The 57,020-nt window shown below is 64.8% G+C and carries 52 protein-coding genes and 2 tRNA genes (2 of these 54 only partly in view); 35 read left to right on the plus strand and 19 right to left on the minus strand.

Annotation, left to right across the window (positions count from 1 at the left end; all coding sequences use genetic code 11):
* The 5 genes from ACVMB0_RS12085 to ACVMB0_RS12105 all read left to right on the plus strand — a co-directional run.
* A protein-coding gene (locus tag ACVMB0_RS12085) for an OpgC domain-containing protein (RefSeq protein WP_461346363.1) crosses the window boundary here: on the plus strand, positions 1-1,045 show its 3' portion. The gene continues 203 nt to the left of window position 1, outside the view; only the last 1,045 of its 1,248 coding nucleotides appear in the window; its start codon lies off the left edge, out of view; the stop codon is at positions 1,043-1,045.
* Positions 1,042-1,815 (plus strand): SGNH/GDSL hydrolase family protein, encoded by a 774-nt coding sequence (locus ACVMB0_RS12090; RefSeq protein ID WP_461346364.1) that lies wholly within the window; start codon positions 1,042-1,044, stop codon positions 1,813-1,815. The genes ACVMB0_RS12085 and ACVMB0_RS12090 overlap by 4 nt, the downstream gene beginning before the upstream one ends.
* 16 nt (positions 1,816-1,831) lie before the next feature.
* Positions 1,832-2,848 carry an SGNH/GDSL hydrolase family protein gene (locus tag ACVMB0_RS12095; RefSeq protein WP_456750733.1) on the plus strand — a complete coding sequence of 339 codons (1,017 nt, stop codon included), beginning with the start codon at positions 1,832-1,834 and terminating at the stop codon, positions 2,846-2,848.
* A 226-nt stretch (positions 2,849-3,074) separates the two neighbouring features.
* Entirely contained in the window at positions 3,075-4,577 is a 1,503-nt protein-coding gene (glpK, locus tag ACVMB0_RS12100) for a glycerol kinase GlpK (RefSeq protein ID WP_461346365.1), read from the plus strand.
* 64 nt (positions 4,578-4,641) lie between these two features.
* Positions 4,642-7,086: a penicillin acylase family protein gene (locus ACVMB0_RS12105; protein WP_461346366.1), complete on the plus strand. Its 2,445-nt coding sequence runs from the start codon at positions 4,642-4,644 to the stop codon at positions 7,084-7,086.
* Between the two features lie 188 nt (positions 7,087-7,274).
* Here ACVMB0_RS12105 and ACVMB0_RS12110 read toward each other — a convergent pair whose 3' ends face one another.
* Positions 7,275-7,556: a hypothetical protein gene (locus ACVMB0_RS12110; protein ID WP_461346367.1), complete on the minus strand. Its 282-nt coding sequence runs from the start codon at positions 7,554-7,556 to the stop codon at positions 7,275-7,277.
* Between the two features lie 148 nt (positions 7,557-7,704).
* On the opposite strand from ACVMB0_RS12110, the gene ACVMB0_RS12115 reads away from it, so the two are divergent.
* The 6 genes from ACVMB0_RS12115 to ACVMB0_RS12140 all read left to right on the plus strand — a co-directional run bounded on the left by ACVMB0_RS12115 (position 7,705) and on the right by ACVMB0_RS12140 (position 14,455).
* The gene (locus ACVMB0_RS12115) at positions 7,705-8,298 is read left to right on the plus strand and encodes a GNAT family N-acetyltransferase (protein WP_461346368.1); all 594 of its coding nucleotides are present in this window, start codon (positions 7,705-7,707) and stop codon (positions 8,296-8,298) included.
* Between the two features lie 156 nt (positions 8,299-8,454).
* Complete coding sequence (locus ACVMB0_RS12120; protein WP_461346369.1) at positions 8,455-9,081, plus strand: glutathione S-transferase family protein; 627 nt, start codon at positions 8,455-8,457, stop codon at positions 9,079-9,081.
* Positions 9,082-10,202: 1,121 nt separating this feature from the next.
* Entirely contained in the window at positions 10,203-11,618 is a 1,416-nt protein-coding gene (thrC, locus tag ACVMB0_RS12125) for a threonine synthase (RefSeq protein ID WP_461346370.1), read from the plus strand.
* Entirely contained in the window at positions 11,619-12,908 is a 1,290-nt protein-coding gene (locus ACVMB0_RS12130; protein WP_456750727.1) for a M16 family metallopeptidase, read from the plus strand.
* Positions 12,909-13,096: 188 nt separating this feature from the next.
* Positions 13,097-13,684, plus strand: a complete 588-nt coding sequence (locus ACVMB0_RS12135; RefSeq protein WP_029079870.1) for a GNAT family N-acetyltransferase — start codon at positions 13,097-13,099, stop codon at positions 13,682-13,684.
* 117 nt (positions 13,685-13,801) lie between these two features.
* Positions 13,802-14,455 carry a hypothetical protein gene (locus tag ACVMB0_RS12140; RefSeq protein ID WP_461346371.1) on the plus strand — a complete coding sequence of 218 codons (654 nt, stop codon included), beginning with the start codon at positions 13,802-13,804 and terminating at the stop codon, positions 14,453-14,455.
* Between the two features lie 73 nt (positions 14,456-14,528).
* Here the strand turns inward: ACVMB0_RS12140 and ACVMB0_RS12145 are convergent, their stop codons facing one another.
* The 5 genes from ACVMB0_RS12145 to ACVMB0_RS12165 form a co-directional block, all read right to left on the minus strand.
* Complete coding sequence (locus tag ACVMB0_RS12145; protein ID WP_456750725.1) at positions 14,529-15,014, minus strand: F0F1 ATP synthase subunit B family protein; 486 nt, start codon at positions 15,012-15,014, stop codon at positions 14,529-14,531.
* Positions 15,015-15,018: 4 nt separating this feature from the next.
* Entirely contained in the window at positions 15,019-15,585 is a 567-nt protein-coding gene (locus ACVMB0_RS12150) for a F0F1 ATP synthase subunit B (protein WP_456750724.1), read from the minus strand.
* A gap of 91 nt (positions 15,586-15,676) precedes the next feature.
* The gene (locus ACVMB0_RS12155) at positions 15,677-15,907 is read right to left on the minus strand and encodes a F0F1 ATP synthase subunit C (protein WP_016847054.1); all 231 of its coding nucleotides are present in this window, start codon (positions 15,905-15,907) and stop codon (positions 15,677-15,679) included.
* A gap of 55 nt (positions 15,908-15,962) precedes the next feature.
* Positions 15,963-16,712, minus strand: coding sequence for a F0F1 ATP synthase subunit A (locus ACVMB0_RS12160; protein WP_456750723.1), 750 nt, complete (start codon positions 16,710-16,712; stop codon positions 15,963-15,965).
* Between the two features lie 71 nt (positions 16,713-16,783).
* Complete coding sequence (locus ACVMB0_RS12165) at positions 16,784-17,155, minus strand: AtpZ/AtpI family protein (protein WP_212021558.1); 372 nt, start codon at positions 17,153-17,155, stop codon at positions 16,784-16,786.
* A 274-nt stretch (positions 17,156-17,429) separates the two neighbouring features.
* On the opposite strand from ACVMB0_RS12165, the gene ACVMB0_RS12170 reads away from it, so the two are divergent.
* The 3 genes from ACVMB0_RS12170 (at position 17,430) to ACVMB0_RS12180 (ending at position 19,219) form a co-directional block, all read left to right on the plus strand.
* Positions 17,430-18,053, plus strand: a complete 624-nt coding sequence (locus tag ACVMB0_RS12170; protein ID WP_461346372.1) for a DsbA family protein — start codon at positions 17,430-17,432, stop codon at positions 18,051-18,053.
* Positions 18,054-18,083: 30 nt separating this feature from the next.
* Positions 18,084-18,593 (plus strand): hypothetical protein, encoded by a 510-nt coding sequence (locus tag ACVMB0_RS12175; protein WP_461346373.1) that lies wholly within the window; start codon positions 18,084-18,086, stop codon positions 18,591-18,593.
* Positions 18,594-18,745: 152 nt separating this feature from the next.
* Positions 18,746-19,219 carry a secondary thiamine-phosphate synthase enzyme YjbQ gene (locus tag ACVMB0_RS12180; protein ID WP_461346374.1) on the plus strand — a complete coding sequence of 158 codons (474 nt, stop codon included), beginning with the start codon at positions 18,746-18,748 and terminating at the stop codon, positions 19,217-19,219.
* A 79-nt stretch (positions 19,220-19,298) separates the two neighbouring features.
* On the opposite strand, the gene ACVMB0_RS12185 is transcribed toward ACVMB0_RS12180, so the two are convergent.
* Entirely contained in the window at positions 19,299-20,963 is a 1,665-nt protein-coding gene (locus ACVMB0_RS12185) for an MFS transporter (RefSeq protein ID WP_456750719.1), read from the minus strand.
* Positions 20,964-21,278: 315 nt separating this feature from the next.
* On the opposite strand from ACVMB0_RS12185, the gene ACVMB0_RS12190 reads away from it, so the two are divergent.
* Positions 21,279-21,953, plus strand: a complete 675-nt coding sequence (locus ACVMB0_RS12190; protein WP_212021572.1) for a response regulator — start codon at positions 21,279-21,281, stop codon at positions 21,951-21,953.
* 162 nt (positions 21,954-22,115) lie between these two features.
* Here the strand turns inward: ACVMB0_RS12190 and ACVMB0_RS12195 are convergent, their stop codons facing one another.
* The 5 genes from ACVMB0_RS12195 to ACVMB0_RS12215 form a co-directional block, all read right to left on the minus strand.
* Entirely contained in the window at positions 22,116-25,625 is a 3,510-nt protein-coding gene (locus ACVMB0_RS12195; protein ID WP_461346375.1) for a PAS domain-containing hybrid sensor histidine kinase/response regulator, read from the minus strand.
* A 170-nt stretch (positions 25,626-25,795) separates the two neighbouring features.
* Positions 25,796-27,025 carry a 5-aminolevulinate synthase gene (hemA, locus tag ACVMB0_RS12200; RefSeq protein ID WP_461346376.1) on the minus strand — a complete coding sequence of 410 codons (1,230 nt, stop codon included), beginning with the start codon at positions 27,023-27,025 and terminating at the stop codon, positions 25,796-25,798.
* Positions 27,026-27,206: 181 nt separating this feature from the next.
* Complete coding sequence (locus tag ACVMB0_RS12205; RefSeq protein WP_456750716.1) at positions 27,207-28,271, minus strand: MBL fold metallo-hydrolase; 1,065 nt, start codon at positions 28,269-28,271, stop codon at positions 27,207-27,209.
* A gap of 135 nt (positions 28,272-28,406) precedes the next feature.
* On the minus strand, positions 28,407-31,616 hold the full coding sequence (locus ACVMB0_RS12210; protein ID WP_461346377.1) for an efflux RND transporter permease subunit: 3,210 nt from the start codon (positions 31,614-31,616) through the stop codon (positions 28,407-28,409).
* A 54-nt stretch (positions 31,617-31,670) separates the two neighbouring features.
* The gene (locus ACVMB0_RS12215; protein WP_461346378.1) at positions 31,671-32,921 is read right to left on the minus strand and encodes an efflux RND transporter periplasmic adaptor subunit; all 1,251 of its coding nucleotides are present in this window, start codon (positions 32,919-32,921) and stop codon (positions 31,671-31,673) included.
* 324 nt (positions 32,922-33,245) lie between these two features.
* Between ACVMB0_RS12215 and ACVMB0_RS12220 the strand changes: the two genes are divergently transcribed.
* Positions 33,246-33,824, plus strand: a complete 579-nt coding sequence (locus ACVMB0_RS12220) for a TetR/AcrR family transcriptional regulator (RefSeq protein ID WP_461346379.1) — start codon at positions 33,246-33,248, stop codon at positions 33,822-33,824.
* Positions 33,825-34,123: 299 nt separating this feature from the next.
* On the opposite strand, the gene ACVMB0_RS12225 is transcribed toward ACVMB0_RS12220, so the two are convergent.
* The 3 genes from ACVMB0_RS12225 to ACVMB0_RS12235 all read right to left on the minus strand — a co-directional run bounded on the left by ACVMB0_RS12225 (position 34,124) and on the right by ACVMB0_RS12235 (position 37,793).
* A complete protein-coding gene (locus ACVMB0_RS12225; protein ID WP_461346380.1) occupies positions 34,124-36,268 on the minus strand; it encodes a methyl-accepting chemotaxis protein in 2,145 nt (714 codons plus the stop codon).
* A 240-nt stretch (positions 36,269-36,508) separates the two neighbouring features.
* On the minus strand, positions 36,509-37,252 hold the full coding sequence (locus tag ACVMB0_RS12230; protein WP_461346381.1) for an outer membrane protein: 744 nt from the start codon (positions 37,250-37,252) through the stop codon (positions 36,509-36,511).
* A gap of 244 nt (positions 37,253-37,496) precedes the next feature.
* Positions 37,497-37,793 (minus strand): hypothetical protein, encoded by a 297-nt coding sequence (locus tag ACVMB0_RS12235; RefSeq protein ID WP_461346382.1) that lies wholly within the window; start codon positions 37,791-37,793, stop codon positions 37,497-37,499.
* A 122-nt stretch (positions 37,794-37,915) separates the two neighbouring features.
* Here ACVMB0_RS12235 and ACVMB0_RS12240 point away from each other — a divergent pair, with 122 nt between their 5' ends.
* Positions 37,916-38,041, plus strand: coding sequence for a hypothetical protein (locus ACVMB0_RS12240; RefSeq protein ID WP_456750709.1), 126 nt, complete (start codon positions 37,916-37,918; stop codon positions 38,039-38,041).
* On the opposite strand, the gene ACVMB0_RS12245 is transcribed toward ACVMB0_RS12240, so the two are convergent.
* Positions 37,993-39,585, minus strand: a complete 1,593-nt coding sequence (locus ACVMB0_RS12245; protein ID WP_456750708.1) for a hypothetical protein — start codon at positions 39,583-39,585, stop codon at positions 37,993-37,995. The genes ACVMB0_RS12240 and ACVMB0_RS12245 overlap by 49 nt on opposite strands.
* A gap of 236 nt (positions 39,586-39,821) precedes the next feature.
* Positions 39,822-39,896: transfer RNA gene (locus ACVMB0_RS12250), tRNA-Thr, on the minus strand.
* Between the two features lie 315 nt (positions 39,897-40,211).
* On the opposite strand from ACVMB0_RS12250, the gene ACVMB0_RS12255 reads away from it, so the two are divergent.
* The 12 genes from ACVMB0_RS12255 (at position 40,212) to ACVMB0_RS12310 (ending at position 48,747) form a co-directional block, all read left to right on the plus strand.
* Entirely contained in the window at positions 40,212-40,424 is a 213-nt protein-coding gene (locus ACVMB0_RS12255; RefSeq protein WP_461346383.1) for a hypothetical protein, read from the plus strand.
* A gap of 43 nt (positions 40,425-40,467) precedes the next feature.
* Entirely contained in the window at positions 40,468-42,165 is a 1,698-nt protein-coding gene (locus tag ACVMB0_RS12260; protein WP_461346384.1) for an FAD-dependent oxidoreductase, read from the plus strand.
* A 146-nt stretch (positions 42,166-42,311) separates the two neighbouring features.
* Positions 42,312-42,620: a UBP-type zinc finger domain-containing protein gene (locus tag ACVMB0_RS12265; protein ID WP_207833514.1), complete on the plus strand. Its 309-nt coding sequence runs from the start codon at positions 42,312-42,314 to the stop codon at positions 42,618-42,620.
* Positions 42,621-42,791: 171 nt separating this feature from the next.
* Positions 42,792-43,292, plus strand: a complete 501-nt coding sequence (locus tag ACVMB0_RS12270; protein WP_456750705.1) for a hypothetical protein — start codon at positions 42,792-42,794, stop codon at positions 43,290-43,292.
* A 70-nt stretch (positions 43,293-43,362) separates the two neighbouring features.
* Entirely contained in the window at positions 43,363-44,187 is an 825-nt protein-coding gene (locus ACVMB0_RS12275; protein ID WP_461346385.1) for an alpha/beta fold hydrolase, read from the plus strand.
* Between the two features lie 233 nt (positions 44,188-44,420).
* Positions 44,421-44,849 (plus strand): DUF2948 family protein, encoded by a 429-nt coding sequence (locus ACVMB0_RS12280; RefSeq protein ID WP_456750703.1) that lies wholly within the window; start codon positions 44,421-44,423, stop codon positions 44,847-44,849.
* A 118-nt stretch (positions 44,850-44,967) separates the two neighbouring features.
* Complete coding sequence (gene hisD / locus ACVMB0_RS12285) at positions 44,968-46,263, plus strand: histidinol dehydrogenase (RefSeq protein ID WP_461346386.1); 1,296 nt, start codon at positions 44,968-44,970, stop codon at positions 46,261-46,263.
* Positions 46,260-46,763 (plus strand): UPF0262 family protein, encoded by a 504-nt coding sequence (locus ACVMB0_RS12290; RefSeq protein ID WP_461346387.1) that lies wholly within the window; start codon positions 46,260-46,262, stop codon positions 46,761-46,763. The genes hisD and ACVMB0_RS12290 overlap by 4 nt, the downstream gene beginning before the upstream one ends.
* Positions 46,764-46,817: 54 nt before the next feature.
* Positions 46,818-47,282 (plus strand): arsenate-mycothiol transferase ArsC, encoded by a 465-nt coding sequence (locus ACVMB0_RS12295; protein WP_461346388.1) that lies wholly within the window; start codon positions 46,818-46,820, stop codon positions 47,280-47,282.
* A 200-nt stretch (positions 47,283-47,482) separates the two neighbouring features.
* Complete coding sequence (locus ACVMB0_RS12300; protein ID WP_456750699.1) at positions 47,483-48,112, plus strand: Maf-like protein; 630 nt, start codon at positions 47,483-47,485, stop codon at positions 48,110-48,112.
* A 234-nt stretch (positions 48,113-48,346) separates the two neighbouring features.
* On the plus strand, positions 48,347-48,529 hold the full coding sequence (yacG, locus tag ACVMB0_RS12305) for a DNA gyrase inhibitor YacG (protein WP_461346389.1): 183 nt from the start codon (positions 48,347-48,349) through the stop codon (positions 48,527-48,529).
* Between the two features lie 142 nt (positions 48,530-48,671).
* Positions 48,672-48,747, plus strand: a tRNA-Phe gene (locus ACVMB0_RS12310).
* 215 nt (positions 48,748-48,962) lie between these two features.
* On the opposite strand, the gene ACVMB0_RS12315 is transcribed toward ACVMB0_RS12310, so the two are convergent.
* A complete protein-coding gene (locus ACVMB0_RS12315; RefSeq protein WP_461346390.1) occupies positions 48,963-49,877 on the minus strand; it encodes a LysR family transcriptional regulator in 915 nt (304 codons plus the stop codon).
* A gap of 125 nt (positions 49,878-50,002) precedes the next feature.
* Here ACVMB0_RS12315 and leuC point away from each other — a divergent pair, with 125 nt between their 5' ends.
* From leuC to ACVMB0_RS12345, 6 genes are all read left to right on the plus strand, one after another.
* Positions 50,003-51,427, plus strand: a complete 1,425-nt coding sequence (gene leuC, locus ACVMB0_RS12320) for a 3-isopropylmalate dehydratase large subunit (RefSeq protein WP_461346391.1) — start codon at positions 50,003-50,005, stop codon at positions 51,425-51,427.
* A complete protein-coding gene (gene leuD, locus ACVMB0_RS12325; protein ID WP_456750518.1) occupies positions 51,424-52,032 on the plus strand; it encodes a 3-isopropylmalate dehydratase small subunit in 609 nt (202 codons plus the stop codon). Before leuC ends, leuD begins: the two co-directional genes overlap by 4 nt.
* Positions 52,033-52,099: 67 nt before the next feature.
* Positions 52,100-52,609 carry a 2-hydroxycarboxylate transporter family protein gene (locus ACVMB0_RS12330; protein WP_461346392.1) on the plus strand — a complete coding sequence of 170 codons (510 nt, stop codon included), beginning with the start codon at positions 52,100-52,102 and terminating at the stop codon, positions 52,607-52,609.
* A complete protein-coding gene (locus tag ACVMB0_RS12335; RefSeq protein ID WP_461346393.1) occupies positions 52,593-53,423 on the plus strand; it encodes a 2-hydroxycarboxylate transporter family protein in 831 nt (276 codons plus the stop codon). Before ACVMB0_RS12330 ends, ACVMB0_RS12335 begins: the two co-directional genes overlap by 17 nt.
* A 39-nt stretch (positions 53,424-53,462) precedes the next feature.
* Entirely contained in the window at positions 53,463-54,686 is a 1,224-nt protein-coding gene (locus ACVMB0_RS12340) for a mannonate dehydratase (protein ID WP_461346394.1), read from the plus strand.
* 84 nt (positions 54,687-54,770) lie between these two features.
* On the plus strand, positions 54,771-56,030 hold the full coding sequence (locus tag ACVMB0_RS12345) for a lipase family protein (protein WP_461346395.1): 1,260 nt from the start codon (positions 54,771-54,773) through the stop codon (positions 56,028-56,030).
* A gap of 284 nt (positions 56,031-56,314) precedes the next feature.
* Here the strand turns inward: ACVMB0_RS12345 and ACVMB0_RS12350 are convergent, their stop codons facing one another.
* Positions 56,315-57,020: the 3' portion of a hypothetical protein gene (locus tag ACVMB0_RS12350; protein WP_461346396.1), read on the minus strand. Its footprint extends 98 nt past the window's final position; the window shows 706 of its 804 coding nt (coding positions 99-804); its start codon lies off the right edge, out of view; its stop codon occupies positions 56,315-56,317.

The following is a 57,020-nucleotide window of genomic DNA, read 5'->3' on the forward strand; positions in this document are numbered from 1 at the left end:
CAATTACGGGTTCTCCGACGCCACCGAGATCTTCATCTTCATCTCCGGCTACACCGCGGCCTTCGTCTATGGCCGGGCGATGCTCGAGGGCGGCTTCGTGATCGCGACCGCGCGCATCCTGCGCCGGGTCTGGCAGATCTATGTCGCGCATGTCTTCCTGTTCACGATCTTCCTCGCCGAGATCTCCTATGTGGCGACTTCGTTCGAGAACCCGCTCTACAGTGAAGAGATGGGGATCATGGACTTCCTCAAGCAGCCCGACGTCACCATCGTGCAGGCGCTGCTGCTGCGCTTCCGCCCGGTCAACATGGACGTGCTGCCGCTCTATATCGTCTTGATGCTGTTCCTGCCGCTGATCCTGTGGCTGATGAAGTGGAAGCCCGACGTCACGCTCGGCCTGTCGGTCCTGCTCTACGCGCTGACCTGGCAGTTCGACCTGTATCTCTCGGCCTATCCGAACGGCTTCTGGGCGTTCAATCCGTTCGCCTGGCAATTGCTGTTCGTGTTCGGCGCCTGGTGCGCGCTCGGCGGCGCGCGGCGGATGTCGCGCATCCTGTCGTCGAACATCACGATGTGGATCTGCATCGTCTATCTGGTCGCGGCGTTCTTCGTGACGCTGACCTGGTACGTGCCGCAGCTCGGCCACATCATGCCGAAGCTCATCGAGCAATGGATGTATCCGATCAACAAGACCGACCTGGACGTGTTGCGGTTCGCGCACTTCCTGGCGCTCGCGGCCCTCACCGTGCGCTTCCTGCCCCGGGATTGGCCGGGCTTGAAATCGCGCTGGCTGCGACCTTTGATCCTGTGTGGCCAGCATTCGCTTGAGATATTCTGCCTCGGGGTATTCCTTGCCTTCGCCGGTCACTTCGTGCTTGCCGAAGTCTCCGGCGGTGCCGCACTGCACGCCTTGATCAGCGTCTGCGGCATCCTCATCATGTGCGGCATGGCGTGGATTATCTCGTGGTACAAGCACTCCGCCGACAAAGGCGCCTCGAAAAAAGGTGCCGTCGGCAACGCCGATCTGGCGGGAGGGGGAGCATGAAGTCCGCGCGGACGATGCTGGGCCTGCTGCTGCTGGCCGCCTGTTTGGCGGCAGCGCCCGCGCGTGCCGGCGACAACCCCGAGCCGGCACCACCGGCACCGCCCTGCGACGTGCCGGCCTATCTGCTGACAAGTGAGAGCTCGCTGCCGAAGGTCGCCGATGCGGTAAAGGCCAACCGGCCGCTCAACGTGCTGGTGGTCGGCAGCCGCTCCTCGACCATCCCCGGCAACGAGCCCAGCGCCTATCCGGCCACGCTGCAGGCGGCGTTGAAAGAGGCATTTCCGACGGCGACCATCGATCTATCCGTAGAATTACAGGGAAAGAGCACCGCCGAGGAGACCGCAGGAACCCTTGTTAAGCTTGTTGAAGCAAAAAAGCCTACTTTGGTTATCTGGCAGACCGGCACGGTCGATGCTATGCGAGCAGTCGATCCTGACGATTTCCGCACCGCCATCAACGACGGCGTTGTTGCGTTGCGGGGCGCCGGGACCGACGTGGTGCTGGTCAACCTGCAATACAGCCCGCGTACGGAGACCCTGATCTCTGCACCGCCATATCTCGACAACATGAAGGTGGTGGCGCAGCAGCACGACGTTCCGCTGTTCGACCGGTTCGCGATCATGAAGCAGTGGAGCGACGCCGGATATTTTGACCTGTTCAGCACCTCGCATGGTGTCGACCTGGCCAAGAAGGTTCACGCCTGTCTCGGCCGCGCCCTTGCGAAATTCGTGATCGATGCGGCCCATCTGGGCCCGGTGCAGCAGAATTAGAGGAAGCAGAGTTGTGATGCGTTTTGCCTTCCCTTTTCGCGCTTCGCAGGCGCGGAGCCTGTGCGTCGCGGCCGTGCTGGCGCTGCTCGCGCCGCTTGCGGTCGAGCCGTCGCGCGCGCAGACCGGCCAGGCCGACCAGCACGCGGCGCTGTCGCCCGGTGCCAAGGCCGCAAGATCTGATCTGACAAAGCCTGACTCCGCGAAGCCCGCCGTGATCGCCGCCGATACGACCGACCCGCAACCGGGCGTCGCCGCCAAGGCGCTCGACAAGGTCAAGCAGGTCGCGAAGTCGGCCAGCGACATCTTCCATCGCGTGCCCTGTCATCAGCCGACCGGCGTGCCGAACACCACCGGTTCGCTGCCGCATGTCGCGGCCAAGCTCGCGGCGGGCAAGCCGGTCGTGATCATCGCGTTCGGCTCGTCCTCGACCCAGGGCTACGGCTCGTCGTCGCCGGAATTCACCTACCCGAACCGCCTCGCCGCGCAACTGCGCCGGCAGTATCCCTCCGCCGACATCACCGTGCTCAATCGCGGCAAGGGCGGCGAGGACGCACCCGAGATGATGAAGCGGTTGCAGACCGAAGTGATCGACATGCATCCCGACATGGTGATCTGGCAGGTCGGCACCAATGCGGTGCTGCGCAACCTCGATCCCACCGAGACCGCCAAGGAGATCGAGGACGGCGTCGCGCGCATCCAGGCCGACGGTGCCGATCTCGTGCTGGTCGATCCGCAATATTCGCCGCGCGTCACCGAGCGTCCCGAAAGCGCGCGCGGCATGGTCAAGCTGCTCGGCCGCATCGCCGCGCTGCGCCATGTCGGCATCTTCCCGCGCTTCGAGGTGATGCGCGACTGGCACGAGAAACAGGCGATCCCGATCGACGATTTCGTCATCGCCGACGGCCTGCACATGAACGACTGGGGCTATGCCTGCTTCGCCCAGCTGCTCGGCGACGACATCATCCGGTCGGTCGGCGCGATCAAGATCGGCGTCAACGTCCCGGCCGACGTGCGCACCTACCGGCCGATGTGATCGGTTGGTCTTCTCTCAATCCGTCACCCTGAGGAGGCCGCGTAGCGGCCGTCTCGAAGGGTCGACGGCCCGGCTGGTGGCCGTGCATCCTTCGAGGCTCGCAAGAGCCCGCACCTCAGGATGACGGGTTTGATACGTTCGCAGCGCCACACTCACCAGCAATCTTGACGTCACCGCGGTAATCCGCTCCCTTGGCGCCTGTTACCAAGCCTCAAGGGAAACGCTCATGTCTTTCGTGCTGGCCATCGATCAGGGCACCACATCGTCGCGCGCCATGGTGTTTCGCAGCGACATTTCCATCGCCGCGGTCGCGCAACAGGAGTTTCCGCAGCATTTCCCCGCCTCCGGCTGGGTCGAGCACGAGCCGGAGGACATCTGGACCTCGACGGTGATGGTCTGCCGCGAGGCGCTGGAGAAGGCCGGGCTGAAGGCGAAAGACATCGCTGCGATCGGCATCACCAACCAGCGCGAGACCACCGTGGTGTGGGACCGCGCCACCGGACAAGCCGTGCACCGCGCCATCGTCTGGCAGGACCGCCGCACCGCCGACATCTGCGCCAGATTGAAGAGCGAAGGCCACGAGCCGGCGATCTCGGCGAAAACCGGACTGATCATCGACCCCTATTTCTCCGGGACGAAAGTCGCCTGGATCCTCGATCACGTGCCGGGCGCGCGCGAGCGCGCCGAGCGCGGCGAGCTCCTGTTCGGCACCGTCGACTGCTATCTGTTGTGGCGGCTCACCGGCGGCCGGGTGCACGCGACAGATGCCACCAACGCCTCGCGCACGCTGCTGTTCAACATCCACACCGGCGCGTGGGACGACGATCTCATCAATCTGCTCCGCGTGCCGCGCTCGATGCTGCCCGAAGTGAAGGATTCCTCGGCCCGGTTCGGCGAGAGCACCGCCGACCTGTTCGGCGGCCCGATCGCGATCTCGGGCATTGCCGGCGACCAGCAGGCCGCGACCATCGGCCAGGCCTGCTTCGAGCCCGGCATGATGAAGTCGACCTACGGCACCGGCTGCTTCGCGCTGCTCAACACCGGCACCACGCCGGTGGCCTCGAAGAACAAGCTGCTCACCACCATCGCCTATCAGCTCAATGGCCAGCGCACCTACGCGCTGGAAGGCTCGATCTTCGTCGCCGGCAGCGCGGTGCAGTGGCTGCGCGACGGCCTCGGCATGATCAAGCACGCCGCCGAGACCGGCCCGCTTGCCGACAAATCCGACAGCATGCAGAGTGTCTATCTGGTGCCGGCCTTCGTCGGCATGGGCGCGCCGTACTGGAATCCGCGCGTGCGCGGCGCGCTGTTCGGCCTCACCCGCAACACCGGACCGGCCGAGCTCGCGCATGCGACCTTGGAGAGCGTCTGCTACCAGACCTTCGACCTGTGGGCCGCGATGCGCACCGACTGGCCGGAGGCGAACGCCGCCAACACCGTGCTGCGCGTCGACGGCGGCATGACCGCGTCGGACTGGACCATGCAGCGGCTCGCCGACCTGCTCAACGCGCCGGTCGATCGCCCGATGATCCAGGAGACCACCGCACTCGGCGCCGCCTATCTCGCCGGCCTCGATGCCGGCGTCTATCCGGAGCCCGCGAAATTCGCCGACAATTGGCGGCTCGAGCACCGCTTCCGGCCGGCGATGAGCGAGGCGACCCGCGACCGCAAGCTCGCCGGCTGGGCCCGCGCGGTGAAGGGCGTGCTGGCGAGCGACGAGGGGGAGTAGCGCGCGGGCAGGAAAATTCCGGCTCAAGTCTCGCAACCAAAAACAACAACCATCGGAGAACAAGATGAACACGGATCTCAACCGCGTCACCAAGCTACTCACCGCCGCGCTCTGCGCCGTGATGCTCGCCGCGCCCGCCACCGCCCGCGAAAAACCGAGCCCGCTGGTTGCGGCGCGCGAGGTCAAGGCCGACGTCGCCGGGCTGACGGCGCCGGGACAGATCCTGGTCGATGTCTGGGGCATCCCGCATATCTATGCCGGCAACGAGCACGACCTGTTCTTCCTGCAGGGCTTCAACGCCGCGCGCGACCGGCTCTGGCAGATCGACCTCTGGCGCAAGCGCGGCCTCGGCCTGCTGGCGAAGGACTTCGGCCCGGCCTATGCCGAGCAGGACAAGGCGCTGCGCCTGTTCCTCTATCGCGGCGACATGAATGCGGAATGGGCGGCCTATGGCCCGAAGGCGAAAACCTACGCCGAGGCGTTCGTCGCCGGCGTCAACGCCTATGTCGCCGACGTCAACGCGGGCAAGCGTCCGCTGCCGATCGAGTTCAGGATCGCGGGCACCAAGCCCGACCCGTGGTCGGCCGAGGATGTGGTGCGCGTCCGCAGCCACGGTCTCACGCGCAACGTCGCCTCCGAGGTGAAGCGGTCGCTGGTGGCCTGCGCCGCCGGCCTCGATGCCGATCGCTTCCGCGTCAAGCTGGAGCCGGCCTGGACCACCAGGATTCCCGACGGCCTTGACCCGTGCAGCGTGCCGAAAGGCGTGCTCGCGGCCTACGACCTCGCCACCCGTCCGGTCAAGTTCGCGGCGCCGAAGGATCAGAAGGCCGCGCTGGCGCATGATCCCGACACCTATCTCGCCGAAGCCGATCAGCAGCGCGACACCATCGGCTCCAACAATTGGGTGATCGCGGCCGCGCGCACCGCGACCGGGCGTCCGATCCTCGCCAACGATCCGCATCGCGAACATTCGGTGCCGTCGCTGCGCTACATCGTCGGCCTCAACGCGCCCGGCATCTCCGTGATCGGCGCCGGCGAGCCGGCGCTGCCGGGCATCTCGATCGGCCATAACGACACCATCGCGTTCGGGCTGACCATCTTCAACGTCGACCAGGAAGACCTCTACGTCTACGAGCTCAACCCCGACAACCCGAACCAGTATCGTTACGGCACGGGCTGGGAGGACATGCGCATCGTGCACGAGACGGAGCAGGTCAAGGGCGAAGCCGACCGCGACCTGGAGCTGAAGTTCACCCGCCACGGTCCGGTGATCTTCGTCGATGCCGACAAGAAGCATGCGTTTGCCGTGCGCTCGATCTGGTTTGAGCCGGGCACCTCGGCCTATTTCGGCTCCTCCGACTACATGACCGCGAAGTCGTGGAACGGTTTTCTCGGCGCGATGCGGCGCTGGGGCGCGCCGTCGGAGAATCAGGTCTATGCCGACACGTCGGGCAATATCGGCTGGGTCGCCGCCGGCAAGACGCCGCGCCGCACCAGTTTCGACGGGCTGATGCCGGTGCCGGGCGACGGCCGCTACGAATGGCAGGGCTTTCTGTCGCTCGACGAGCTGCCGAAGCTCTACCAGCCGAAGCAGGGCTTCATCGCCACCGCCAATCAGATGAACCTGCCGGCGGATTATCCGGTCAATGAGCGCCGGGTCGGCTTCGAATGGTCCGACAGCGCGCGCTGGCAGCGCATCACCGAGGTGCTGGAGAAGAACGGCAAGGTGACGCTGGCGGACGCGATGGCGTTGCAGAACGACGACACCAGCATGCTCGCGCGCCGCCTTCTCGCGCTGCTGAAGCCGCTCACGTCGGACGATGCCAACGTCAAGAAGGGCCTCGAGCTGCTCAAAGCGTGGGATGCCCGCGACACTGAGGACAGCGCTGCGGCTGCGGTCTACGAGGTCTGGATCGCCAACCATCTCGGCCCGGTGCTGCTCAAGACCACGGCGCCGAAGGCGGCTCAGCTGATCGCGCCGGAGGCGTCGAGCATTTCTGCCATCGTCGGCTATCTCGAAAAGCCCGATGCCGCGCTCGGCAGCGAGCCCGCCGGCGAGCGCGACCGCGTGCTGCGCGACAGCCTCGGCGCGGCCGTCGCCGATGTCACCGACAAGCTCGGGGGCGATGCGTCGATGTGGCGCTGGGGTCGCCTGCATGTCGCGCAGTTCAATCACGCGTTGATGCCGCTCGCCGACAAGGCGACCGCAGCGCAGATGCAGGTCGGTCCGCTCGCCTTCGGCGGCGCCGCCAACGTGCCGCGCGCCGCCACCTATCGCCACTCCGACTATCATCTGCTCTCCGGCGCCTCGTTCCGCATGGTGCTCGATGTCGGCAATTGGGATGCGAGCCGCACCATCAACACCCCAGGCCAATCCGGCGATCCCTTCAGCGGCCACTACCGCGACCTCGCGCCGCTCTGGGCCACGGGCCAGTATGTGCCGCTGCTCTACAGTCGCGGCGCCGTGGAAGCCGCCACCGCCGAGGCGATCACGCTGACGCCGAGGTGAGAGGCGAGTATGTCTCGCTGGCCGCTCGACAAACTCCGCCGTCGTCCCGGCGAAGGCGGGACCCATAACCACCGATGCCAATTGTTTTGCGATGCTGGGGCCACGGCGTCGTTCAACAACTCGATCCTGTGGTCATGGGTTCCTGCTTTCGCAGGGACGACAGCGAGTGTGTGGCCGTCGCCTTGGCTCTACTTCTCCTGCTTCTCCTGCATCTCCAGCATCGCGCGCAATGTATCGTCGCTGAGCTTGCCGTGCGGCGAGGGCACGCGTCGCACGACGGTCTCGATCGGGCGCGCGTGCTGCGGAACGACTGGAGCGCTGCGCACCGGCGCCCCGTCATCGATGTCGGTGGCCGCATCAGCCGCGCCCGCACCATAGGCATAACCGACGCCGCGCCGGCGCCGCGTGGGCTTCGGCTTCGGTGGCGGCGGCGTAGTGATGATCGGCGGCAGCGCGTGATGGCGCGACACGGTGGTTGCTCCGGTGGCCTCTGCACATCGAGCGCCTGGTTCGCCAAATCACCCACTGACAAATCGGTAACATTGTTACGCGGCGTTGCATTGCATCTGCCGCGACATGCGAATATCTCCGGCCGACACGCAGAAACAAAGGTCCTCAATGCTGCTGCCCGACGGTTACTCCGACATCTCTCCCGGCAAGATCGCCGCCGTCGTCACACATCTGGAAATGACCGCGCGCCCGCCGCGGCGCGACGATCCGCCCGGCGCGTGGCGCCTGCGCAAGGTCAAGCCGCCCGCGCTCGATTGGTATCGCGATCTCTACCGTCGCGTCGGCGAGGATTGGCTGTGGTTCACCCGCACCGGGCTCGATGACGCCGATCTTGCGTCGAGGATCCACGGGCCCGGCATCGAGCTCTACGGGCTCGTGGTCGATGGCGAGGATGAAGGCCTGCTCGAGCTCGATTTCAGCATATCAGGCGAATGCCAGCTGCTCTATTTCGGCGTCACCGCAAAATTCATCGGCACCGGCGCCGCGCGCTTCCTGATGAACCGCGCGCTGGAGATCGCCTGGTCGCGCGACATCAGCCGCTTCTGGGTGCACACCTGCACTTTCGATCATCCCTCGGCGATCGCGTTCTACCAGCGCTCCGGCTTCCGCCCGTTCCTGCGCCAGATCGAGGTGGCTGATGATCCGAGACTCAATGGCAAACTGCCGCGCGATGCGGCGGGGCATGTGCCGGTGATTGGATAGCTCGTCACGCAGACCGGCTCATGATCCGGTTGCAATGCCGCGCAGGCCATCTACGATGGTGCAAAGCGCAACCTTTGACCCGGCTTGGCCGCCACACCTTGAAGGCCCTGCTTTCGAGCGCAGTGGCCTGCCGCGGCATGACGGACGAGATGACAGATGTTCCTGATCGGCCAGTACGACTCGCCCTTTGTCCGCCGCACCGCAATCGCGCTGCGGCTCTATGGATTGCCGTTCGAGCACAAGCCGTGGTCGACCTTCGGCGATGCGGAGAAGGTCGCGGCCTATAATCCGGTGCAGCGGGTGCCGACGCTGGTGCTCGACGATGGCGAGGCGCTGATCGAGAGCGGCGCGATCCTGGATTATCTCGACGAGCTGGTCGGGCCGGAGAAGGCGATGCTGGCGCGCTCGGGCGTCGAGCGGCGCCGGCATCTGCGCATCATGGCGCTCGCGACCGGGCTTGCCGACAAGGCGGTGAGCCTGGTCTACGAGCGCGTGCTGCGCAAGGAGCAGCTCAAGCTGTGGGTCGAGCGTTGCGAGGGGCAGATCTCGCGCGTGCTCACGGTGCTGGAGCAGGAACGCGCGGCGGTGCTGTCGCCTTATTGGTTGGGCGATCGGATCGGCCACGCCGACATCGCGGTGGCCTGCGCGCTGCGCTTCACCGGCGAAGCGCATCCACATCTGTTCGACGCGCGCTATCCGGCGCTCACGGCCCACGCCGCGCGCTGCGAAGCGCTGCCGCCGTTCCAGGAAATCGTGCAGCCGCTGGCGCCGCCGAAGGGGTAGGGCGTATCGCGGAGCTCCCTGCTTTCGTCATTCCGGGGCTCGCCGAAGGCGAGAGCCCGGAATCCATTCATCCGCGGAGTCTGCGGCCTGATGGATTCCGGGCTCGTGCTTCGCACGCCCCGGAATGACGAGTGGAGAGAGGTGCGACAAAACAACCCGACGGGCAACTCAGCAAAACGCGTCAAGTGCCGGCGTTGAAAATATTTCGCTTTATCCGAAGCGCAACTCGGTGTATGAATTCCGCGTCTCACCCGACACGAGGGGCGCTTCGCGGTCGTCACGAACGTGGGTCGAGATGCGGTGGACGCCGATTGCGCAGTCGACGAACGTGCATGAGGCGGACGGCGAAATCGTGCAGGCCTGACGCCCTAGCGGTAGGTGTCTCTTCCGATTGCGCAAATGCGCGTTGTGAAGACGGTGACAACAAAGCCCAGTCTCGCCGGGGAGAGCACGTATAAGCCGTAACCCATCGCGCAGGGAAAGCCGGATTGCTCCGGTTACACCTGTGGTCCTACCCCCGTGCTTTCTACCTATTGCACGGGGCCCATGGGTGCGATCGGCACCCGGCTTTCCCTGCGCCCTCATTGAGAGGAGGGCGGAACGACAAGCAAGACTCGGGCAATTCATGTCGCGAGAACGCAAAACTGCATCCTCATCCACAACTGTCATCGCCCGGCTCGCCGCCTCCGCTAAAGCTTCGGCGCGCCACGGACTGCTTGCCTCGTCGAAGCCTTGGCGTCTCGGCTCAAGCATTACTGCCTCTGGAATACTGGATCACCCGCTTTCGCGGGTGATGACACCGACAGCATGGCAAGTGAATCGAAACCCATCCTCATCGTCGTCCTGGCGAACCAGGACCCATTACCGCGAATGCTCATGTTGCACGACGCTGGGGCCGCGGTCCCGTTCATCACCGAATGCGGTGGTTATGGCTTCCTGGCTTTCGCCAGGACGGCGCGCGGTGCGTGTGGCGCACTCACCGCCCCCCGAGACGCGCGCTGTGGGCTACCCATTGCCGGTGCGATCTTCTATGGTGAGCTGATCCGGTTCGCATGCGGCGAACTCGATAAATCCATGATATCAAAGGCTTAAGGCTCGGATCGAGGCCTTTGGAGGGCGGTTTGACGCGGTATATTTCGACCAGGGGCGAGGCCCCGGTGCTTGGCTTCTGCGATGTGATGCTGACCGGGCTTGCCCGCGACGGCGGGCTCTACGTGCCCGAGACCTGGCCGCTTCTGTCGCCCGAGACCATCGCCGGCATGTTCGGCCGTCCCTATTGGGAGGTCGCGGTCGAGATCATCCGCCCCTTCGTCGCCGGCGAGATTTCCGACGCCGAGCTCGGCCGCATGGCCAACGAGGCCTATGCCACGTTCCGGCATCCCGCGGTGGTGCCGCTCGACCAGGCCGGGCCGAACCAGTTCCTGCTCGAGCTGTTCCACGGGCCGACCTTGGCGTTCAAGGACGTCGCGATGCAGCTGATCTCGCGGCTGATGGATCACGTGCTGGCCAAGCGCGCGCAGCGTACCACCATCGTGGTCGCGACCTCGGGCGATACCGGCGGCGCCGCGGTCGAGGCGTTCGCCAATCTCGACAATGTCGACCTCGTCGTGCTGTTCCCGAACGGCCGCATCTCCGAGGTGCAGCGTCGCATGATGACGACGACGGGTGCTGCCAACGTCCATGCGCTCGCGATCGAAGGCACGTTCGACGATTGCCAGGCGCTGGTGAAGGAGATGTTCAACAACCATCGCTTCCGCGACCAGGTGGCGCTGTCGGGCGTCAACTCGATCAACTGGGCGCGCATCGTGGCGCAGGTGGTTTACTACTTCACCTCGGCGGTCGCGCTCGGCGCGCCGCAGCGCACGGTCGACTTCACGGTGCCGACCGGCAATTTCGGCGACATCTTCGCCGGCTATGTGGCGAAGCGGATGGGGCTGCCGATCCGGTGCTTGCGCATCGCCGCCAACGTCAACGACATCCTGCCGCGCACGCTGAAGACCGGCAATTACGAGGTGCGCGAGGTACACGCCACGGCGTCGCCGTCGATGGACATCCAGGTGTCCTCGAATTTCGAGCGGCTGCTGTTCGAGGCGTCTGGTCGCGACGCCGACCAGGTCCGCCGCCTGATGGCCTCGCTGAAGCAGTCCGGCCGCTTCGTGCTGCCCGATGCGACGCTCGCCGCGGTGCGCCGTGATTTCGACGCCGGCCGCGCCGACGAGACCGAGACCGCGGCTGCGATCCGCGCCGCCTGGCGCGAGGCCGGCGATCTGGTCGATCCGCACACCGCGGTGGCGCTCGCGGTCGCCGACCGCGACACCTCGGACTCCAAGATCCCGAACATCGTGCTGTCGACCGCGCATGCGGCCAAATTCCCCGACGCGGTCGAGGCGGCCTGCGGGGTGCGTCCGCAGCTGCCGGCCTGGCTCGGCGGCCTGATGACCAAGTCCGAACACATGACGGTCATGAAGAATGATTCCGCCGAGGTCGAGCGCTTCGTGCTGTCGGTCAGCCGTGCTGCCAAGCAGGGAGTTGCCTGAATGAGCGTTGACATCACCAAGCTGCCGAGCGGCCTGACCGTCGTCACCGACACCATGCCGCATCTGGAGACCGCGGCGCTTGGGGTCTGGGCCGGTGTCGGCGGCCGCGACGAGAAGCCGAACGAGCACGGCATCTCACATCTGCTCGAACACATGGCGTTCAAGGGCACCGCGCGGCGCTCCTCGCGCGAGATCGTCGAGGAGATCGAGGCGGTCGGCGGCGACCTCAATGCCGGCACCTCGACCGAGACCACGGCCTATTATGCGCGGGTGATGAAGGCCGACGTGCCGCTGGCGCTCGACGTGCTCTCCGACATCCTCGCCAATCCGTCCTTCGTGCCGGATGAGCTCGAGCGCGAGAAGAGCGTGATCGTGCAGGAGATCGGCGCGGCGCAGGATACGCCCGACGACGTCGTGTTCGAGCATCTCAACGAGCTCTGCTATCCGGACCAGCCGATGGGCCGCTCACTGCTCGGCACCGCCAAGACGCTGAAGGCGTTCGACCGCGACATGCTGCGCGGCTATCTGTCGACGCATTACCGCGCCCCCGACATGGTGGTCGCGGCCGCCGGCGCGGTCGATCACGAGCGCGTTGTCGAGGACGTCGTGCAGAAGTTTTCCAGCTTCGACGCCACGCCGGCGCCGAAGCCGCAGGTCGCGATGTTCGGCAAGGGCGGTTCGCGCGTGGTGCATCGCGATCTCGAGCAGGCGCATCTGACGCTGGCGCTCGAAGGCGTGCCGCAGACCGATCTGTCGCTGTTCTCGCTGCAGGTGTTCACCAACGCGCTCGGCGGCGGGATGTCGTCGCGGCTGTTCCAGGAGGTGCGCGAGAAGCGCGGGCTGTGCTACTCGATCTACACCTTCCACGCCCCCTACACCGACACCGGCTTCTTCGGCCTCTACACCGGCACCGATCCGGCCGACGCGCCGGAAATGATGGAAGTCATCGTCGACGTCATCAATGACGCGGTCGAAACCCTGACCGAGGCCGAGGTCGCCCGCGCCAAGGCGCAGATGAAGGCCGGGCTGTTGATGGCGCTGGAAAGCTGTTCATCCCGGGCCGAACAACTGGCACGGCATGTGCTAGCCTATGGCCGGCCGCAGACGGTGGAAGAGCTGGTGGCGAGGATCGACGCGGTCAGCGTCGAATCCAGCCGCAACGCCGCCCGCGCCCTGCTGGCGCGCAGCCGGCCCGCCGTTGTCGCCCTCGGCAGCGGAAGAGGTCTGGACACGGCAGTGGCTTTTGCGGAAGGATTGACGAAGTCGAAGGCAAAGACGCTGCTGCATTAGAAGTTACCTCTCCCCGCCTGCGGGGAGAGGTCGGATTGTTCTCGGCGATGCGAAGCATCGTCCGGTGCAATCCGGGTGAGGGGGTACAGGTCCCCGACAATCGGCTCGCTCGTGGAAGCAGCCCCTCACCCCGACCCTCTCCCCGCAAGGGCGGGGCGAGGGGGACGTGAGCGGGGGAGTGTTGGGCCATGGCCCTGTTTCGTTTGCCGTCCAGTGGACCCGCTGCATTGATGCCGCGCGGTCACGGGCTGTTGCTGCGCGCGCCGCAAATGTCGGACTTCCCGCAATGGGCGCAATTGCGCGAATTCAGCCGCGCCTATCTGACGCCATGGGAGCCGATCTGGCCGTCCGACGACCTGACCCGCGCCGGCTTCCGCCGCCGCTTGCGGCGTTACACCGAGGATATCGCCGCCGACCGCTCCTATCCGTTCATCATCTTCCGCGAATCGGACGGGGTGATGATCGGCGGCATCACGCTCGCCAATGTCCGCCGCGGCATCGTGCAGGCCGGCACGATCGGCTATTGGGTCGGCCTGCCGCACGCCCATCGTGGCTACATGACGACCGCGCTGCGGGTGCTGCTGCCCTCGCTGTTCGGCGAGCTCAATCTGCACCGCATCGAGGCGGCCTGCATCCCGTCCAACGCCTCGTCGATCCGGGTGCTGGAGAAGTGCGGCTTCACCCGCGAGGGCCTGGCGCGGCGCTATCTCTGCATCAACGGCATCTGGCAGGACCATCTGCTGTTCGGCCTGCTGCACGAGGATTTCCGCGGCTAATCATAAGCCCATTGGCTGAAGGCGGTGCCTTGTCGGACGCCTTGGGTTCGCCGCCATTGGCTTGCTATAACGCCCGCGAAACGGGGAACCCGGATTTGGAGAATGCAGGGATATCGCATGGGTGACAGGGTGATCAGGTTCGCGCTCGCGGCGGCGCTATCGATCGGGCTCGGGGTCTCCTGGCTGCCGTCGGCGGCGTCCGCGCAGTCGCTCAGCGACCGCTTCAAGAGCCTGTTCGGCGGCGGCTCGTCGGACCAGGACAAGCCGGCCGCGCCCGCCGCGCCGCAGCAGCTCAACGACGCCGATGCCGAGCTGACCTGTCCGCCGGTGCAGATCCGCTCCGGGGCCTCGACCTATTCGGTGGCCGCGAACGGCAAGGAGGCGGTCGGCAACGACGTCAAGTTCCTGGCCTCGATCACCCGCACGGCGCGGCAATGCAATCTGAACAGCGGCCAGATCACGGCCAAGATCGGCATCCAGGGGCGGATCATCGTCGGTCCCCAGGGCGCGCCGCCGTCGATCCAGGTGCCGCTCCGCGTCGCCGTGGTGCAGGGCGGCGTCGGCGAGAAGACCATCATGACCAAGGCCTATACCACCACGGTGCAGATGGACGACAGCGGCAGCGTGCCGTTCAGCCTGGTCGCCGAGGATGTGGTCTATCCGGCGCCATCGCCGGCCGACAACGACAATTACATCTTCTATATCGGCTTCGACCCGCAGGCCCTGAAGCCGGAGCCGAAGCCTCGCGCCGCCCCGCACAAGAAGAAGTAGCGTCCTGGAACAAAGAAAAAAGGCCGGCGCGATCAGCTCGCGCCGGCCTTATTCGGAAGCAGTTGAGATCGCGTCAGTTCAGCTTGGAGCGGACTTCGGCGATGCCCTTGCCGACGAGGTCGTCGGCAACCGAGCCCTTGACCGACTGCGACAGGATGGTCGAGGCGGCGGTCACGGCGGCGTTGGCGGCGGCGGTGCGGACATCGGCCACGGCCTGGGCCTCGGCCTGGGCGATCTTGCTCTCGGCGGTCTTGGTCCGCCGGGCGACAAAATCTTCCATCTTGGTCTTGGCCTCGGCCGCGATCCGCTCGGCTTCGGCCTTGGCGCTGGAGATGATCTCCTGGGCCTCACGCTCCGCGCTGGCGCGGCGCGCCTTGTACTCGCCGAGCAGCTTGGCGGCCTCGTCCTTCAGACGGCGGGCGTCCTCCAGTTCGGCCTTGATGCGCTCGGCACGGTGGTCGAGCGCCGTCAGCAGGGTGCGATGGACGCCGAGATAGCCGAACACGACCAGCAGAACGACGAAAGCGATCGCAACCCAGGTTTCCGGTTCGTAAAACATCCGTCTATCCCTTCAGCGACGCGTCGACGGCGCTGTTGACCGCGTTGGCGTCCGGCGTGACGCCGGCAAGTTGCTGGACGATGGCGCCGGCCGCATCCGCCGCGATGCCGCGGACGTTCGCCATGGCGTTGGTCCGGGTCGTTGCGATCTGCTTCTCGGCGTCGGCGAGCTTGGCCGCCAGCTTCTCTTCCAGCGCCTTGCGCTCGGCTTCCGAGGCCGCGTTCAGCTTCTCGCGGGTCTCGTTGCCGATCGCCTGCGCGTTGGAGCGCGCGTTCGCCAGCTCGGTTTCATAGGCCTTCAGCGCCGCGTCGGACTCGTCCTTCAGCTTCTGCGCCTCGGCCAGATCGCCCTCGATCTTGTTCTGGCGTGCATCGATCGTCCCGCCGACGCGCGGCAGTGCGATACGCGACACGATCAGATAGAGCGCGACAAATGCAATCGCCAGCGACACCAGTTGCGAGGCGAAATTGGACGAATCGAACGGCGGAAAGGCTCCGCCGTGATGTCCGCCTTCGGCCTCGGTGTGGGCGCCGGCTGCCGGGCCTTTTGCCTCGCCATGACTCTCAGCCATGGTGTTCTCCTGTTGCTGTCATGCGCGCCGCCCTTGGTATGACCTTCGGGCGGCGCGACAGGTTACCGCTGAAGCGGAACCGGGGTGCCGCTCAGAGCGGAACGAACAGCAGGAGCAGCGCGATCAGCAGCGAGAAGATGCCGAGCGCTTCGGTCACGGCGAAGCCGAAGATCAGGTTGCCGAACTGGCCCTGAGCGGCCGAGGGGTTACGCACCGCAGCGGCGAGGTAGTTGCCGAAGATGATGCCCACGCCGACGCCTGCACCGCCCATGCCGATGCACGCGATGCCCGCGCCGATAAGTTTTGCTGCTGCCGGTTCCATTTGTAGCTCCTTGAGAAAGATAGACGGATTGGTGGGTGGAGATTCCCCGGACCGCTTAGTGTCCCGGATGAATGGCGTCGTTGAGGTAGATGCAGGTCAGGATCGCGAACACGTAGGCCTGCAGGAACGCGACCAGCAGTTCGAGGGCGTACAGTGCGATCGTGAGCGCCAGCGGCAGCACGCCGCCGACCCAGCCGAGCGCGCCCAGCGAGAAGCCGAGCATCGCGACGAAGCCCGCGAACACCTTGAGCGCGATGTGGCCGGCCAGCATGTTGGCGAACAGACGAACGCTGTGCGAGACCGGCCGCAGGAAGAACGACAGGATCTCGATGAACATGACCAGCGGCAGGATGTAGATCGGAACGCCGTGGGGGACGAAGATGCTGAAGAATTTCAGGCCGTTCTTGTAGACGCCGTAGATCAGGACCGTGAAGAACACCAACAGCGCCAGCGCCGCGGTGACGATCAGGTGGCTCGCGATCGTGAAGGTGTAGGGGATCACGCCGACGAGGTTCGAAACGCATAGGAACATGAACAGCGAGAAGATCAGCGGGAAGAACTTCATGCCTTCCGCGCCGGCCGTGCTGCGAATCGTGGTGGCGACGAATTCGTAGGAGATTTCGGCGACCGACTGCAGCCGTCCCGGAACTAGGTCCCGGCCGCTCGCCAGCATCAGCAGCGCAATCAGGAGCACCGCGATGAACATGTAGAGCGACGAATTGGTGAAGGCGATCGTGTGATTGCCGATGTGGCCGAGCGTGAAGAGGGGCTCGATATTGAACTGATGGATCGGGTCGATTTTCATCCGCGCGGCTCTTGGTCCACCGGCCGTCCTGCCGGCTATCGAATTTCAAATGTCGTGACTTCCGCCAGCGCTCAGCGCTTGCCCGAGGCCACGCCAGCGGACCTCACCACGTTGACCACGCCGGCGACGAAGCCGAGCAGCGTTAACACGATGAATCCGAATGGCGACGTCGACAGCAAACGGTCGACCCCCCAGCCAAGCGCCGCTCCGACGGCAACGCCCGCGATCAGCTCCGAGGAAAGACGAAAACCGAGCGCCATCGCCGAAGCTCTGGCCGCACTGTCCCCGCTTTCATTATCGGATTGATCAGTCTTGCTCCTGCGGCTGTCGCGAATTTCTGACAACCGATGATCGAGACTTCCGAGCCTTGCGGAAAGCGCAGCTTCGTCAGGAGGCGATTGATCGCGACTTCCACCTGCGCCGTGGTTGGTGTTCTCAGCCATGCTGCGAACACTAACCGATGCCGCGGATGATGGAAATTGCGCCCGTCCCCGTCAAAAGCCGCGCGGACCATACTTACCGCGTCTAATCAAGTCAAGATTGCGTCGTAACCAGTTATTGCTTTGATTCTGCTGATCTTATTTGAAGATATTCAAGGTCAGAGTGACGCAGTGATCGCAGTGCAACAGCTGGCGTGGCATCGAGCGATATTGCCTGGCTTCCCGCGCTCTGCTGGGATCGGCGAAAGTCCCACCTCTCGTGCAGTCAAGGTTCCGCATGCCGCGCCAGATCGACTACTACTTCTCGCTGCAATCGCCCTGGGCCTATATCGGCCACCAGCCGTTTGTGCGGCTCGTAAGCACTTACGATCTCAAGGTAAATTACCGGCCCGTGCTGCTGGTCGATCTGTTCTCGGAGACCGGTGGACTGCCGCTCGCCAAGCGTCACCCGGTGCGGCAGCGCTACCGGATGATCGAGTTGCAGCGCTGGCGCGACAAGCGCGGCCTCAATTTCCATCTCCAGCCGGCCAACTGGCCGTTCAACGGACGCCTCGCTGATGGCGTCGTGATCGCGCTGCTCCAATCCGGGCTTGATCCTGAGCCGTTCTTGCAATGCGCCTATCCCGCGGTGTGGGAGCTTCAGCTCAACCTTGCCGATCCAGCGACGCTGGTGAGGCTCGCCGACGATGCGGGCCTACCGGGCAAGCAGCTGGTGGAGCGCTCGGGCTCCGATGCGATCAGCGCGGCCTATGAGCAGAATCGGCAGGATGCATTGGAAGCCGACGTGTTCGGTTCGCCAGGATATGTGCTGGACGGCGAGGTCTTCTGGGGCCAGGACCGGATCGAATTGCTTGAAGACGCGTTGAAGTCAGGCCGCAAGCCCTATAGCTCTGGGCAATAGGGGCGGGATCAGGTTGAGGCGGAGCAAGCCATGCCCATCGCGATGTCGCCGTCGAGATTGTCGATCGCAATTGCTGCGGTGCTGATCTCGAGCGCTGCGGTCTCCGCGCAAACCGCGCCCGATACCGAGAACGGCCGCTACGCGTTATCTCCGGCCGGCGACGGATTCCTGCGGCTCGATACGCGCACCGGCGCGGTGTCGACCTGCACCAATTCCAGCGCCGGTTGGGCCTGTTATATGGTGCCGGACGAGCGCGCCGCGCTGGATGCCGAGATCGGACGCCTGCAAGCCGACAATGACAAGCTCAAGGGCGAACTCGCCGCGCGCGCACCGTCGGCGAAGGCCGACGAGGCGCTGCCGAAATCCGATCAGCTGAAGAAGCCGGAGCCGAAAATCGCCGAGGGCGAGCGCAAGATCGAAATCCCGCTGCCGAGCGACCGCGACATGGATCGCATGATGTCGTTCCTGGAGCGGGCCTGGCGGCGGCTGATCGAGATGGCCAACCGTGTGCAGCGCGACGTCAATGGCGGCAAGATTTGAGGCGGCGCCATCGCTGTCATCCCGGCCTGGTGGGACCCATAACCACCGCTGGGAGTTGGGTGGCTAAGTTGGTAACTCCAAATCTTCCTAACTGAAGGGCGGCGACGTATTGCTCCCGGCCTTCGCCGGGACGACGTGCTGAGAAAGTACAGATGAACTCACCGAGAAAAATGGTCCGCTCGGCGCCGTCCTCCGTCGCCGCAACCAGCATCGTCTCGTCGCGCCTGACGGTCGAAACGCAGGGCAGCGGCTTCATCGACATCACGCGCGAGGTCGCAAAATTCCTGCGCGAGGTGCGCGCCGGCGAGGGGGCGGTGACGCTGTTCATCCGTCATACCTCGGCCTCGCTGACGATCCAGGAGAATGCCGATCCGACGGTGCTGGTCGACCTGATGACGGCGCTCGATCGCGCCGCGCCCGCGAACGGCGGCTGGCGTCACGACACCGAAGGCCCCGACGACATGCCGGCACATATCAAGACCTTGCTGACGGCGACCTCGCTTCAGGTCCCGGTGCTCGACGGCGAGATGGCGCTCGGCACCTGGCAGGGCATCTACCTGATCGAGCATCGCGCCCGGCCGCACCGCCGCGAGATCGTGCTGCAATTCATCGGCGCCACGCGCTGACGCGTTCGCGTCGCCGCTTAAGACGACATCGGCCGCGGATCGCTCCGCGGCCGATGCATGTTGACCGAGATGTCGACGGTCAGGTCCTGGTGATGTCGACGTCCTTGGTTTCCGGAATGAACAGCGCGCCGACCACGACGGTGATTGCCGCGAAGATGATCGGATACCAGAGACCGGAGTAGATATCGCCGGTCGAGGCGGTGATCGCGAACGCGGTCGCCGGGAGCAGGCCGCCGAACCAGCCGTTGCCGATATGATAGGGCAGCGACATCGAGGTGTAGCGGATACGGGTCGGGAACAGCTCGACCAGCATGGCGGCGATCGGGCCGTAGACCATGGTGACGTAGAGCACCAGGATGAACAGCAGTCCGATGATCGCAGCCACTTGCGGACGGAACACGTCGAACGGGTTCGACATCTTCACGATGCCGGCGTCACCCGCCTTCGGATAGCCCGCCGCCTGCACGGCCGCGGTGATCGCGGGGTTCGACGTCTTGGCGTCCGTGTACGGCACCTCCTTATCGTTGACCATGACCTTCACCGGCGCGCCGGCCGGGCCAGGCACGGTGGAGTACTTCACCGACGACTGGGCAAGGAAGGCGCGGGCGGTGTCGCACGGCGCCGAGAAGACGCGGGTGCCGACCGGGTTGAACAGATCGCCGCAGCCGGCGGGATCCGCAACGACCTGCACCTTGACCGTCTCATAGGCCTTTTCCAGCGCCGGATTGGCGTTGGTCGTGATCATCTTGAAGATCGGGAACAAGGTCAGTGCGCCGATCAGGCAGCCTGCCAGGATGATCGGCTTGCGGCCGATCTTGTCCGACAGCGCGCCGAACACCAGGAAGAAGCCGGTGCCAAGCAGCAGCGCCCAGGCGATCAGGAGGTTGGCGGTGTAACCGTCGACCTTCAGGATCGATTGCAAGAAGAACAGCGCGTAGAACTGTCCGGTGTACCAGATCACCGCCTGGCCCATGGTGAGGCCGAGCAGCGCGAGGATCACGATCTTGGCGTTGGCCCAGTTACCGAAGGCTTCGGTGAGCGGGGCCTTGGAGGTCTTGCCCTCCTCCTTCATGCGCTGGAAAACCGGCGATTCATTCAGCCGCAAACGGATCCAGACCGAGATGCCGAGCAGTAGCACCGACACCAGGAACGGGATGCGCCAGCCCCACTCGGCGAAATCCTTCTCGCCGGTGAAGGTGCGGGTAAACAGGATCACCAGCAGCGACAGGAACAGGCCGAGGGTTGCCGTGGTCTGGATGAATGAGGTGTAGTAGCCCCGCTTGCCCTGCGGCGCATGCTCGGCGACATAGGTCGCGGCACCGCCATATTCGCCGCCGAGCGCGAGACCCTGCAATAGGCGGAGCGAGATCAGGATGATCGGCGCCGCGATGCCGATGGTCTTGGCGTTGGGCAGCAGGCCGACGATGAAGGTCGACAGGCCCATGATCAGGATCGTGACGAGGAAGGTGTATTTGCGGCCGACGATGTCGCCGACCCGGCCGAACACGATCGCGCCGAACGGGCGCACCAGGAAGCCCGCGGCGAACGCCAGCAGCGCGAAGATATCGCGGGTTGCCGGCGGATAGTCGGAGAAGAACTGCGCGCCGATGATGCCGGCCAGCGAACCGTAGAGATAGAAGTCGTACCACTCGAACACGGTGCCGAGCGACGATGCCAGGATGACGAAACGCTCATCCTTGGTCATGCCGGCGGGCCGCGCCGAAGTTGCAGTCATTGTGGACATCTGGATAGCTCCCCCCGAATTATTGCTGCCATGCGAGCCCCCGCTTGGCTGACCAGGCCCGAATGAGCCTGACGCTTCCTTTCAAAGTAACATCGCAGCGAAACCCGCCCCAATAAGACTTTTGGCTTTTGCACGCGTGAACTTATCTTCAAGGGGGAGAACTGAGTGGAACGCCCCCACGCGCATCTGTTGCAGCGCACAAGTTCGGCGGGTTAACTGCGTTGGCATCTGGTATTATCAAGCACTTGCGTGATACTGGCGCGCGGGTCACAACCAAACGGCGCGGATCTGCCGAGATCCGCTAGTGGGACTGAGATGACTGCTGCTGCCAATACTCATCTTGTCATCGCCGACGACCATCCGCTGTTCCGCGATGCGTTGCGTCAGGCAGTGGGAAGCGTCGTGAGTTCGGCCACGATCAGCGAGGCCGGATCGTTCGAGGATCTGACCGCGCTGCTGGAACGGGACTCCGAAGTCGATCTGATCCTGCTCGACCTCTCGATGCCCGGGATCAGCGGCTTTTCCGGTCTGATCTATCTGCGGGCGCAATATCCGGCGATCCCGGTGGTCATCGTCTCCGCCAGCGACGATGCCGGAACCATCCGCCGCTCGCTGGATTTCGGCGCCTCCGGCTTCATCCCCAAGCGCTTCGGTGTTGAGACGCTGCGCGATGCCATCATGAAGGTGATGGAGGGTGACGTCTGGGTTCCACCCGACACCGACCTCTCGGCGGCCGGCGATCCCGACATGACGCGGCTGCGCGACCGCCTGGTGACGCTGACCCCGCAGCAGGTGCGAGTCCTGATGATGCTGTCGGAGGGGCTGCTGAACAAGCAGATCGCCTATGAGCTCGGCGTCTCCGAGGCGACCATCAAGGCCCACGTTTCGGCCATCCTGCAGAAGCTCGGCGTCGAAAGCCGGACGCAAGCCGTGATCGCCGCCGCCAAGATCGCCGGCGGCCAGTGGCGCCAGGGCACGCCGTCGAGCTAGCGTTCCGCCGGGCCTAACTCCGTCACCTGAGGAGCGCGCTCTTGCGCGCGTCTCGAAGGGTCGACGGCCACCAGCCGGGCCGATTCATCCTTCGAGGCTCGCTCTGCTCGCACGTCAGGATGACGGAATGCGTGGTTTGACTTGGATCGCGCACCTTCGCCGCTATTCCGCCGCCACCATCTGCTGCGTCCGCCACTGTCCGAGCAGGGCGCGCAGCGAGGCCGGCTTCACCGGCTTGTTCAGCACCGCGATGTTTTCCTCGCGCGCTGCGGCGCGCACGGCCGGGCTGCGGTCGGCGGTGATCAGGATCGCCGGGATGCCGTCGCCGAAGCGGCGGCGGATCTCGCGGATCGCGGCGACGCCGTTGCCGCGGTCGAGGTGATAGTCGACCAGCACGCCGGTGACGCGGCTGCCGGCGGCCTCGATCGCGCTGATCGCGCCGTCGGCATCGAGCACCGCGATCACCTCGGCATCCCACGCCGTCAGCAGCGTCTTCATGCCGTCGAGAATGGCGGGGTCGTTTTCGATGCAGACGATCAGCGAGCCGCTCATCGGCGTCTTCGCCAGCGGGGTGGCGCTGGTGACGGCTGCGGTGTGGTTGACTGCGGTCGCGACCGGCACGGTGACCGAGAACGCCGAGCCGCCGCTGACATTGGCCGAGATCGCGATGCGGTGGTTGAGCACGCGCGCCAGCCGCTCGACGATCGACAATCCAAGGCCGAGGCCGCGGGCGATCCGGGCACCCTGCTCAAGGCGGTGGAACTCCTTGAAGATCTCGCCGCGCTTCTGCACGGGGATGCCGACACCGGTATCGTAGATGCTGATCTGCAGCGTGTCGCCGCGGCGACGGCAACCGATCAGCACGCGCCCGCGCGGGGTATATTTGATCGCGTTGGAGATGAAGTTCTGCAACAGCCGGCGCAGCAGCGAGCGGTCGGATTCGACCGGCAGCGAGCAGGCGACGAAGCGCAAATCGAGGCCCTTGTCGCGGGCGATCGGCATGAACTCGATCTCCAGCGAGCGCATCAGGTCCGCCATCCGGAAGCTCGTGATCGCCGGCGTCATCGCGCCGGCATCGAGCCTGGAGATATCGAGCAGCGCGCCCAGGATGTCCTCGATCGCCTCGAGCGAGTCGTCGATGTTCTCGACCAGGCGCGAATCCTCACCGCCGTTCTGGCGCTCGACCAGGCTCGTGACATAGAGCCGCGCCGCGTTCAGCGGCTGCAGGATGTCGTGGCTGGCCGCCGCCAGGAACCGCGTCTTGGAGGCGTTGGCATCTTCCGCGATGCCCTTGGCGAGCGCCAGCTCCGAGTTCAGCCGCGTCAGCTCCTCGGTGCGGTCGCGCACCCGCTTTTCCAGCGTCGCGTTGGCGCGCTCCAGCGCCTCCGCGGCCTCGAAGCTCGGCGTGACGTCGGAGAAGGTGATGACGAGGCCGCCGCCCGGCATCCGGTTGGCGCGCACCTCGATCACCAGATGGCGGTCGGTGAAGCGCTCCAGATAGGGCTCGCCCTCGGTGGTGTAGGCACGCAGCCGCAGTTGCAGCAGGCTTTCGCCGTCGCCGGCCGCCGGCGGGCTGATCGCGCCCATATATTCGAGGATCTCGGGCAAGGGGATGCCGAGCTGCACCAGATGCGACGGCAGCGCCAGCAGTTCGGAGAACTGGCGGTTGGAACAGATCAGCTGCAGATCGGCGTCGAACACCGCGATGCCCTGGCGCACATGGTTGAGCGCGGTCTGCAGGATCTCGCGGTTGAAATGCAGCGCGGCGTGGGAATCGTCGAGCAGCTTCAGCGCGGCCTTGGCCGATACCGTCCGCCGTTGCAGCAACAGCGACATCACGAGACGCGAGGAGGCGGCGCCGATCGAGGAGGCGATCAGCCGCTCGGCGTGCTGCAGCAGCTCGAAATCGGCCGGTGCCGCGGTCTGCAGCACGATGTTGCGGTCGGCGGCGAACGCGGCGAACGCCTCGCGGGTGCGGTCGGGGCCGAGATATTGCGTCACCGTGCTCTGGATGTCCTGCACCGTCACCGTGGTGCGCCAGCGCCGGAAGCTCGGCGCGATCGGGGCCAGGGCGTTGGGCACGAACACGTCGGCCTGCAACAGCTCGATCGCGGACGGCGCGCGGGCCAGCGAGAACAGCACATAGGTGAGGACGTTGAGCGCAAGGCTCCACAGCACGCCGTGCAGCAGCGGCGGCAGGTCGGCACCGAACAGCGCCTGCGGCCGCAGCGCCTCGATCCCGAACGGCCCGTGTTGCAGCAGCATCAGGCCGGCGGTGGAGTTTTCCAGGAAGCTCGGGATGAACAGCGTGTAGAGCCACGTCGCAAAGCCGACCAGCATGCCCGCCATGGCGCCGCGTGCGGTGGCTCTGCGCCAGAACAGGCCGCCGAAGAAGGCCGGCGCGAGCTGGGTGATCGCGGCAAACGACAGCAGGCCGATCGCGACCAGCTGGGTATTGCCGAGCGCGCGGTAATAGAAATACGCCAGCACCATGATGGCGAAGATCGAGAAGCGGCGCGCCTTCAGCAGGAAATCGGCAAAATCCTTCTGGCCGGCACGGGCGTCGTCGCTGCGCGGCAGCACCAGCGGCAGCACGATGTCGTTGGAGACCATGATCGACAGCGCGACGCATTCGACGATCACCATCGCGGTCGCCGCCGACAGGCCGCCCACGAACACCGCAAGGCTGAGCAGTTGCGAATTGCCCTCGATCGGCAGCGCCAGCACGAACATGTCGGCGTCGACAGCGCCGAACGGGAAGATCACGAGGCCCGCGATCGCGATCGGAATCACGAAGATATTGATCACGACGAGGTAGAGCGGGAACAGCCAGCGCGCGCGGGTGACCTCGGCGGGCGTCGAGTTTTCCACCACGCTGACATGGAACTGGCGCGGCAGCAGCATGATCGCGCAGAACGACAGCAGCGTCATGATCAGGAAATTGCCGATCGACGGCACATATTCGATCGCGCGCACCGCCTCCGGCGTTTTCAGGGCGCGCTCATAGAGCTCGACCGGGGAGAACATCCAGAAGGTGACGAAGGCGCCGGCGGCGATGAAGGCGACCAGCTTGACGATGGATTCGGCGGCGATCGCCAGGATCAGGCCGTGCTGGTGCTCGGTGGCGTCGGTGTGGCGGGTGCCGAACAGCACCGCGAACACCGCCATCGCCAGCGTCACCATCAGCGCGATGTCGCCGATCACAGGGATTTTCGAGAACGCCTGGTCCTCGCTCAGGATGGTCTCCAGCGACGAAGCCATCGCCTTCAGCTGCAGCGCGATGTAGGGCACCGAGCCGATGATCGCGATCAGCGCCACGGTGGCCGCGACCGCCTGGCTCTTGCCGTAGCGCGCGGCGATGAAGTCGGCGATCGAGGTGATGTTCTGCGACTTGGCGAGGGCGATCACGCGGCGCAGCAGCGGGGTGCACAGCCCGACCATCACGATCGGGCCGACATAGATCGCCAGGAAGTCGATGCTGGTGCGGGTGGCGAAGCCGACCGAGCCGAAGAAGGTCCAGGAGGTGCAGTAGATCGCCAGCGACAGCGGATAGATCCAGTGGCTGGCGCGGCCGCGCGCGTCCGGCGGCGTCCGGTCGCCGCGGCTGGCAATGAAGAACAACAATCCGATGTAGGCGAACGCCGTGGCGATCACGCCCCAATCGTGCAGCATCGCTGCTCATCTCCTGTTCCCGGCCTCTAGGGCATGATCCGGAAAAGTGTGAAGCGGTTTTCCGAAAAGATCATGCTCAAACAAAGCGGCCCGGGATCAGGATTATAACGCAAAGGGCCGGCCGCGCGATGCACGGCCGGCCCGAATTCGGGGGCGGAAAACCGATAAGGTTACTCGGCGGCCAGCGGCTTCTGGTGCAGCGGCAGGCCGAGCCGGTCCCAGACCTGGAGCAGGGCTTCCGCCAGCGCGTCGATCAGGCCGTCGTCATGGTAGGGCGAGGGCGTGATGCGCAGCCGCTCGCTGCCCTTGGCGACGGTCGGATAATTGATCGGCTGGATGTAGATGCCGTGGTCCTCGAGCAGCAGGTCGGAGGCGCGCTTGCACTTCTCGGGATCGCCGACGAACAGCGGCACGATATGGGTGTCGCTCGACATCACGGGCAGCCCGGCCGCGGTCAGGATCGCCTTGGTGCGGGCGGCGCGGTCCTGGTGGCGCTCGCGCTCCCAGCTCGAGGTCTTGAGGTGGCGGATCGCAGCGGTCGCGGCCGAGCAGATCGCCGGCGGCAGCGCGGTCGTGAAGATGAAGCCCGGCGCATAGGAGCGCACGGCATCGATCACCGCGGCCTTGCCCGCGATGTAGCCGCCGAGGCAGCCGAACGCCTTGGCGAGCGTGCCTTCGAGGATATCGATCCGGTGCATCACGCCGTCGCGCTCGGCGATGCCGCCGCCGCGCGGGCCGTACATGCCGACCGCATGCACCTCGTCGACATAGGTCATGGCGCCGTATTTTTCGGCCAGATCGCAGATCTTGGCGAGCGGCGCGACGTCGCCGTCCATCGAATAGAGGCTCTCGCAGACGATCAGCTTCGGCCGGTCGGGGCCGGCGGCGATCAGGAGCTCTTCGAGATGTGCAACGTCGTTGTGGCGGAAGATCTGGCGGTCGCACCCGGCCTGGCGCACGCCTTCGATCATCGAATTGTGGTTCAGCGCATCCGACAGGATCAGGCAGTTCGGGATCAGCTTGGCGAGCGTCGAGATGCCGGTCTGGTTCGAGACATAGCCCGAGGTGAACAGCAGCGAGGCCTCCTTGCCGTGGAGGTCGGCGAGCTCGGCTTCGAGCTGCACCAGCGGATGATGGGTGCCCGCGATGTTGCGGGTGCCGCCGGCGCCGGTGCCGACCCGGGTCGCGGTCTCGACCATGGCGCCGACCACCTTGGGGTGCTGGCCCATGCCGAGATAGTCGTTGGAGCACCAGATCACGACGTTGCGGCTGCCGTTCGGCGAATGCCATGTCGCGTGCGGGAAGCGTCCCGCGATCCGTTCGAGGTCGGCGAACACCCGGTAGCGCCGCTCGTCATGCAGGCGGTTGAGGGCGGTGTTGAAAAACTGGCTGTAATCCATCGGCAAACCCAGAAAGCGGAACCTGACCGGAACGACTGCCTCTTCTTAGAGCTTTTCCAGCTCTAATGTCCATGCACTGGCCCACATCTCGGCATTCGTCGCAGTTGGGCAAATTGCCCTAGCGGCCGTCCATCCCGCTTGATTCCGGACAAATAGCCCGGGGTATGATCGCCCGGCGGGCTCAGGTCGTCCTGAAGCGCAGCATGCCGTCGGCGTGCATCGCGGCCGTCAGGCGGCCCTCGACCAGCATGTAGTTGACATGGGCGACCAGCTCGCCGGCGGCGAAGCCCATCTGGTGCTCGTCCAGCACGTGCTTGTGGAACACCACAGGCACCAGTTCCTTGGAGGTCTGCGGCACCTCGCGGCAGGCCTCGGCGATCAGCCGGCAGCGCTCCTCATGGTGGTCGGCGAGCTGCTTGATCCGGGTCTTCAGCCCGTAGAACGGCACGCCATGGCCCGGCAGCACCATCACGTCATAGGGCAGCGTGGTGGTCAGGCTCGCCAGCGAAGCCAGATACTCGCCGAGCGAGTTCTGCTCGGGCTCGACCGCCCAGACGCTGACATTGGGCGAGATCTTGCTCAACACCTGGTCGGCGGACAGGAACAATTTGTCGGCCGCGCAATACAGCATCACCTGGTCGAGCGCGTGGCCGCCGCCGGTGATCACCTTGAAGCGCCGCGTGCCGATCACGACCTCGTCGCCATGGGTGAGGCGGTGATAGGACGGCGGCAGCACCGAGACGCGCTTCAGGTAATCCTGGCCGCGGCCGAGCAGCTTCTCGGTGAGGTCCTCGTCCATGCCGTGGCGGCGGAAGAACAGCCGCTGCGCGTTGCGCCGCTCCTCGGTGCCGCGGTTCTGGTGATAGACCGATTGCAGATATTCCACCTGCGACATGAACAGCGGGCAGTCGAACCGCTCGGTGATCCAGCCGGCGAGACCGACATGGTCGGGATGCGAATGCGTCACGATCAGCCGCTTGACCTTGACGTGCTGCAGCGGTCCCTCGAACAGCGTGGTCCAGGCCGCGATCGATTCCTCGTTGCCGAAACCGGCATCCACCATGGTCCAGCCGTCGCCGTCGGCGAGCAGGTAGATGTTCACATGGTTGAGGCGGAACGGCAGCTTCAGCCGCGCCCACAGCACGCCGGGCGCCACCTCCACGACCTGGTCGTGGCCGGGATGGTTTTCCCAGGGGTATCGCAGTGCCTCCGCGGAGGAGGGAAGGCTGTCGGTCTTCGTATGCATGCTACCGGCTTAGCGGCACATGGCCCGCTGCGCCAGCCGAAAAATCAGATAGTCGTCCGGAGAATGGGCTCGAACGGCACCCGAATTCCGCAGCCCGGATTGCGCCGGTCGCTTCACCGCACGCTTGCGACAGGATCATTCGGCTGGATGTACGCTCCCCATGGGATTGCTGTGCTTGCTAACACTCCCCGAAGATGTGGCTTCGTGCGTTGCTACGCGCTGCGGCTTGCGCCCGAACTTGCGGACCACGGTGTAAAACGCTGGGGTAAACAGCAGGCCGAAGGCGGTCACGCCGAGCATGCCGGCGAACACCGCGGTGCCGAGCGACTGGCGCATCTCCGCGCCGGCGCCGGTTGCGACCACGAGCGGCGCGACGCCGAAGATGAAGGCGAGCGACGTCATCAGGATCGGCCGCAACCTTGTGCGTGCCGCCGTGACGGCAGCTTCAGCCGGGCTCGCACCGGTCTCCTCGGTCTGGCGCGCGAACTCCACGATCAGGATCGCGTTCTTGGCTGCCAGACCGACCAGCACGACAAAGCCGATCTGGGCCAGCACGTCGATCGGCATGCCGCGCCACAGCAGGCCCGTCACGGAGGCGAGCAGGCACATCGGCACGATCATCACCACCGCAAGCGGCAGATTCCAGCTTTCATACTGGGCGGCGAGCACCAGGAACACGAACAAAGCGGCGGCGCCGAACACCAGCAGCGATGATGTTCCCGGCAGCTGCTGTTGAAAGGCAAGCTCGGTCCATTCGAAGCCGATGCCGGGCGGCAGAACCTCATGGGCCAACTCCTCCATCCGATGCAGCGCGCTGCCGGTCGCCACGCCGGGCGCCGCGACGCCCATCACCTCGGCCGCCGGGAACAGGTCATAGCGCGGCACGCGATAGGCCATGTTCTCGGATTTCATCCGCGCCACGGTGCCGATCGGCACCATCTCGCCCGAAGAGTTGCGGGCCTTCAGCCGCGCGACATCCTGCGGGTCCTGCCGGAACGAGCCGTCGGCCTGCGCGATCACTTGGTAGGTTCGGCCCAGATAGTTGAAGTCGTTGACATATTGCGAGCCGAGATAGACCTGCAGGGTGCTGAACACATCGGTCGGCGTCAGACCGACCTTCTCGGCGCGCTCGCGGTCGATGTCGGCATAGACCGACGGCGCGCGGGTGCCGAACAGGGTGAAGACCCCGGCGAAGCTCGGATCCTTGTTGGCGGCGGCGACCAGCGTCTGCGCCGCCTTGGCGAGTGCCTCAGAGCCGAGCCCGGCACGATCCTGCAGCATCATCTTGAAGCCGCCGGCATTGCCGATGCCTTGCACCGGCGGCGGCGGGATCGTCAGCACGTAGGCCTCCTGGATCACCGACAGCCGCTTGCGCAAATCGGCGAGCACGCTGGCCGCGGTCACGCCGTCGACCTCATGATTGTATAGCGACGGCAGGCCCGAGAAGATCGTTCCGGCGTTGGAGGCGATCGTGAAGGTCGTGGCATCGAGCCCCGCAAACGGCGCGACGTGCTCCACACCCGGCGTCGACATGATGATCTCGATCGCTTTCTTCACGACCGCTTCGGTCCGGTCGAGCGTCGCGCCGGGCGGCAGCTGCAACACCGTGATCAGATAGCCCTGGTCCTGTTCGGGAATGAAGCCGGTCGGCGCCCGTGCGAACTGGAAGCCGGCAAGGCCGATCAGCGCCGCATAGATCACGAGCACGACCCCGGTGATCTGCACCAGCCGCCGCGTCAGCCGTCCATAGCTGGTCGAAAGCCATTCGAAGCCGACATTGAAGCGGGCAAACCCTGCCTGCAGCAGCCGGGCGATCCACGAGCCCTGCGCCTTGCGGCCGGGCTCATGCGCCTTGAACAGCACCGCGCAGAGCGCGGGGCTCAAGGTCAGCGACACGAAGCACGATATCAGCGTGGACGCCGCGATCGTCACGGCGAACTGGCGGAAGAACTGACCTGTGATACCCGACAGGAACGCTGACGGAACGAACACGGCACACAGCGTCAGGGCGATCGAGATCAAGGCGCCCCCGACTTCCGTCATGGTGACGTGAGCGGCCTCGACCGGGGTCATGCCACGCTCGAGATTGCGCTCGACATTTTCCACGACGACGATGGCGTCGTCGACCACGATGCCCACCGCCAGCACAAGTCCGAACAGCGAAAGATTGTTCAGCGAGATGCCGAGCAGATACAGGAAGCTGAATGTTCCCACCAGCGAGACCGGGATCGCGATCACCGGAATGATCGCGGCGCGCCAGCTTTGCAGGAACAGGAACACCACGCCGACCACGAGCAGGATCGCAACGAAGATCGTCTTGATCACCTCGTCGACGGATTTGCCGACGAAGATGGTCGGGTCATAGATGATCTTGTATTCGACGCCCGGCGGGAATTCCTTGCCGAGCTTCTGCATCGCCTCGAGCACTTCCTTGTCGACGGCCAGCGAGTTGGCGCCTGGCTGGGCGAAGATCAGGAGCGGCAAGCCGGGTTGCCGGTCCATGAAGGCGGTCGAGCCGTAATCGGAGGCGCCGATCTCGACCCACCCGACGTCGCGCAACCGCGTCACGCGACCCTCGCCATCCGACTTCAGCACGATGGAGGCGAACTGCTCCGGCGTCGAGAGACGTCCGAGCGTCTGCACGTTGAGCTGATAGGCCTGCTTCGAGGCGACCGGTGGCTGGTTCAGAATTCCGGCCGATACCTGGATGTTCTGGGCGCGCAGCGCGGCCAGCACCTCGCTTGCGTTCAGATTGTGAGCCGCGACCTTGTCCGGATCGAGCCAGATGCGCATGGCGTACTCGCGGCCGCCCTGCATCGTCACGTCGCCGACACCCGGCAACCGCGCCAGCACATCCTTCACATGCAATGTCGCGTAGTTCGAGATGTAGAGCAGGTCGCGTGAAGAATCCGGCGAATAGAGGTGAACGGCGAGCAGGATATTCGGGGTCGCCTTCCTGACCTGCACGCCGAGCCGCTGCACGTCTTCCGGAAGCCGCGGCAGGGCATCCTGCACGCGGTTCTGCGTCAGCATCTGCGCAACGTTGAGGTCGGTGCCGATCCGGAACGTGACCGTTATGGTGAGCTTGCCGTCACCGGTCGCCTGACTGTTCATGTAGAGCATGTTCTCGACGCCGTTGATCTCCTGCTCGAGCGGCGTCGCAACGGTGCGCGAGACCACCTCGGCGGAGGCGCCGGGATAGCTTGTGGTGATCTGAACGGTGGGCGGCACGATCTCCGGATACTGCGCGATCGGCAGGATCGCGAGCGCGCCGAGACCGATCAGCGTCACGAACACGCTGAGGACCGTGGCGAAGATCGGCCGGTCAATGAAGCTGTGGCTCATTTGAAGCTCCGGAAGTCAGGAAAGCGACGCCTGGTCTTGCTGTCAGTCTTTGACCTAGCCGCGGCCGTCGGCGCTCGTGTCGTAGTGAATGGTGCCGTCCTGCGGCGTGACCTTTGAGCCGGGAATGGCACGTACCAGGCCGTCGATGACGACGCGGTCACCGGGCTCGAGGCCCGATCGGATCACCCGCAACCCGCCGCGCAGATCGCCCGTCGTCACGATCTTCGGCTTGACCGCGGAGTCGGGCCCGACGGTCATCACCAGATGTTGCGATTGGTCGAGCGTAACCGAGGCATCGGGAAGCAAGAAGGCCGGCGCCGGCGGCGCGATCTCGACCCGCAACCGCGCAAACGCACCGGGCGCCAGGAGGAGATCGGGGTTCGGCACCGTCGCGCGCGCCCGGATCGTGCCGCTGGAGCGATCGAGCGCGTTATCGATGAAATCGAGCGTTCCGTCGCGCTTGAAATCATTCTCGTCGGAAAGCCGGATCAGGACCTTGTTGGCAAGCGGCCCCTGAATACGGGCTCGCGCGCGCGAGAATGTCAGGAAATCGGATTCGCTCATGTCGAAATCGACATAGAGCGGGTCGAGAGAGACCAGCGTCGCCAGCAATGTCGTCGGGCTGGTCGCGGCGCGGCTGCCCGCGATCAGGCTGCCGATCGAAACCTGCCGCGCGCCGATGCGTCCCGTAAAGGGCGCTCGCACGCGGCTGTAGTCGAGATCAAGCTCGGCGTCGCGCACGCGCGCCTTGGCATCTTCGACCGCGGCTTGCGATGCGTCCTGGTCGTTGGTGCGCTGATCAACGGTTTCCTGCGTCGCGAAGTCACTTCGCTTGAGTGACGTCGCGCGCGTCAGCTGATTGTTGGCGAGCTCGACGCGGGCTTTTGCTGTCTGCAGCGCGGCCTGCGCTTGAGCGAGCTTGATTTCGTAGGGGCGCGGATCGATGACAAACAGAAGATCGCCCTTGTGAACGATCTGGCCGTCCTTGAACCGAATCTCGGTCAGAGTGCCGCCGACCTGGGCACGCAGCTCGACGCGGTCGACCGCGGAGAACTGGCCGAGGAAGTCAATCCTGTTGCTGACCTCGCGCTGCAGCGGCTGGCTGACTGTCACCGGAGGCGCCGGCGGTGCGACCGCTGCCGCCTTGTTGCCCCCATGGGGCGCGAAGCCGAAATAAACCGATCCGACGGCGAGTGCGATTGCCGCGACGATGACGCCGGTTCGCCAGCTGCGTCTGCGCGGTTGCCCTCCCGATCGATCGAGCGGCTCGCGTGCTACCTTCGTGTTGTCGGTGATCTGGTCCATGAGACGTCCGTCATTCTTTGCCTGGCCGCCCGAAGCCTGGCCGGGCGAGGCGCCGCCAACGGCAGGCTGAGCGTTGCGGCGCATCGGGTCGGTGTTGCCTGGTCACTGTCGTTGCCGGAGTGGAAAAATACCGCGCGGGGTTGATATCTGGAGCAAGCCCTCCAATATCTTCGGGGCGATATAACTTCGGGGAGGCGCCGTTCAAGGAATTTTGGAGCGATGACACCAAAAATAATCCAAGGGAAGAAAGCCAGGGACGACACCAGGGACGACACGGTCCGTAACCGCAAGGTGCGCAACCCAAAGCGCGGCCGAGGACGGCCTTTGGTCTTCGATCGCGCCGCCGCGCTGCAGGCTGCGATGAAGCTGTTCTGGGAACGCGGCTATGAAGGCACGTCGTTCGACGAGCTGATTGATGCGATGGGGATCAGCGCCTCGAGCTTCTACAATTCATTCGACAGTAAGGAAGCGCTGTATTGCGAAGCGACCAGCAGCTATCTCGACTGGGCGGGCAAATGGTTTCTCGCCATTCTCAATGATCCGTCGATCGACACCAGAACCGCATTCGCGCACTTGCTCGCGGCCACCGCAGACGAGTTCACGCGAGGCGATCACCCGCTTGGCTGCATGATCTCGCTGGCCGGGACGCATTGCTCGCCGGGAATGAAGAACATTCGTGAGATGATGGTCGAGCATCGCGCGTTCTCGGAAAGCGTGATGGCCGAGCGCATGCGCAGGGGCATTGCCAACGGCGATGTGCCGCCGGCGACCGATTGCGACATGCTGGCCGCCTATTACAGCGCGGTCGTTCGCGGCCTGGCTGTCCAGGCGCGCGACGGAGCATCGCGCGAGAAGTTAGGCGAGATCGGCCGCTTGGCAATGCAGGCCTGGCCGCACGGCTAGACGCCCGAGTGCAACCAGAAGACCGCGATCGGGCGCAATTGCACACCTGAGAGGATGTGAAGTTTTGTCCTCATCCATTGTTGTCGTCGCCCGGCTCGACCGGGCGACCCAGTACGCCGAGGCCTATCGGCTCAAGCACGGCCGCCTCTGGAATACTGGATCACCCGCATGCGCGGGTGATGACACTGAGCAAGCTGAGCAAGCCAATTCCGTCACCCCGAGACGCGCAATTGCGGACCTGGGAATCTCGAGGTTCCGGGTTCGATGCTGTCGCATCGCCCCCGAACGGCGGCGGCAAGTTACGCCGCGCGGATGTTCGACAGGAAGCCGTCGATCTCCGAGCGCAGCACGTCGGCCTCGCGGCGTAGCGCGTCGGAGGCGTTGAGCACCTCGGCGGCAGCAGTGCCGGCCTCCGCCGAGGCGGTGGAGACGCCGACGATGTTGCTCGACACCTCGCTGGTGCCGCCCGCCGCATGCTGGATGTTGCGGGCGATCTCGCGGGTCGCGGCACCCTGTTCCTCGACCGCGGCGGCGATCGCGGTGGTGACGTCGTTGATCTCGCCGATCGTGCTCGAGATGTTGCGGATCGCGGAGACCGCCGTGGTCGTCACCTCCTGCATGCTGACGATCTGCTGGCGGATCTCCTCGGTCGCTTTCGCAGTCTGGCTCGCGAGGTTCTTGACCTCGGAGGCGACCACGGCAAAGCCGCGGCCGGCCTCGCCGGCACGCGCCGCCTCGATGGTGGCGTTCAGCGCCAGGAGGTTGGTCTGCGAGGCGATGGTCTGGATCAGGTCGACCACGACGCTGATCCGCGCGGCGTTGTCGGCGAGCCCCTGCATCGTGCTGTCGGTGGCGCTGGCTTCTTGCACCGCCTTGCGGGCGATCTCCGCCGAGGTGACGACTTGGCGGCCGATCTCCTGGATCGACGACGACAGTTCCTCGGTACCGGCCGATACGGTCTGGACGTTGACCGAGGTTTCCTCGGCGGCGGAGGCGACCGCGTTGACCAATGCGCTCGACTGGTCGGCGGTCGCCGACATGCTCTGCGCGGTCGACTGCATCGAGTTGGCGGCGGTCTGCAGGCTGCCGAGCGCGCTCTGCACGTTGGACTCGAACGCTGCGATCTGCGCCTCCATGCGCGAGGCGCGCTCGGCCTTGGCGGAGCGGTCCTTGTTCTGGTTGTCGGTGAGCTCGCGGCTCTCGATCATGCTCTCGCGGAACACCTGCAGCGCGTCGGCCATCACGGCGATCTCGTCGCGCTGCCGGCTCTGCGGGATCTCGGTGTCGAGGTCGCCGTCGGACAACAGTTGCATCGAGCGCTGCAAGCCGCGGATGCGGCGCAGGATGTTGCGCCCGACATAGAGCCAGACGAACAGGAACGAGCCGACCAGCGTCAGCGCGCCGAGGCCTATCATGACCGTGGTCGCGAGCGAGATCTGCTGCCGCGCCTGGAAGGTCGAGGCGTCGGTCTCCTTCTGCACGGCCTCGACCAGCTGCTGCACGCTGATGCCGAGCCCGACATTGAGCTTGCGGGTCTCTTCCAGGATGGTCTGGCCGTAATCGATCGAATCGAGCTCCTTCTGGCGGACCTTGAACACGCCGGTCTTGCCTTCGCCGAGCGCGAGCAGCTTCGCGGCGGTGTCGCGCACGGCGACGATCGCCGGATTGTTCGGCAGGTCCTCGAGGTTCGACTTGACGCGCTCGCGGCCGTTCTTGAACTCAGCCTCGATCGCATCGAGCGTCTCGCTGGATGTGGCCGACAGCGCCGCGGTCATGTCGGCGGCGATCAGATTGCCGACGGAGAGCACATTGCTGATCTGGCCGACGGTGCGGGCCGCTTCGGTGGCGTCGTCGGCGGAGACCTCGGCCGAGGCGAGGATGGCGTTGAGCCGGGTCTGCGCGTCGAGCATCGCGGGACCGGCGGCGGACACGAAGGCGTTCTGCGCCTTGCGCAGCGCATTGTACTGCTTGTCGCGCAGCGCCGCGATGTCGAGCCGCTCATGCGCGGCCGAGATCAGGCTCTTGGTCGCCTCGTCGGTGTTCTTGACGTTCTCCTGCAATGCGCTGACCACGGATTTGTCGGCACCGAGCTCGATGATCTCGCCGAGCTTGGCATTGGTCTGCTGAGCGACCTCCTGCACCTTCTTGGTGCGCTCGACCAATGCATCCTCGCTCTGCACCGCGAGCAGACCGGGCCCCTGGGCGGCGAGCGAGGCGCTCTGCGCGGACAGTTGCAGGCTGGCGGCGAGCCGCGGAATGTCACGGCCGGAGAGATCGCTCATGGTGCCGCCGAGCCGATGCAGCACAATGCCGGCGCCGGCGCTGATCACGAGCGCCATGCCTGCGATCACGGCGAAGGCCGCGAACAGGCTGCCCCTGACGCCCATCTGCGGCAGGCGGATGCGCTTGAGATTTGGTTTGCCGAGCTTGAACGAAAACGCCATTGCCCCTGTACCCCCTGGCCAACTACCCCGGCCACTACTCTTGGATGTTTCCCCGGCGCGGGAGTATCGGTGCGGCGGGTTAACAAAATCGGGAAAATTGCGGCGAGCTGCGGGATTTTTCAGGGCCGCCGTGCACAGTCGCCGTTTCAGTTCGCTGTGCGAAACCGATGCACGCGATCGGACGCAGAAAAGGCCGGCGCGAGCCGGCCTCTCCACTCCTGGTTGTGATGGTCGGTCGTCTCAGTAGCGGCCGTAAGCGGGGCCGCCGAGATTGCCGAGATTGAAACGGTAGTTGAGGCCGGCCTTCACCGTGTGCTCGTCATTGTGGAAGCTGCCGTACTGCGCCAGCGCGCCCGGCGCGGTGAAGCGGCTGTCGCCGAAGTCGTAGTACTGATACTCGACCTTGGCCGACCAGTTCGGCGCGAACATGTATTCGGCGCCGCCGCCGATGGTCCAGCCGTTGCTGTGATTATCGCTGAGGATGAAGCCGACCGGCGCGCCGCCCAGCGTCACCGACTCATTGTTGTCGGAATAGGCGTAACCGCCCTTCACATAGATCAGGCCCGGACCCCAGGTGTAGCCGACGCGGCCGGTGATCGAGGCGATGCCGCGCTGGTTGTTGTTGTAGACATAGCCGCCCGGGAAGATCGCGTTGAGCTGATGGCCGCTGAGCCAGGAATACTGGCCTTCGAGGCCGATCACCCACATCGGCGACAGCTGCCAGTCGTAGCCGGCCTGCACGCCGCCCATGAAGCGGGCGTCGGAGTCGGACAGCGCGAGGCCGTTGAAATTGTTGTTGCCCGAGAACACGCCGCCGAGATGGCCGCCGAGATAGAAGCCGGTCCAGTTGTAGAGCGGCGCGGCGTAAACCGGCGCGGGCGCCTTCTGGTAATAGCCGCGGTTGAGGTCGGCGGCGTGAGCGGTCGCGCCGAGGGCAGCGACGGTGGCAGCTGCGGCTGCGGTTGCGAGCAGGAACGTCTTCATGGGGCAGTCTCCGGACAAGTCATGAGGCGCAGCGTGAATGGCGCCATCCATGGCCGCTGGGTTAGCCCGCATTTGAATAAAATTTCTCACCGAACGACGGCTTGGCGCGTTAAGTCGCAGCCTTTGCGGCGAAACGTTTTGTTGTGCCTAACGAACGCTTAAGCCGCGATGACGGAAGGCTTAACGCGGCGTGCACAGCGCGTCTTCCGTTAACCAAGTCGATTCAATCAAAACTCATCCCGCCTTAGGCGAGCCGCTTGCGCACATCGTCGCGCATCTGCTCGCGGAACGCTGCGCGGCGCGCGGTGCGCTCCCCGACCGGAACGTCGTGGCGATCGAACACGTCGAACTCCTGCAGGATCGGATAGTGCTCGCTCGCCATCGCCAGCACGCGCAGCAGGCCGGCGACCTTCGGCGGCGGGCCGGTGACTTCCCATTTGCGCAGCTTCTCGGCGCCGCCGGCTGCCGGCAGGCCGCACAGTTTCGCCATGTCGGCGGCCGTCAGCTCCCGGCCGAGCGCCTCGCCGAGATGTTTGCGCAATTTCCTTAATTCCGGGCCGGTCACGCTGAAGTCCGCTCCGCGACTTTTTAAGTGTGAAGTGAGTCACATGATGTGCTCGGAGCGCGGTCTATACGCCCTGCATGCATCTCAAGGAAACCATCATGCACGACATCATCGAAAGCCTCAGCCCCGAACACGGACAGATCGATTGGAAATGGGTCGGCAGTGTGTTCGCGTTCTACGTCGCGCTGATGATCGGTGGGGTCGGCGCGCTGCTCGCGCATTGATCCAGCGAACCGGACGAGGGCATTTGCTCGCCCCGGAGCGCCTTCACCTGCTGAAGGGCGAGCGTCAGTTTCATCTTCAATGAGCTGAGGCTTTGCCGCAGCCGCACATAGGCGACGCGACTGAGCGGAAGGCTCAGGTCTCGCGCGAGCTCCTGGTATCTTTCGGCCAGATTTTGGTTGCCTTCAGCCAGGCTTTGATGGTTTCCGGCCAGCTTTTGGTAGTCTTCGGCCAGACTTTGGTAGTCTTCGACCAACCCCTGATAGTATTGGTTCAGGCGCTCATAGTGTCCGACCAATTCCAGATGGCCGTCGACCAGGTTGTCGTAGACCGGGACAACGTGCTCCTCGAGGTATTGGCCGCGGGCGACCCACTGAAGTCCTTTTGTGCTGATGGCTAGCTCCAGTGGGCCGAGCGTCTCAGGAAGCGTGCTGCGTGTGAGCCCGAGCCGTTGCGCTTCGTCGATGACGACCTGGTCAAATCGCTCGATCATCTGCTTGAACGTCCACGCAGGCGACAGGGCAACTTCGTAATACGCGCGATCGATTATCGATTGTGCCTTGGACGGATTTCGGATGATCGAGACCACTTCCGCCATGTTGCCGTGGTCGCGCCGGAGCGGTACATAATGCTCCCACGGCCGTACCGCACCTGAATAGTCACCTTCATAGAGAATCATCAGGGTGCGAAGCGCGGCAGCTTCAAAAATGCGCGGAGAAACCACCCGGATGACGATCTTGCCGTCGTCGTCACCCAAAAATCTCTGTCTCACCACCTCGTGAGGGAGATCGGGATTTTCTGCGCAGAAGCGTTCGACGTCGACCTGGGTGTCCCCGGTGAAATCGATGAAGCTGACGCCGCTCTCCGTCCCGAGGACCGCCTTCGAGCTCGCGACAAAATCGACCCAGGAGCCGCCATAGATCCTGGACGTCTCGCTGGTGTCGATGTCGCAGACCAAGTTGTGCCGGGCTGCATCGGCGGCAAATCTGTCGGCAATTCGCCATTTTTCCTCGGCGAACGATCCGAGCCAGGCCGGCGCCTTGCGTGCGCGATACGAAACCTCGAGCGGGCGCGCCGCGTAGTCAGGCACGTCAATCGACAGCAAATGTTCGGGCACAAATCCCGTGAGCGTGTGCTCGAAGCGGACACCATCGAAATACGGGTCGCGGTAAATCTTTCGGGTCACGTCGGGATTCGTGACCGTGAAAATCACGCCGACCTGCAAATCGGCCAATGCAGCGTTTTGACGATCGATGAAGCGATATTCGTCCTGAATGAACGCGACCTTGACCCCCTTGAACCGTCTTATCTTGTCGCGGAAAGAGGCGGGAAGGTAGTTGTCCATCGAGATCACGATGGAATAGTGAAATACGATGCAGTCATAGGCATCGAGATCCGTTCCGATCGCCTCGAACGCCAGCGAATCCACAATCGTAAAATTGTGCCGACCATACTGGCGAAACGCACGAATATGATCCGATACCGTATTGGTTTTCAGGGCTGCGGCGGCGCACAGCAGCAAAATGTTGTAGCGGGGGGAATGCACTCGGGGATTCTCGACCTGACTATCGGACTACATGACGCGAATATTTTGATTCTCTCAACTTACTTGCGACATTTGGTCATCAAATTTTCAAACTTGCGCGCCACGCGCCCGGGGGCAAGTCCTGGCCCCAATCGCGGAGTTGCAACAAGAGTGGACCACGCCGGCAGCTCCCAGCCAGCATCACGTGGCCGGGCCCAATTTCTTCAGTGGGTGACTGATGTGTCAGTGGAACGGGATGGTGCTGCCAGACAGGATTGAACTGTCGACCTCTCCATTACCAATGGAGTGCTCTACCACTGAGCTACGGCAGCATGCCCGGGAAAATTGAATCGGCCCCGAGGGCCCGTCCAAGCGGGCGGTTCTTGCCACAGGCCTCCCTTTCGCGCAAGCGAAACAGCGCCCTCACTGCCGGTGAAATGGGCAGAAATTGGCGTTCCGTCGGTGATTCCGCCCAATCCGGTCGATTTGGGCTCGATTGGGTTCCCGATTCTACCGAAAGCTCCTGATCCGCCAAGCCGCCGAATCATGCCACCGGGTGCGCAACTGGCCGACCGGGCAGGGTGCGCGGGCATCCGCCATTGGCTATGGTCGCCTCGCGCAAGGCGATAGCAGTTCGAGAGTTTGCAATGACAGGCGAGCAGGACAGAGGCGGCGGGCCGGCCGGAGCCCGCGTGAAGGATTCACGACAGGATCGCCTCAAGCTGGCGCTGCGCGAAAACCTCAAGCGGCGGAAATCGCAGGCGCGCGGTCGTGACGATGCGGCCTCTTCCGAACTCGCCGATCGCTCGCTAGATGACGGCTCGCTGGATGACGCCGGCGAAAACGAGCCGGGCCGCTAACCCGATTCGTATGTGTGGTGCAAAGGGAAGCGGGTCACCGAAAATGGCTGCAGACGAGACGACGATCAACCGGCTGAACGCCACCGCCTACGCCTTCCCGCGCCATGAGCAGACCTTTCCGACCCTGACCGCGCACGAGATCGAGCGGATGCGCCGCTTCGGCGAGCCGCGTTCCTACAGGGACGGCGAGGCGTTGTTCGAGACCGGCACGCCGGGGCCCGGCATGTTCGTGGTGCTGTCCGGCAATGTCGCGATCACCCAGCGCGATGGCCTCGGCCATGTTACGCCGATCATCGACCAGGGGCCGGGGCAGTTCCTTGCCGAGATCGGCCAGCTCTCCGGCCGTCCGGCGCTGGTCGACGGCCATGCCGACGGCGCCGTCGAGACGCTGCTGCTGCCGCCCGAGCGGCTGCGCGCGCTACTCGTCGCCGAGGCCGATCTTGGCGAGCGCATCATGCGGGCGCTGATCCTGCGCCGCGTCAGCCTGATCCAGGGCGGCGCCGGCGGGCCGGTGCTGATCGGCTCGGCCTCGGTCGGCAACATGGCGCCGCTGCAGAACTTCCTGGCGCGCAATGGCCAGCCGCATCACGTCCTCGATCCCGAGGCCGACAAGGATGCCGCCGACCTCGTCGCACGCTACTCGCCGACCCGCGCCGAGCTGCCGCTGGTGGTCTGTCCCAACGGCACCGTGCTGCGCAATCCCTCGGAGACCGCGCTGGCGATGGCGCTCGGCATGATCGGCAACGGCGCGCAGGACAAGCTCTACGATGTCGCTGTGGTCGGCAGCGGCCCGGCCGGGCTCGCCACCGCGGTGTATGCGGCCTCCGAAGGGCTGTCGGTCGCGGTGTTCGATTCCCGCGCCTTCGGCGGCCAGGCCGGCGCCAGCATGCGGATCGAGAACTATCTGGGCTTCCCGACCGGCATCTCCGGCCAGGCGCTGGCCGGGCGCGCCTTCAACCAGGCGCAGAAATTCGGCGCCGAGATGCTGATCCCGGTCTCGATCAAATCGCTGGACTGCACGCAGGCGTCGGGTGCGTTCGCGCTTGCCACCGGATGCGGGCATACGCTGCGCGCCAGGTCGGTGGTGGTGGCCAGCGGCGCGCGCTATCGGAGGCCTCAGATCGACAATCTCGAGAGCTATGAGGGCCGCGGCGTCTGGTACTGGGCCTCGCCGATCGAGGCGCGGCTGTGCGCCAACCAGGACGTCGTGCTGGTCGGCGGCGGCAACTCCGCAGGCCAGGCCGCGGTGTATCTGTCGGCGCATGCGCGCCGGGTCAACATGATGATTCGCGGCGGAGGGCTCGGCGCCAGCATGTCGCGCTATCTGATCGAGCGCATCGAGGCGACGCCGAACATCGAATTGATGTTCAACACCGAAGTGATCGGGCTCGACGGCGCCGAGACGCTGGAGCGGGTGCGCTGGCGCAGCCGGCTCGCACCCGACGAGTTCATCATGGACGTCCGCAACCTCTTCCTGTTCGTCGGCGCCGATCCGGCGACCGGCTGGCTCGAGGGCTGCGGCGTGCAGGTCGACCGCGGCGGCTTCGTGGTGACCGGCGTGCAGAACGGCGAGGGCGCGCGCGCCGTGCCGCTGCTCGAGACCACGGTGCCCGGCGTGTTCGCGGTCGGTGACGTCCGCTCCGGCTCGGTCAAGCGCGTCGGCGGCGCGATCGGCGAAGGCGCCCAGGTCGTCGCCGCCCTGCACGGCTATCTCGCCGATGCGGGGAGTCCGCCGTTGTAGCTTTTTCCCGTCATCCTGAGGAGCCGCGAAGCGGCGTCTCGAAGGATGAATCGGCCCCGCTGGTGGCCGTCGATCCTTCGAGACGGCCGCTGCGCGGCCTCCTCAGGATGACGGGTCGAAATGCGCACAAGTTAGAGAGGCCAGAAATGACAAAAGGCTGCAGCCATATCGCAGGCATTCAGGACGTCACGCCGAGCGCGCTCGGCTGCGAGGAATGCCTGAAGAGCGGCAGCCGCTGGCTGCATTTGCGGATCTGCCGGACCTGCGGCCATGTCGGCTGCTGCGACGACTCGCCGAACCGGCATGCGACCGCGCATTTCCATGCCACCGGCCATCCCGTGATCGAGGGCTACGATCCGCCGGAGGGCTGGGGCTGGTGTTATGTCGACGAGGTGCTGTTCGACCTTTCGAAGCGCAAGACGCCGCATAACGGCCCGATCCCGCGCTATTATTGATTTCAACGTCCCAATCCGCGCACAGGTCGCTGCATCCGATGGGCGCGGGTCGATCAAAGCCGGCGCCGGAAAAATTTCGGATGAGATGCCGGCCATCCTGCCATTCAACGTGTGGTAATTCTCCAAGACGCATCGTAACGTGGTGCGGGTCCTCAACGGGGAGTGCGCCACATGTCGACGATCGTGCTTGTCCACGTCATCATCAGCCTGATCGCCATCGCCGCCGGTGTGATCGTGATGTTCGGCCTGCTCGGCTCGCGCGCGATGCCCGGCCTGACCTCGATCTTCCTCATCCTCACGATCCTGACCAACGCCACCGGCTTCGTGATCCCGCCGCTGGTGACCGAGAAGCTGCTGCCGTCGCATATCATCGGCGGCCTCTCGCTGGTGCTGCTCGCGATCGCCTGCATCGCGCTGTATGCGATGCGGCTTAACGGCGCCTGGCGCCCGATCTATATCGTGACCGCGATGGTCTCGCTCTATCTCAACGTCTTCGTGCTTGTCATCCAGAGCTTCCTCAAGGTGCCGGCATTGCAGGCGCTGGCCCCTGCGGTGCCGCCGAATCCGCCGTCCGGGCCGGTGTTCGCTGTCGTGCAGGGCATCGTGCTGGTGTTTTTCGCTTTGGTGATCATCGGCGCCTGGCGCCGGTTCAGGCCGGTTACGTTCGCCTGATCATTCTCGTCATTCCGGGGCGCGCCAAGCGCGAGCCCGGAATGACGCACGCAACAAGAGGAGCAATCAAATGCCCACCATCACCACCAAAGACGGCGTCGAGATCTTTTTCAAGGATTGGGGTTCGGGCCAGCCGATCGTGTTCAGCCATGGCTGGCCGCTGTCGTCGGACGACTGGGACGCGCAGATGCTGTTCTTCCTCAACCATGGCTTTCGCGTCATCGCCCATGACCGCCGCGGCCACGGCCGCTCCGCCCAGGTCGCCGACGGCCATGACATGGATCATTATGCCGACGACCTCGCTGCGGTCACCGCGCATCTCGACCTGAAGAATGCGGTCCATGTCGGCCATTCCACCGGCGGTGGCGAGGTCGTGCACTACATTGCGCGCCACGGCGAGAGCCGGGTGGCGAAGGCCGCCATCATCGCGGCCGTGCCGCCCTTGATGGTGCAGACGCCGGCCAATCCCGGCGGCCTGCCGAAATCGGTGTTCGACGGCTTGCAGGCCCAGGTCGCGGCCAACCGCTCGCAATTCTACCGCGATTTGCCGGCCGGACCGTTCTACGGCTACAACCGGCCCGGTGCGAAACCGTCGGAAGCGGTGATCCAGAACTGGTGGCGGCAGGGCATGATGGGCGGCGCGAAAGCGCATTATGACGGCATCGTCGCCTTCTCGCAGACCGACTTCACCGAGGACCTGAAGAAGATCAACGTCCCGGTGCTGGTGATGCACGGCGACGACGACCAGATCGTGCCCTATGCCGATTCCGGCCCGCTCTCGGCCAAGCTTCTGAAGAACGGCACGCTGAAGACCTACAAGGGCTTTCCGCACGGCATGCCGACCACCGAAGCCGAGACGATCAACAAGGATCTGCTGGCGTTCATCAAGGGCTGAGGCGCGGAGCAAGCGTCTGCGTTGCCTACTGCTGGCCGCACCGAAGTGAGGAAGCCACCGACGGCAGGGGTTCCCTCCCCACGCAACCGGGGTAGACCCCGGTTGCGTGGGGGGAGGGAGCCCGACTGGCATGCTCACCTCACTTGTTCAGCGAAATAGCTCCGGTTCCTGCAGCGCGAATTCCATTGGCTTGCGTGGTACCTCCTCGGCTCCGAGACGTTATAACCACCGTCATGTCTCCACCCGCGCCGCTGAAACTGATCGCCCTCGATGCCGATGACCTCGCGGTGATCTCGGCCCATGTCCAGGACGCCCGCGTCCAGGCTGCCGACATCGTCTGGCGCCAGGACGAGAAGCGCCTGGTGGTCGGCCTGAACCGGCTCGACTGGGAACAGACCCTGTCCGGCGGCACCTGCTCGCGCCGGCTGATTGCCGCGCTCCGGTTCGACCGGGTGCTGGCATGCAAGGCGCGCAATATCGACCCCGAGGCCCCGGAGGCCACTCTGGAACTGCTCGGGATCGAATTCCATGCCTCCGACCCGCCTGGCGGCAGCGCGCTGCTGATGTTCGGGCAGGGTGCGGCGCTCCGGCTCGATGTCGAGTGCCTGGAGTGCGAACTGACCGATCTCGGGGAAGACGACCTCGGCGTGGTGCCGGGGTAAATCCTGTCGTCCCGGCCTTCGCCGGGACGACGCCAATTTTCAGCGCTCCCGAAGGGTTGACGGCCATTATCCGCCGCGCCATTGAGCAGGGAGCTGAATTCCACCTAAGAAAGCCGTCATGCCCGTTCGCCTGGACCGACAGAGCGCCGATTTCGACCAGCGTTTCCGCGATTTCCTGGCGGCCAAGCGCGAGGTCTCGGCCGACGTCGAACGCGCCACCCGTGCCATCGTCGACGACGTGGCGGCCCGCGGCGATGCGGCGCTGCTCGAGGCGACCAGGAAGTTCGACCGACTCGAACTCGACGCCGCCGGCCTGCGCATCACGGCGGCCGAGATCGACGCTGCGGTCGCAGCCTGCGACCCCGAAACCGTTGAGGCGCTCAAATTCGCACGCGACCGGATCGAGACCTTCCATCGCCGCCAGCTGCCGAAGGACGAGCGCTTCACCGATGCCGAAGGCGTCGAGCTCGGCTGGCGCTGGAGCGCGGTCGATGCGGTCGGGCTCTACGTGCCCGGCGGGACCGCGGCCTATCCGTCCTCGGTGCTGATGAACGCGGTGCCGGCCAAGGTCGCCGGCGTGCCGCGGGTGGTCATGGTGGTGCCGGCGCCGGATGGCAAGCTCAACCCGCTGGTGCTGGCGGCAGCCCATCTCGGCGGCGTCTCGGAGATCTACCGCGTCGGCGGCGCCCAGGCGGTGGCCGCCTTGGCCTACGGCACGGCGACGATCGCGCCGGTGGCAAAGATCGTCGGCCCCGGCAATGCTTATGTCGCCGCCGCCAAGCGGCTGGTGTTCGGCAAGGTCGGCATCGACATGATCGCCGGGCCCTCCGAGGTGCTGGTGATCGCGGACGACACCTTCAACGCCGACTGGATCGCGGCCGATCTGCTGGCGCAGGCCGAGCACGACGTCAGTGCGCAGTCGATCCTGATCACCGACAGCGCGCGGCTCGCCGCCGATGTCGAGCGCGCGGTCGAGGCGCAGCTGGCGACGCTGCCGCGGGCCGAGATCGCCCGCACCTCGTGGAATGATTTCGGCGCCGTGATCAAGGTGGCCAAGCTCGACGACGCGGTGGAGCTCGCCAATGCGATCGCGGCCGAGCATTTGGAGATCATGACCGCGGACGCAGAGGGCCTGTCGAACAAGGTCCGCAACGCCGGCGCGATCTTCCTCGGGGCCCATACCCCGGAGGCGATCGGCGACTATGTCGGCGGCTCCAACCACGTGCTGCCGACCGCGCGCTCGGCGCGGTTCTCCTCGGGGCTCGGGGTGCTTGACTTCATGAAGCGAACCTCGATCCTGAGGTGCGGGCCGGATCAGCTTCGTGCGCTCGGGCCCGCCGCGATGACGCTCGGCCAGGCCGAGGGTCTCGATGCCCACTCACGTTCCGTCGGATTGCGCCTCAACCTCTCATGAACAAGCCGCCAGACGACGAGGATTCCAACAATCGCATCGTCGCGGTGACGCTCGACGAGGAATCGATCGGCCGTTCCGGGCCCGACATCGAGCATGAGCGGGCGATCGCGATCTATGACCTGGTCGAGCAGAATCTGTTCGCGCCCGAAGGCGCCGCGCCCGGGCCCTACACCCTGCATATCGCGATCACCGGCAACCGGCTGATGTTCGATATCCGGAAAGAGGACGGCACGCCGGTGGTGGCGCATCTGTTGTCGCTGACGCCGTTCCGCCGCGTCGTGAAGGACTACTTCATGATCTGCGACAGCTATTACCAGGCGATCCGGACCGCGACGCCGGACAAGATCGAGGCGATCGACATGGGCCGCCGCGGCATCCATGACGAGGGCTCGCGCACGTTGCAGGAGCGGCTCAAGGGCAAGGTGCGGGTCGATTTCGAGACCGCGCGACGGCTGTTCACGCTCATCACCGTGCTGCACTGGAAGGGCGAGGGCGGATGATCGGTGATGCGATGATGGACGGGGTTTTGCCCCGGCCAAAAAAAGCCTGATCGCATGGAAGCGCCGCGCGCGCGCAACCCTCAGGCCGTGCTGTTCGCATGCGGCCACAACGCCGTGCGCTCGCCGATGGCCGAAAGCCTGCTGCAGCAGATGTTTCCGCAGGGCGTCTACGTCCGTTCCGCCGGCGTCAAGAAGGGCGAGCTCGATCCGTTCGCGGTCGCGGTGATGGCCGAGTTCGGCCAGGACATTTCCGGCCACAAGCCGCAGACCTTCGAGGAACTCGAGGACTGGGAGGGGCTGAATTTCGACCTCATCATCACGCTGTCGCCGGAGGCGCACCACAAGGCGCTGGATCTGACCCGGACGCTCGCCGCCGAGGTCGAATACTGGCCCACCGTCGATCCGACCGGCACCGGAGGCAATCGCGAGCAGAAGCTCGCCGCCTATCGCGAGGTCTGCGACGGCCTGTTGCTGCGCATCCGCCGCCGTTTTGCCAATGCGGGTGCCGCCAATCTGTGAGGCCCGGTCGAGGTGAGGGGCGCCGTGTGTTCCGATTGGCAGAACCGCGCCTTGTCGCCAGACTGACAAACGACTGTGCTTATGGGGCCTTGTCTGCAAGGGGGCGTGCGATTCGCAAGCCGGTTCCAAGGTTGTGCATCCATGCTCCATCCGATAGGTTCCGCCCGCGTCCGTCCCCCCGATTCAGCCCAAAAACCCGCATGCTAGGCCGTCCCAAATTCGTTCTTGCTTCCGGTTCGCCGCGGCGGCTGGCCCTGCTCAACCAGGCCGGCATCGAGCCCGACGCGTTGCGCCCGGCCGACGTCGACGAGACCCCGCGGCGGGGCGAGCTGCCGCGCGCCTGCGCCAACCGCCTGGCGCGTGCGAAAGCGGACGCGGCGCTGAAATCGGTGCAGCTCGACGACGATTTGCGCGGCTCCTTCATCATTGCCGCCGACACCGTGGTCGCGGTCGGCCGCCGCATCCTGCCCAAGGCCAATCTGGTCGACGAGGCCGCGCAGTGCCTGCGGCTGCTGTCGGGCCGCAACCACCGCGTCTACACCGCGATCTGCGTGGTGACGCCGCGCGAGGCGTTCCGCCAGCGCCTGGTCGAGACCCGCGTGCGCTTCAAGCGGCTCAGCGAGGACGACATCCAGGCCTATATCGGCTCCGGCGAATGGCGCGGCAAAGCCGGCGGCTATGCCGTGCAGGGCATCGCCGGATCCTTCGTGGTCAAGATGGTCGGCTCCTACACCAACGTGGTCGGCCTGCCGCTCTACGAGACCGTGACCCTGCTCGGCGGCGAAGGTTTTCCGATCCGCCACGGCTGGCTCAACACGGCCACGGTGTGAGATTCGTTGCCGCATCGGTGGTGCACCTCTCCCCTTGTGGGAGAGGTCGGAATTCAAGCGATAGCTTGAATTCCGGGTGAGGGGTCGGGTTCCGCGGATGGAGACCCCTCATCCGTCGCGGACTGCGTCCCCTTTCCCTTCTCCCACAAGGGGAGAAGGGAAAGGGGACCTCGGTGAGAGCGGAACACGAGACCGCCTTCTCGATTGCCTGATAGTGTACGCTCCGCTTCAGCCATGACCGACCAACCCCCAACGCCCCCGGCCACGCCGCGCGCCTGCCTGATCTGCGGCAAGCCCGTCGAACAGGCCTTCCGCCCGTTCTGCTCGCCACGCTGCCGCGATGTCGACCTCAACCGCTGGCTGACCGGCCGCTACGTCGTTCCCGGCCGCGAGGACGACGCGGAAGACCCGGAATAGCCAAGATTTCCCAACAAGTTGGGGAAACGTTCAGGTGCGGGCCGCGCCCGGCGAAGCGTTTTTCGCGAAGCCGGGTGGACACGGCGCCCCGACCTCTCTATAAACCGCCCGCTCGCACCGGCCTTTCAGGCCCCGCGAGTACGCCCAGGTAGCTCAGTTGGTAGAGCATGCGACTGAAAATCGCAGTGTCGGTGGTTCGATCCCGCCCCTGGGCACCATTCAGCTCAGCGCAGCCGTAGCCACCAAGCCGTCAGCACAGAAGTTCGTCCCGGCATAGCCCGAAGGGCGAAGCCGGACGGTTCGATTCTGCCCTGGGCACCAACGCTACGCCTTTGTGCGCTCGACTATGGTTTTACGCGATGGGATTGCGTCAGCGCTTCGCAGGGATCGATCTTGCGCTCGAGTAACGCTCGGGACCGGTCATGCGAGAAAGCTAGCGCCCGTTTTTCTCGATGTGTCGCCAGAATACCTCTGCGGCTTGTGCCAAGCGAAGCTTCGGCCGGAAGATGTGGATTTCGATAGGCACGAACCATTCCTGTCCACCTGCCGCGACGATGTCGCCTGAGGCAAGCTGATCGCTGATCAGGCTTTCAGGCAACCATGCCATGCCGCGGCCCGCCTGAACCATCGTCACTAACAGCTTCGCCAGATGTGAGGTGAATGTTGTACGCAGGTGCGCTTGCACCGGCGACCTTGTGCGGACCGCTTCGAGGATCCGTCCCATGCCGGATTCAGGGCGGAAGCTGAGGAATTCAACCGGCGCGCTTTCGCTTCCGGGAAGCTTGAAGCGAGGCTTTCGGTTACGGCGCGAAGCCGGCACCGATGCCGGAATCAGCCGGTCGTCACCGACATGCAGCGAGCGAAAATGCGACGGCATCAGCGCTGTTGTCGCCGCAGGATGATAATGGCAGAGCAAGAAATGCGCATCCCCCGCCAGCAGGATCCGTTCACAACCTTCCATGTGATTAGCGACGAGCTGCACGTTCGGAACAAACGAAAGCTCGGTCTCGATGCGGCGCAGCCAATCCGGAAAGAAGGTCAGTGACAGCGCGTTGGTGGAGGCGAACTTCAAGACATCGGACGCGCCGCGTGCTCGTTCCTGAGCCTCGAGGCGGCCGGCCGCCAGTCGGCGGAGGATGTCTTCGGCGGTTTGACGAAACACTTCGCCTGCCGGCGTAAGATTGACGCTATGCGTTGTGCGCTCGAGCAACGGTGCGCCGGTCCACAGCTCGAGCGCCTGTATCCTGCGACTTAGGGCGGGTTGCGAGCAATTCCGCTCTTCGGCCGCTCGCGAGAAGCTGCGCGACGTGGCGACCGCAACGAAATCGTACAGCCAATTGATCTCCACGGAAGGCCTCCCCGGCAACTCCTGCGCTTATGCAGGATGTGCATAACGATATCAGAACACGACATTGGATTTCCAGCCATGCGCGCGGCACGGTCGAATGAAGAGCTTTTTCGGAGGAAAGCGCGATGGTCGCGCGCACGCTGTATGACAAGCTGATCGACGCCCACGTCGTTCGCAATCTCGATGATTCCGGTCTCGTGTTGCTCTATGTCGACCGCACCGTGCTCAACGAATATACCAGTCCTCAGGCTTTCGCCGGGCTGCGGGCGGCCGGACGCAAGGTGTGGAACCCCAAAGCTGCCCTGATGGTGGTTGACCACGTCAACCCCACCGCCGCACATCGGACCCTCGCCATGCCGGACCCGAGCGCGGCGCGACAGGTCGACTATTTCGCAGAGAACGCCAGGGACTTCGGCATCGAATATTTCGATATCCTCGACCCGCGCCAGGGCATCGAGCATGTGGTTGCTCCCGAGCAGGGGCTGGTTATGCCCGGTATGGTGATCGCTGCGGGCGACAGCCACAGCACGGCATACGGAGCCTTTGGTGCTCTCGGCTACGGCATCGGAACATCAGACATCGAGCACTATCTGGCGACCTCGACGGTCCGCTACCGCCGCCTCAAGACGATGCGCGTGCATCTGACCGGATCTATCCCGCTCGGCGTCACGCCCAAGGACATCGTAATGCAGGTCATCCGGCGGATCGGCGCCGACGGCGCGACCGGCTACGCAGTGGAGTTCAGCGGCCACGTCGTCTCGAATATGAGCGTCGAGGGCCGCATCGTGATGTCCATCATGATTGTCGAGGGCGGCGCGCGTGGCGTCGTGATCGCGCCGGATCAAAAGGTGCTGGACTATCTCAAAGGCCGCCCTCGCTCGCCGAAGGGCGAGATGTGGGAGCAAGCGGCCAAGAGCTGGCTGACACTGGCCTCGGATCCGGGCGCCCGATTCGACCGCGAGGTCGCGCTCGACGTATCGGAGGTCTCGCCACTCGTAACCTGGGGCACCAGCCCTGACCAGGCGATCGGGGTGACGGAGAACGTTCCCGATCCCGCGCAACAGGCTGCACCCGACCGCAAGGCGGCAGCCGCGCGTGCACTGAGCTATATGGGCCTGTCGCCCGGTGTTCCCATTCAATCCGTTCCGATCGACTTCGCCTTCATCGGCTCCTGCACGAATTCGCGCATCGAAGACTTGCGCGATGCGGCCGAAATCTTTCGCGGGCGCCGTGTTGCGAACGGCGTGCGGGCGATCGTAGTGCCTGGTTCGACCCAGATCAGGGCGCAGGCGGAGGCTGAAGGCCTGGCCAAAGTGTTCACCGACGCTGGGGTCGAATGGCGGCAATCCGGCTGCTCGATGTGCCTTGCGATGAATGACGACGTGCTCAAGCCGGGCGAGCGGTGCGCATCCTCAACCAACCGCAACTTCGAAGGCCGCCAGGGGCCGGGTGCGCGCACACACCTAATGAGTCCGGCGATGGTGGCCGCGGCGGCCGTGACCGGACACATCACCGACGTGCGTCGTCTCCTGCGCGGGTCGCATCAATGAAGCCCTTCGATCAAGTGACCGGCACGGCCGCGCCCATAATGGTGCCGAACGTCGACACAGACGTCATCATGCCGAAGATGTTCCTCAAAGGCGTGGATCGCAGCGGGCTTGGCGAGGGAGCCTTCAACCTGCTGCGCTTTAGCGCGGGCAGGCCCAATCCGGAATTCATTCTGAACCAGCAGGGCTATCGCGACGCTTGCTTTCTTGTGGTGGGTCCGAACTTCGGCTGCGGGTCGAGCCGCGAGCACGCCGTCTGGGGTCTCCAGCAACTTGGCATTCGCGCGCTGATCGGCACCAGCTTCGCGGGTATCTTCAACGACAATTGTGCCAACAACGGTCTCCTGACGATTTCGCTCGACCCCGGCGTGGTGAGCGAGCTCGCCACCGTTGTGACCGACCGCGCGCGCAATGATGTCACCATCGACCTCGCGGCGCAGACGATCCGGTTCGACCGCGGTCTCCGCTCGATCACATTCGAGATCGAGCAGGCGAGGAAGGAGGCCTTTCTGACCGGCCGCGATTTCATCGGCTCCACACTCGCCTTCGCCGACGACATCCGCGAATTCGAAGCGCGGCATCGCGCGGCAAATCCGTGGATGTTTTGAATTGCAAGACCTTGGAGCCGGTCCAGTCCGCCGCGCCACAAACGAACGATAAACAGTGGAGGGACCCTTGGTAGACACGACGTATCGCCCGGCTGAGGTGCCGGAAACAGCCGCTCCGACGAGGCTCGCCGCGCTCAAGATCGGCCCGTTGCCGATCGGCATCTACGTTGCTGCGATGGCCGTCTGTGCTGCTGCCGTCTATTTCAAAAAGCTGCCGAATGATGTGATCGGCGGACTGTCGGTGCTGATGCTGCTCGGCTTTCTGCTCGGCAAGGTGGGCCAGACAATACCCGTCCTGAAGCAAATCGGTGGTACTGCGATTCTCTGTCTGTTCGTTCCAGCAGCCTTGGTGAGCTACGGTCTGATGCCGGATGAAGCCCTGAAGGCAATCACGACCACGTTTCGCACCGCCAATTTTCAATATTTCTTCATTGCCTGCCTCGTCGCGGGCTCGATTCTCGGCATGCCCTATCGTGTGCTGGTTCAAGGCTTTATCCTCATGTTCGTCCCGCTCCTGATCGGGACAATTGCCGCCGTGTCCGCCGGCATCGTAGTGGGAATTGCTGTTTGGCTATAGCCCGAAAGACACCTTCTTCTTCATCATCATTCCGATCGTCGGTGGCGGCCTTGCCGAAGGCGTGTTGCCGCTGTCCATTGCGTACTCGGAGATTTTGCAGCGGCCACAGGCTGACCTCGTCGCGCACATGGTGCCGGCGGCGCTGCTCGGCAACGTGGTTGCGATCGTCTGCGCCGGACTGCTCGCGCGTCTTGGCGAAACGCGCCGCGATCTCAATGGCCAGGGTATGCTGGTCAAAACCGGAGACGGCGACATTCTCGGCGAGGCGCGGCCAGACCGTCCGATCGATCTCGGGCTGCTTGGTGCCGGAATCGTGCTGTCGTGCGCGTTGTTCGTACTCGGCATGACCTTGGCACCCTTCACGGGCATTCCTGGCCCCATCATGATGATCATCGCTGCGGTGGCACTGAAGCTGACCAAGATATTGCCGACCGAGATGGAGCTCGGCGCTTATCAGATCAACAAGTTCATGTCGACGAACCTGACCTTCGCCATCCTGGTTGCGATGGGAGCATTGCTGGTCAAATGGGAGCAGCTCGTCGCCTCGTTCAACCTTGGCTACGTCATGATCTGCACGGCCACGGTGCTGGCGATGATCTCGTCAGGATTTTACGTCGGCAGGTGGCTGAACATGTATCCCATCGAGGCCGCCATCGTGACGGCCTGCCACTCGGGCCTCGGCGGCACCGGCGATGTTGCCATTCTCGGTGCTGCCGATCGCATGGGGTTGATGGCCTTCGCCCAGATCGCCACCCGCGTCGGCGGCGCGATCATGATCGTGGTCGCAACGCTGTTGCTGAAATCGCTTTCTTGATGGCCGCGCGGCCGACTTGCCGCGCTGAAGGAGTAACGGATGGACAGGCGAGATTTTGCCAAGGCTCTGCTGGCCGGAGCCGCAGGCGCCGCGGTGTCGGTTCCTGCCATTGCGGTGCCAGGGGCAAGCAACGGGGCGGTCCCTCCGCTGCCGGTGCGTGTCAACGACAAGATCAGGCTGGGTGGCCAGCGCAACTTCGACAAGGGGCCGGTGACGTCGCGCCAGAACATGCAATGGCATCAGCGCTGGGGCATTCGATATCTCGACATCTCGCTGGAAACAAAGAGCGCGGCTCCCGACGTTTTCGGAAACGATGCGCCCAATGAAGCGGCTGTGGCGCGCGCCGAGGCGCTCGGCACCGGTATGGGAGGCGCCCGGCTTCAGCCGACCACGCGGTGGAGTCTCGAAGGCATGATGCGCATTCAGGACAATCTGCAAAAGAACGATCTAACCTGGGAAAGCGTCCGGATGGATTCGGCGTACATCGCCATGACGCCGGGTCCGGAACGCGACCGCTACTTGGATCTGATTTGCGAGAACGTCCGCACTGCCGGTCGCGCCGGTGTCAAGATCATCAGCTACCACTGGAATCTCACTCCTATCCGCCGCAATCAGAAGGTCCCCGGCCGCGGCGGCTCGGAATATCATGCGTTCAAGCTGGAGGACAATTGGCGCGAGCTGCCGCCGACACCCGCGGGTCGTGTGTCCTCCGATGACTATTGGGAGCGCCTGCAAACCTGGGCGTCGCGCGTTATTCCGGTCGCGATCGAAAGCGGCGTCAAGATGGCCTGCCATCCCTACGATCCGGGCGGCCTGCCGCTGGGCTATCTCGGCGTCGACAGCTTTGATGCCGCCGATTACGCGGCTGCGCTGCTGAAATACGAGAAGCTCTACGACTCTCCGAACAACGGCTTCCAGTACGACACCGGTGTCTCACGCGAATCGATGCCGGCCGGTGATGACCAGTTCGCGCTTCTGTACGGCTTGCTGGAGAGAAAGAAGGTTCACCAGATCCATTTCCGCAATGTACGCGGCGGTCAAAACAACTTCGTCGAGGTCTACCACGACGAGGGCGACGTGAACCTGTTCAACATCATTCGCCTGCTCCGCGACACCGGCTGGGAAGGCTCCTTGCTCGCTGATCATAGCCCCTATCACCCCGATGATCCCGGCTACGTGATGGGCTTCGCGTTCGCGAATGGCTACATTCTCGGCCTTCTCCGTGCGGCACACGAAGAGGCCGTCAGGACCGCCGCCCGATAAGGAGCCGACAATTGCGTGGGCCAAGGCAGGTGAAAAAACTCCAGGTCCCAAGGGACCGAATACTCAATATCGTGAGGTGCGGAATTGAAGTCAGCCATAACGATCGCCATCCTTGCGGTGCTGGGACTCTCTCAGGCGCATGCGGGAAGCTCCACATTGCCGATCGGTCCGCAATGGGGCGATCGGGACCTGTCTCCCTTCTATCGTTGGACCGAAGCGCTGCCGTCGCGCCCCGGCGTGATGCTGCGCGAGGAGCCGATGCCGGCCCAACCGGAAATCGCGAAAGCGTCTCTTGCTGTTCGCATTCTCTACAGTTCGACCGACCTTCGCTGGCACGCTGGAATCGTACCCGTGAGTGGAACGCTCTATCTGCCCGCCGGAGAGCCCCCCGCCGGAGGCTGGCCCTTGGTCGCCTGGGCGCACGGTACGCTGGGCATTGCGGATAGCTGCGCGCCTTCCTGGACCGGGCACAAGCCGCGCGACGCCACATACATCGAGAAATGGCTGGAGAGCGGCTTCGCTGTCGTCGCCACGGACTATCAGGGTCTCGGCGGGCCAGGACCGCATCCTTATCTCATATGGGCGGCGGAAGGGCGTTCCGTGCTCGACGCCGTCCGTGCCGCGCTTGCTGCACATGCCGACAAGATTGCGGCGAAGGTCTTCATCAGCGGCCAGTCGCAGGGGTCGGGCGCGGCTTTGGGCGCGACGACCGTCGCACCGAGCTATGCCCCCGATGTGCCGTTGCTCGCCACCGTCGCCACGGGCCTGGTGTCGACCTTTCCCGACGGCCCTTACCGGCCGGCGCAGCCTTTCAAGGTCGGCTCGCCGATTTACCTCACGCTCATGATGCTCGGCGGCTCGCTTCCCGATGAGGCGTCCCCCGTCGACAAGCTTGTGGCGGAGAAAGGAAGACTGGTGCTGCGCGCGGCACGAGAGAGCTGTACAGGCGAGATGCGTGCGATCGCAAAGAAGGAAGGCATCACGGCGGACAACGCCTATGTTGAACCGATTGCGAAGGTTGAGGCGAGCTTTCCGTCGCCGACGGACATGAGGCCGGTGCGCCTGCCGGTGCCTGTTCTGCTTGGCACGGGTCTCGCTGATTCCGTGCTGCCGCCGATCCGGCAATATGCCGCCGTGGCTGCCTTGTGCTCGGCTGGCAATGACGTGATGTGGAAGACTTATGCCGGCGTCACCCACAATGGCACCGTGAACGCTGCTTTCCCGGATGCTGTTGCGTTTCTCAACGAGGTGCTTGCGGGTCGCAAGCGGCAGGGCAATTGCGCGGGCATCGCCGAGCCAGGGCTTCCGACTGATCCGGCACAGGGCATACCTTTCAATGACTGACTGCAGTCCGCGCCGGGTTGAGCAACCTTGACACGAAATTCTCGAGGCGAGGTTCAAGCAGTCGTTTTCGTGTGGTTGGCTCGAAAAATTCCTTATCTTTCACGGGGGAGCGAGTGGCACTTTCCGCCATGATGCCGCCGCTCACGCCACCTTAGCAAGACAAACAGAGGTTCCCGTGTTGGTGGTTGCGTGTGATTCCCTCCCTGGGCACCACGTTTCGCCCTGGCGGGCTCCGCGCGGCGGAGCCGTGCAGATCACAGCGGTGAAGCGGCGGACTTAGCGTCCTACCGATAGTCCTTGTTGTCGATCACCTTGCCGTCCTTGCCGCCGCCGGCGTCGGTCGGCATGCATTCGACCTGCACGAGGTCGGGATAGAGCTCCCAGGTTCGCACCAGGAATTTCCTGCGGATACCGTAGGAGGTGATGACGCAGCGGTTCAAGACCGGGCTGACGGCCGCGGCGACGTAGCCGGGATAGAACAGCGAACCATGATGCAGCACGCTCCAGATCTCGTTGAACCAGGTCGCGCGCACCCGGAAGGTCACGGTGTTCTGCTCGGTGCAGGGCAGCGTCTCGCAACCGTAGACCTCGTGGACTTCCTGGCCTTCGGTCTGCGAACTGGAGAGATTCTGCGAGTTGGAAAGATAGAGCTGCTCGTCGTGCTGCACCGTGGCGAGGTACCAGGGCAAGGTCACGGCGACCGTCGCCGCGCCGTAGACGAGATAGCAGACGGCGATCGTTGCGAGGATCATGATTCCGCCGCGCGCCTTGCTGAATTCCGGATCGCCATAGGCGTCCTTGGCGTAGACGCAGCGCGCCCACAGCGCGCGGTAGCCGGCGAACGCCCAGCGCAGGAAGCGGTAGATTCGCCAGGTCACCGGCGCGATCAGCTGCAGGTAGATCCAGCCGCAGGAGCGGACGAACTGCGACCAGAACCGGCCGAGCATAGTCAATTCGCGGTGCGCGCGCCCGAGATCGGACTGGTCGTAG

The organism is Bradyrhizobium sp. USDA 4451 (genome assembly GCF_054822585.1).

Coding starts and splice junctions, on each gene's coding strand:
- ACVMB0_RS12090 (WP_461346364.1), top strand. CDS start 1,042: ATGAAGTCCGCGCGGACGATGCTGGGCCTGCTGCTGCTGGCCGCCTGT.
- ACVMB0_RS12095 (WP_456750733.1), top strand. CDS start 1,832: ATGCGTTTTGCCTTCCCTTTTCGCGCTTCGCAGGCGCGGAGCCTGTGC.
- glpK (WP_461346365.1), top strand. CDS start 3,075: ATGTCTTTCGTGCTGGCCATCGATCAGGGCACCACATCGTCGCGCGCC.
- ACVMB0_RS12105 (WP_461346366.1), top strand. CDS start 4,642: ATGAACACGGATCTCAACCGCGTCACCAAGCTACTCACCGCCGCGCTC.
- ACVMB0_RS12115 (WP_461346368.1), top strand. CDS start 7,705: ATGCTGCTGCCCGACGGTTACTCCGACATCTCTCCCGGCAAGATCGCC.
- ACVMB0_RS12120 (WP_461346369.1), top strand. CDS start 8,455: ATGTTCCTGATCGGCCAGTACGACTCGCCCTTTGTCCGCCGCACCGCA.
- ACVMB0_RS12130 (WP_456750727.1), top strand. CDS start 11,619: ATGAGCGTTGACATCACCAAGCTGCCGAGCGGCCTGACCGTCGTCACC.
- ACVMB0_RS12135 (WP_029079870.1), top strand. CDS start 13,097: ATGGCCCTGTTTCGTTTGCCGTCCAGTGGACCCGCTGCATTGATGCCG.
- ACVMB0_RS12140 (WP_461346371.1), top strand. CDS start 13,802: ATGGGTGACAGGGTGATCAGGTTCGCGCTCGCGGCGGCGCTATCGATC.
- ACVMB0_RS12145 (WP_456750725.1), bottom strand. CDS start 15,014: ATGTTTTACGAACCGGAAACCTGGGTTGCGATCGCTTTCGTCGTTCTG.
- ACVMB0_RS12150 (WP_456750724.1), bottom strand. CDS start 15,585: ATGGCTGAGAGTCATGGCGAGGCAAAAGGCCCGGCAGCCGGCGCCCAC.
- ACVMB0_RS12155 (WP_016847054.1), bottom strand. CDS start 15,907: ATGGAACCGGCAGCAGCAAAACTTATCGGCGCGGGCATCGCGTGCATC.
- ACVMB0_RS12160 (WP_456750723.1), bottom strand. CDS start 16,712: ATGAAAATCGACCCGATCCATCAGTTCAATATCGAGCCCCTCTTCACG.
- ACVMB0_RS12165 (WP_212021558.1), bottom strand. CDS start 17,155: ATGGCTGAGAACACCAACCACGGCGCAGGTGGAAGTCGCGATCAATCG.
- ACVMB0_RS12170 (WP_461346372.1), top strand. CDS start 17,430: ATGCCGCGCCAGATCGACTACTACTTCTCGCTGCAATCGCCCTGGGCC.
- ACVMB0_RS12175 (WP_461346373.1), top strand. CDS start 18,084: ATGCCCATCGCGATGTCGCCGTCGAGATTGTCGATCGCAATTGCTGCG.
- ACVMB0_RS12180 (WP_461346374.1), top strand. CDS start 18,746: ATGAACTCACCGAGAAAAATGGTCCGCTCGGCGCCGTCCTCCGTCGCC.
- ACVMB0_RS12185 (WP_456750719.1), bottom strand. CDS start 20,963: ATGTCCACAATGACTGCAACTTCGGCGCGGCCCGCCGGCATGACCAAG.
- ACVMB0_RS12190 (WP_212021572.1), top strand. CDS start 21,279: ATGACTGCTGCTGCCAATACTCATCTTGTCATCGCCGACGACCATCCG.
- ACVMB0_RS12195 (WP_461346375.1), bottom strand. CDS start 25,625: ATGCTGCACGATTGGGGCGTGATCGCCACGGCGTTCGCCTACATCGGA.
- hemA (WP_461346376.1), bottom strand. CDS start 27,025: ATGGATTACAGCCAGTTTTTCAACACCGCCCTCAACCGCCTGCATGAC.
- ACVMB0_RS12205 (WP_456750716.1), bottom strand. CDS start 28,271: ATGCATACGAAGACCGACAGCCTTCCCTCCTCCGCGGAGGCACTGCGA.
- ACVMB0_RS12210 (WP_461346377.1), bottom strand. CDS start 31,616: ATGAGCCACAGCTTCATTGACCGGCCGATCTTCGCCACGGTCCTCAGC.
- ACVMB0_RS12215 (WP_461346378.1), bottom strand. CDS start 32,921: ATGGACCAGATCACCGACAACACGAAGGTAGCACGCGAGCCGCTCGAT.
- ACVMB0_RS12225 (WP_461346380.1), bottom strand. CDS start 36,268: ATGGCGTTTTCGTTCAAGCTCGGCAAACCAAATCTCAAGCGCATCCGC.
- ACVMB0_RS12230 (WP_461346381.1), bottom strand. CDS start 37,252: ATGAAGACGTTCCTGCTCGCAACCGCAGCCGCAGCTGCCACCGTCGCT.
- ACVMB0_RS12240 (WP_456750709.1), top strand. CDS start 37,916: ATGCACGACATCATCGAAAGCCTCAGCCCCGAACACGGACAGATCGAT.
- ACVMB0_RS12255 (WP_461346383.1), top strand. CDS start 40,212: ATGACAGGCGAGCAGGACAGAGGCGGCGGGCCGGCCGGAGCCCGCGTG.
- ACVMB0_RS12260 (WP_461346384.1), top strand. CDS start 40,468: ATGGCTGCAGACGAGACGACGATCAACCGGCTGAACGCCACCGCCTAC.
- ACVMB0_RS12265 (WP_207833514.1), top strand. CDS start 42,312: ATGACAAAAGGCTGCAGCCATATCGCAGGCATTCAGGACGTCACGCCG.
- ACVMB0_RS12270 (WP_456750705.1), top strand. CDS start 42,792: ATGTCGACGATCGTGCTTGTCCACGTCATCATCAGCCTGATCGCCATC.
- ACVMB0_RS12275 (WP_461346385.1), top strand. CDS start 43,363: ATGCCCACCATCACCACCAAAGACGGCGTCGAGATCTTTTTCAAGGAT.
- ACVMB0_RS12280 (WP_456750703.1), top strand. CDS start 44,421: ATGTCTCCACCCGCGCCGCTGAAACTGATCGCCCTCGATGCCGATGAC.
- hisD (WP_461346386.1), top strand. CDS start 44,968: ATGCCCGTTCGCCTGGACCGACAGAGCGCCGATTTCGACCAGCGTTTC.
- ACVMB0_RS12290 (WP_461346387.1), top strand. CDS start 46,260: ATGAACAAGCCGCCAGACGACGAGGATTCCAACAATCGCATCGTCGCG.
- ACVMB0_RS12295 (WP_461346388.1), top strand. CDS start 46,818: ATGGAAGCGCCGCGCGCGCGCAACCCTCAGGCCGTGCTGTTCGCATGC.
- ACVMB0_RS12300 (WP_456750699.1), top strand. CDS start 47,483: ATGCTAGGCCGTCCCAAATTCGTTCTTGCTTCCGGTTCGCCGCGGCGG.
- yacG (WP_461346389.1), top strand. CDS start 48,347: ATGACCGACCAACCCCCAACGCCCCCGGCCACGCCGCGCGCCTGCCTG.
- leuC (WP_461346391.1), top strand. CDS start 50,003: ATGGTCGCGCGCACGCTGTATGACAAGCTGATCGACGCCCACGTCGTT.
- leuD (WP_456750518.1), top strand. CDS start 51,424: ATGAAGCCCTTCGATCAAGTGACCGGCACGGCCGCGCCCATAATGGTG.
- ACVMB0_RS12340 (WP_461346394.1), top strand. CDS start 53,463: ATGGACAGGCGAGATTTTGCCAAGGCTCTGCTGGCCGGAGCCGCAGGC.